The organism is Sphingobium sp. BS19 (assembly GCF_027925545.1).
Classification (GTDB): Bacteria; Pseudomonadota; Alphaproteobacteria; order Sphingomonadales; family Sphingomonadaceae; genus Sphingobium.
Map to the genome: position 1 here is coordinate 1 of NZ_BSEF01000022.1, position 56343 is coordinate 56343.

Annotated in this window: 52 protein-coding genes, 1 tRNA gene and 8 pseudogenes (1 of these 61 only partly in view); 33 read left to right on the top strand and 28 right to left on the bottom strand. The window is 59.5% G+C overall.

Annotation, left to right across the window (positions count from 1 at the left end):
• The first annotated feature begins 387 nt into the window (after positions 1-387).
• A complete protein-coding gene (locus tag QMG56_RS19375; protein ID WP_281824227.1) occupies positions 388-723 on the top strand; it encodes a hypothetical protein in 336 nt (111 codons plus the stop codon).
• A gap of 156 nt (positions 724-879) precedes the next feature.
• Positions 880-2160 carry a hypothetical protein gene (locus tag QMG56_RS19380; protein WP_281824229.1) on the top strand — a complete coding sequence of 427 codons (1281 nt, stop codon included), beginning with the start codon at positions 880-882 and terminating at the stop codon, positions 2158-2160.
• Here the strand turns inward: QMG56_RS19380 and QMG56_RS19385 are convergent.
• Complete coding sequence (locus tag QMG56_RS19385) at positions 2131-2376, bottom strand: hypothetical protein (RefSeq protein WP_281824231.1); 246 nt, start codon at positions 2374-2376, stop codon at positions 2131-2133. The two genes, QMG56_RS19380 and QMG56_RS19385, sit on opposite strands and share 30 nt — an antisense overlap.
• Before the next feature lie 191 nt (positions 2377-2567).
• Here QMG56_RS19385 and QMG56_RS19390 point away from each other — a divergent pair, with 191 nt between their 5' ends.
• On the top strand, positions 2568-3029 hold the full coding sequence (locus tag QMG56_RS19390) for a hypothetical protein (RefSeq protein WP_281824232.1): 462 nt from the start codon (positions 2568-2570) through the stop codon (positions 3027-3029).
• A 208-nt stretch (positions 3030-3237) separates the two neighbouring features.
• On the opposite strand, the gene QMG56_RS19395 is transcribed toward QMG56_RS19390, so the two are convergent.
• Genes QMG56_RS19395 through QMG56_RS19405 form a run of 3 tightly spaced genes read right to left on the bottom strand, consistent with a single transcriptional unit; the run spans position 3238 to position 6595 of the window.
• Positions 3238-4131 carry a plasmid partitioning protein RepB C-terminal domain-containing protein gene (locus tag QMG56_RS19395; protein WP_281824234.1) on the bottom strand — a complete coding sequence of 298 codons (894 nt, stop codon included), beginning with the start codon at positions 4129-4131 and terminating at the stop codon, positions 3238-3240.
• Positions 4128-4994 carry a plasmid partitioning protein RepB C-terminal domain-containing protein gene (locus QMG56_RS19400; protein ID WP_281824236.1) on the bottom strand — a complete coding sequence of 289 codons (867 nt, stop codon included), beginning with the start codon at positions 4992-4994 and terminating at the stop codon, positions 4128-4130. The genes QMG56_RS19395 and QMG56_RS19400 overlap by 4 nt, the downstream gene beginning before the upstream one ends.
• 29 nt (positions 4995-5023) lie before the next feature.
• Positions 5024-6595 (bottom strand): recombinase family protein, encoded by a 1572-nt coding sequence (locus QMG56_RS19405; protein WP_281824238.1) that lies wholly within the window; start codon positions 6593-6595, stop codon positions 5024-5026.
• A gap of 75 nt (positions 6596-6670) precedes the next feature.
• Between QMG56_RS19405 and QMG56_RS19410 the strand changes: the two genes are divergently transcribed.
• Together QMG56_RS19410 and QMG56_RS19415 are read left to right on the top strand one after the other, a co-directional pair.
• Positions 6671-7021, top strand: coding sequence for a hypothetical protein (locus QMG56_RS19410; RefSeq protein ID WP_281824240.1), 351 nt, complete (start codon positions 6671-6673; stop codon positions 7019-7021).
• A gap of 469 nt (positions 7022-7490) precedes the next feature.
• The gene (locus tag QMG56_RS19415) at positions 7491-8708 is read left to right on the top strand and encodes an integrase arm-type DNA-binding domain-containing protein (protein WP_281824241.1); all 1218 of its coding nucleotides are present in this window, start codon (positions 7491-7493) and stop codon (positions 8706-8708) included.
• A 126-nt stretch (positions 8709-8834) separates the two neighbouring features.
• Here the strand turns inward: QMG56_RS19415 and QMG56_RS19420 are convergent, their stop codons facing one another.
• Together QMG56_RS19420 and QMG56_RS19425 are read right to left on the bottom strand one after the other, a co-directional pair.
• The gene (locus tag QMG56_RS19420; RefSeq protein WP_281824242.1) at positions 8835-10025 is read right to left on the bottom strand and encodes a site-specific integrase; all 1191 of its coding nucleotides are present in this window, start codon (positions 10023-10025) and stop codon (positions 8835-8837) included.
• A 177-nt stretch (positions 10026-10202) separates the two neighbouring features.
• Positions 10203-10293: transfer RNA gene (locus tag QMG56_RS19425), tRNA-Ser, on the bottom strand.
• A gap of 108 nt (positions 10294-10401) precedes the next feature.
• On the opposite strand from QMG56_RS19425, the gene QMG56_RS19430 reads away from it, so the two are divergent.
• Positions 10402-11310 (top strand): peptidylprolyl isomerase, encoded by a 909-nt coding sequence (locus QMG56_RS19430; protein WP_375713731.1) that lies wholly within the window; start codon positions 10402-10404, stop codon positions 11308-11310.
• 45 nt (positions 11311-11355) lie between these two features.
• Here the strand turns inward: QMG56_RS19430 and fdhD are convergent, their stop codons facing one another.
• Together fdhD and purU are read right to left on the bottom strand one after the other, a co-directional pair.
• A complete protein-coding gene (gene fdhD, locus QMG56_RS19435) occupies positions 11356-12168 on the bottom strand; it encodes a formate dehydrogenase accessory sulfurtransferase FdhD (RefSeq protein WP_281824353.1) in 813 nt (270 codons plus the stop codon).
• A gap of 85 nt (positions 12169-12253) precedes the next feature.
• A complete protein-coding gene (gene purU / locus QMG56_RS19440; protein WP_281824354.1) occupies positions 12254-13129 on the bottom strand; it encodes a formyltetrahydrofolate deformylase in 876 nt (291 codons plus the stop codon).
• 383 nt (positions 13130-13512) lie between these two features.
• Between purU and QMG56_RS19445 the strand changes: the two genes are divergently transcribed.
• The 3 genes from QMG56_RS19445 (at position 13513) to QMG56_RS19455 (ending at position 15770) form a co-directional block, all read left to right on the top strand.
• Complete coding sequence (locus QMG56_RS19445) at positions 13513-14622, top strand: S-(hydroxymethyl)glutathione dehydrogenase/class III alcohol dehydrogenase (protein ID WP_281824355.1); 1110 nt, start codon at positions 13513-13515, stop codon at positions 14620-14622.
• On the top strand, positions 14622-15458 hold the full coding sequence (fghA, locus tag QMG56_RS19450; protein ID WP_281824244.1) for an S-formylglutathione hydrolase: 837 nt from the start codon (positions 14622-14624) through the stop codon (positions 15456-15458). The genes QMG56_RS19445 and fghA overlap by 1 nt, the downstream gene beginning before the upstream one ends.
• Positions 15459-15581: 123 nt before the next feature.
• On the top strand, positions 15582-15770 hold the full coding sequence (locus tag QMG56_RS19455; protein ID WP_281824263.1) for a hypothetical protein: 189 nt from the start codon (positions 15582-15584) through the stop codon (positions 15768-15770).
• A 564-nt stretch (positions 15771-16334) separates the two neighbouring features.
• Here the strand turns inward: QMG56_RS19455 and QMG56_RS19460 are convergent.
• Positions 16335-16667: a polyhydroxyalkanoic acid system family protein gene (locus QMG56_RS19460; protein WP_281824265.1), complete on the bottom strand. Its 333-nt coding sequence runs from the start codon at positions 16665-16667 to the stop codon at positions 16335-16337.
• A gap of 543 nt (positions 16668-17210) precedes the next feature.
• Between QMG56_RS19460 and QMG56_RS19465 the strand changes: the two genes are divergently transcribed.
• Positions 17211-17399: a hypothetical protein gene (locus tag QMG56_RS19465; protein ID WP_281824267.1), complete on the top strand. Its 189-nt coding sequence runs from the start codon at positions 17211-17213 to the stop codon at positions 17397-17399.
• A gap of 142 nt (positions 17400-17541) precedes the next feature.
• Here QMG56_RS19465 and QMG56_RS19470 read toward each other — a convergent pair whose 3' ends face one another.
• Together QMG56_RS19470 and QMG56_RS19475 are read right to left on the bottom strand one after the other, a co-directional pair.
• Positions 17542-17817: an HU family DNA-binding protein gene (locus tag QMG56_RS19470; protein WP_230186257.1), complete on the bottom strand. Its 276-nt coding sequence runs from the start codon at positions 17815-17817 to the stop codon at positions 17542-17544.
• Positions 17818-17891: 74 nt separating this feature from the next.
• Positions 17892-18275, bottom strand: a complete 384-nt coding sequence (locus QMG56_RS19475; RefSeq protein WP_281824270.1) for a hypothetical protein — start codon at positions 18273-18275, stop codon at positions 17892-17894.
• A gap of 19 nt (positions 18276-18294) precedes the next feature.
• Between QMG56_RS19475 and QMG56_RS19480 the strand changes: the two genes are divergently transcribed.
• The 6 genes and pseudogenes from QMG56_RS19480 to QMG56_RS19505 form a co-directional block, all read left to right on the top strand.
• Positions 18295-19203 (top strand): AAA family ATPase, encoded by a 909-nt coding sequence (locus QMG56_RS19480; protein WP_281824272.1) that lies wholly within the window; start codon positions 18295-18297, stop codon positions 19201-19203.
• An 18-nt stretch (positions 19204-19221) separates the two neighbouring features.
• Positions 19222-19893 carry a DUF6118 family protein gene (locus QMG56_RS19485; protein ID WP_281824273.1) on the top strand — a complete coding sequence of 224 codons (672 nt, stop codon included), beginning with the start codon at positions 19222-19224 and terminating at the stop codon, positions 19891-19893.
• Between the two features lie 279 nt (positions 19894-20172).
• On the top strand, positions 20173-20697 hold the full coding sequence (locus QMG56_RS19490; protein WP_281824275.1) for a DDE-type integrase/transposase/recombinase: 525 nt from the start codon (positions 20173-20175) through the stop codon (positions 20695-20697).
• Positions 20698-21457: 760 nt separating this feature from the next.
• On the top strand, positions 21458-22765 hold the full coding sequence (locus QMG56_RS19495; protein WP_309298590.1) for a glycosyltransferase family 2 protein: 1308 nt from the start codon (positions 21458-21460) through the stop codon (positions 22763-22765).
• Positions 22766-22949: 184 nt separating this feature from the next.
• A complete protein-coding gene (locus tag QMG56_RS19500; protein WP_281824278.1) occupies positions 22950-23552 on the top strand; it encodes a DUF5672 family protein in 603 nt (200 codons plus the stop codon).
• A 43-nt stretch (positions 23553-23595) separates the two neighbouring features.
• A pseudogene (locus tag QMG56_RS19505) lies at positions 23596-24240 on the top strand (phytanoyl-CoA dioxygenase family protein); the annotation flags it as partial.
• Here QMG56_RS19505 and QMG56_RS23525 read toward each other — a convergent pair.
• Together QMG56_RS23525 and QMG56_RS19510 are read right to left on the bottom strand one after the other, a co-directional pair.
• Entirely contained in the window at positions 24131-24874 is a 744-nt protein-coding gene (locus QMG56_RS23525; RefSeq protein WP_375713732.1) for an RNA replicase, read from the bottom strand. The pseudogene QMG56_RS19505 and the gene QMG56_RS23525 overlap by 110 nt on opposite strands.
• A gap of 469 nt (positions 24875-25343) precedes the next feature.
• Positions 25344-26204 carry a replication initiator protein A gene (locus tag QMG56_RS19510; protein ID WP_069710376.1) on the bottom strand — a complete coding sequence of 287 codons (861 nt, stop codon included), beginning with the start codon at positions 26202-26204 and terminating at the stop codon, positions 25344-25346.
• A 299-nt stretch (positions 26205-26503) separates the two neighbouring features.
• Here QMG56_RS19510 and QMG56_RS19515 point away from each other — a divergent pair, with 299 nt between their 5' ends.
• The 4 genes and pseudogenes from QMG56_RS19515 to QMG56_RS19530 form a co-directional block, all read left to right on the top strand.
• On the top strand, positions 26504-27094 hold the full coding sequence (locus tag QMG56_RS19515) for a recombinase family protein (protein ID WP_069710377.1): 591 nt from the start codon (positions 26504-26506) through the stop codon (positions 27092-27094).
• On the top strand, positions 27091-27279 hold the full coding sequence (locus QMG56_RS19520) for a hypothetical protein (protein ID WP_069710378.1): 189 nt from the start codon (positions 27091-27093) through the stop codon (positions 27277-27279). Before QMG56_RS19515 ends, QMG56_RS19520 begins: the two co-directional genes overlap by 4 nt.
• A gap of 76 nt (positions 27280-27355) precedes the next feature.
• Positions 27356-27808 (top strand): LexA family transcriptional regulator, encoded by a 453-nt coding sequence (locus QMG56_RS19525; protein WP_281824283.1) that lies wholly within the window; start codon positions 27356-27358, stop codon positions 27806-27808.
• 5 nt (positions 27809-27813) lie between these two features.
• Positions 27814-28554, top strand: a pseudogene (locus QMG56_RS19530) (type VI secretion protein ImpB); the annotation flags it as partial.
• Positions 28555-28874: 320 nt separating this feature from the next.
• Here QMG56_RS19530 and QMG56_RS19535 read toward each other — a convergent pair.
• Positions 28875-31832 (bottom strand): Tn3 family transposase, encoded by a 2958-nt coding sequence (locus tag QMG56_RS19535; RefSeq protein ID WP_039859054.1) that lies wholly within the window; start codon positions 31830-31832, stop codon positions 28875-28877.
• A 139-nt stretch (positions 31833-31971) separates the two neighbouring features.
• Here QMG56_RS19535 and QMG56_RS19540 point away from each other — a divergent pair, with 139 nt between their 5' ends.
• Complete coding sequence (locus QMG56_RS19540; protein ID WP_031290454.1) at positions 31972-32529, top strand: recombinase family protein; 558 nt, start codon at positions 31972-31974, stop codon at positions 32527-32529.
• A gap of 482 nt (positions 32530-33011) precedes the next feature.
• On the opposite strand, the gene QMG56_RS19545 is transcribed toward QMG56_RS19540, so the two are convergent.
• Together QMG56_RS19545 and QMG56_RS19550 are read right to left on the bottom strand one after the other, a co-directional pair.
• Positions 33012-33458: a hypothetical protein gene (locus tag QMG56_RS19545; RefSeq protein WP_281824285.1), complete on the bottom strand. Its 447-nt coding sequence runs from the start codon at positions 33456-33458 to the stop codon at positions 33012-33014.
• Positions 33415-33855, bottom strand: a complete 441-nt coding sequence (locus tag QMG56_RS19550; protein WP_281824287.1) for a hypothetical protein — start codon at positions 33853-33855, stop codon at positions 33415-33417. Before QMG56_RS19550 ends, QMG56_RS19545 begins: the two co-directional genes overlap by 44 nt.
• A gap of 176 nt (positions 33856-34031) precedes the next feature.
• Here QMG56_RS19550 and QMG56_RS19555 point away from each other — a divergent pair, with 176 nt between their 5' ends.
• Positions 34032-35543, top strand: a complete 1512-nt coding sequence (locus tag QMG56_RS19555) for a benzoate-CoA ligase family protein (RefSeq protein ID WP_281824289.1) — start codon at positions 34032-34034, stop codon at positions 35541-35543.
• Between the two features lie 14 nt (positions 35544-35557).
• Here QMG56_RS19555 and QMG56_RS19560 read toward each other — a convergent pair whose 3' ends face one another.
• Complete coding sequence (locus QMG56_RS19560; RefSeq protein WP_281824291.1) at positions 35558-36196, bottom strand: flavin reductase family protein; 639 nt, start codon at positions 36194-36196, stop codon at positions 35558-35560.
• Between the two features lies 1 nt (position 36197).
• A complete protein-coding gene (locus QMG56_RS19565) occupies positions 36198-36374 on the bottom strand; it encodes a hypothetical protein (protein WP_281824293.1) in 177 nt (58 codons plus the stop codon).
• A 59-nt stretch (positions 36375-36433) separates the two neighbouring features.
• Between QMG56_RS19565 and QMG56_RS19570 the strand changes: the two genes are divergently transcribed.
• Together QMG56_RS19570 and QMG56_RS19575 are read left to right on the top strand one after the other, a co-directional pair.
• Complete coding sequence (locus tag QMG56_RS19570; RefSeq protein WP_281824295.1) at positions 36434-37015, top strand: cupin domain-containing protein; 582 nt, start codon at positions 36434-36436, stop codon at positions 37013-37015.
• A gap of 55 nt (positions 37016-37070) precedes the next feature.
• Complete coding sequence (locus tag QMG56_RS19575) at positions 37071-37982, top strand: fumarylacetoacetate hydrolase family protein (protein ID WP_281824297.1); 912 nt, start codon at positions 37071-37073, stop codon at positions 37980-37982.
• A gap of 288 nt (positions 37983-38270) precedes the next feature.
• Here QMG56_RS19575 and QMG56_RS23530 read toward each other — a convergent pair.
• Positions 38271-38417 (bottom strand): annotated as a pseudogene (locus QMG56_RS23530) (IS3 family transposase); the annotation flags it as partial.
• 244 nt (positions 38418-38661) lie between these two features.
• On the opposite strand from QMG56_RS23530, the pseudogene QMG56_RS19580 reads away from it, so the two are divergent.
• A pseudogene (locus QMG56_RS19580) lies at positions 38662-38809 on the top strand (IS3 family transposase); the annotation flags it as partial.
• Positions 38810-39018: 209 nt separating this feature from the next.
• Here the strand turns inward: QMG56_RS19580 and QMG56_RS19585 are convergent.
• Positions 39019-40315, bottom strand: a pseudogene (locus tag QMG56_RS19585) (IS110 family transposase).
• 152 nt (positions 40316-40467) lie between these two features.
• Here QMG56_RS19585 and QMG56_RS19590 point away from each other — a divergent pair.
• Positions 40468-40649: pseudogene (locus QMG56_RS19590) on the top strand (integrase core domain-containing protein); the annotation flags it as partial.
• A gap of 104 nt (positions 40650-40753) precedes the next feature.
• Positions 40754-41002, top strand: coding sequence for a transposase (locus QMG56_RS19595; protein ID WP_281824299.1), 249 nt, complete (start codon positions 40754-40756; stop codon positions 41000-41002).
• Here QMG56_RS19595 and QMG56_RS19600 read toward each other — a convergent pair.
• A complete protein-coding gene (locus QMG56_RS19600) occupies positions 40997-41557 on the bottom strand; it encodes a recombinase family protein (RefSeq protein ID WP_059153619.1) in 561 nt (186 codons plus the stop codon). The two genes, QMG56_RS19595 and QMG56_RS19600, sit on opposite strands and share 6 nt — an antisense overlap.
• Positions 41558-41688: 131 nt before the next feature.
• Here QMG56_RS19600 and QMG56_RS19605 point away from each other — a divergent pair, with 131 nt between their 5' ends.
• A complete protein-coding gene (locus QMG56_RS19605) occupies positions 41689-44703 on the top strand; it encodes a Tn3 family transposase (RefSeq protein ID WP_059153620.1) in 3015 nt (1004 codons plus the stop codon).
• Positions 44704-44719: 16 nt separating this feature from the next.
• Here QMG56_RS19605 and QMG56_RS19610 read toward each other — a convergent pair whose 3' ends face one another.
• Positions 44720-45256, bottom strand: coding sequence for a LysR family transcriptional regulator (locus tag QMG56_RS19610; protein WP_281824301.1), 537 nt, complete (start codon positions 45254-45256; stop codon positions 44720-44722).
• 173 nt (positions 45257-45429) lie between these two features.
• Between QMG56_RS19610 and QMG56_RS19615 the strand changes: the two are divergent.
• From QMG56_RS19615 to QMG56_RS19630, 4 genes and pseudogenes are all read left to right on the top strand, one after another.
• Positions 45430-46508, top strand: a pseudogene (locus QMG56_RS19615) (muconate/chloromuconate family cycloisomerase).
• A gap of 2 nt (positions 46509-46510) precedes the next feature.
• Complete coding sequence (gene catC, locus QMG56_RS19620) at positions 46511-46801, top strand: muconolactone Delta-isomerase (protein ID WP_281824303.1); 291 nt, start codon at positions 46511-46513, stop codon at positions 46799-46801.
• 38 nt (positions 46802-46839) lie between these two features.
• Positions 46840-47769: a catechol 1,2-dioxygenase gene (catA, locus tag QMG56_RS19625; protein ID WP_281824305.1), complete on the top strand. Its 930-nt coding sequence runs from the start codon at positions 46840-46842 to the stop codon at positions 47767-47769.
• A 6-nt stretch (positions 47770-47775) separates the two neighbouring features.
• Positions 47776-48297 (top strand): annotated as a pseudogene (locus QMG56_RS19630) (CoA transferase subunit A); the annotation flags it as partial.
• 74 nt (positions 48298-48371) lie between these two features.
• Here the strand turns inward: QMG56_RS19630 and QMG56_RS19635 are convergent.
• Positions 48372-49723, bottom strand: a protein-coding gene (locus QMG56_RS19635) for an IS3-like element ISSsp2 family transposase (protein WP_281824308.1) whose coding sequence is annotated in 2 segments (ribosomal slippage) — positions 48372-49387 and positions 49387-49723 — 1353 coding nt in all. Because the reading frame shifts where the segments join, the coding sequence is not laid out codon by codon here.
• A 44-nt stretch (positions 49724-49767) separates the two neighbouring features.
• The gene (locus QMG56_RS19640) at positions 49768-49953 is read right to left on the bottom strand and encodes a toll/interleukin-1 receptor domain-containing protein (RefSeq protein WP_142639542.1); all 186 of its coding nucleotides are present in this window, start codon (positions 49951-49953) and stop codon (positions 49768-49770) included.
• Between the two features lie 212 nt (positions 49954-50165).
• Here QMG56_RS19640 and QMG56_RS19645 point away from each other — a divergent pair, with 212 nt between their 5' ends.
• Positions 50166-51539: an IS1182-like element ISShsp2 family transposase gene (locus QMG56_RS19645; RefSeq protein ID WP_011607949.1), complete on the top strand. Its 1374-nt coding sequence runs from the start codon at positions 50166-50168 to the stop codon at positions 51537-51539.
• 435 nt (positions 51540-51974) lie between these two features.
• On the opposite strand, the gene QMG56_RS19650 is transcribed toward QMG56_RS19645, so the two are convergent.
• The 4 genes in view from QMG56_RS19650 to QMG56_RS19665 are tightly spaced (at most 42 nt apart) and all read right to left on the bottom strand, a layout consistent with a single transcriptional unit that may run on beyond the window.
• Positions 51975-54335 (bottom strand): TonB-dependent receptor, encoded by a 2361-nt coding sequence (locus QMG56_RS19650; protein WP_142639540.1) that lies wholly within the window; start codon positions 54333-54335, stop codon positions 51975-51977.
• Complete coding sequence (locus QMG56_RS19655) at positions 54332-54661, bottom strand: 2Fe-2S iron-sulfur cluster-binding protein (RefSeq protein WP_010335600.1); 330 nt, start codon at positions 54659-54661, stop codon at positions 54332-54334. Before QMG56_RS19655 ends, QMG56_RS19650 begins: the two co-directional genes overlap by 4 nt.
• 40 nt (positions 54662-54701) lie before the next feature.
• Positions 54702-55526, bottom strand: a complete 825-nt coding sequence (locus QMG56_RS19660; RefSeq protein WP_010335601.1) for an alpha/beta fold hydrolase — start codon at positions 55524-55526, stop codon at positions 54702-54704.
• Positions 55527-55568: 42 nt separating this feature from the next.
• On the bottom strand, positions 55569-56343 hold the 3' portion of the coding sequence (locus QMG56_RS19665) for a subunit of meta cleavage enzyme (RefSeq protein ID WP_011607951.1). 29 nt of this gene lie beyond the right edge of the window; only the last 775 of its 804 coding nucleotides appear in the window; its start codon lies beyond the right edge, outside the window — the gene reads right to left on this strand; it ends in the stop codon at positions 55569-55571.

Genomic DNA, 56343 nt, shown 5'->3' on the forward strand with positions numbered 1-56343 from the left:
ACCTCAAAAAGCCCCTTGCTCCCGTCGTGGTGAAAATCACCAGCGGAGGCGCTCGTCCAGACTACGCCGTCAACAACGAACCCAGCCCACAAAACCTCGGAGCGGCGGTCTCATGAATAAGACGGGTTAGGCAGATCGCTTGAGGGCTACAAGACTTTAACCCGCACAAGTGCTTTGAACCAGTGCGCTTTTCGATGGCCACGACGTCTTGGACGTGATGGCGCTATGTAAGGGGTTGTCTCTCGCCTGATGCGCAACAGCGTCCCTAGACTTTGAATGACTGCCGCCATGCCGAGCAGAAACGATCCATCGATAATTACCATTGTCGACTCCTTCTCTATCCTTCATGTTCTACATTTGTTCTCATGTAGGAAAGGTGATTCTGCTATGGGCGTTTTAATCGAGGCGATCGCGGATAGCGTAAGGCTTCGCGTAACGGGTGACGTGGAAACCGTGTTGACCGTGCCCTATGACGACGATGATCGGTTCCTTGTGGGGTTTAGTGACGGCACACTGCTGCTCGGCACGTACAGCGACAAACTGGAATGCGAATGGGAAGTCGCTCGCGATGGTGCGGGCATGGTGCGGTTTAACAATGGTTCAGCGATAATCGAGTGGCATATCGAATGGGTCACGGTTTCGGTATTCGATGCAAATGTGGTCGAGCCTGCGCAGCCGGACGTGTTGCCGTTGTTTCCTGAGCTTGATCGTTGGGCGGCGTAGATGATGCTGGGCTGTCAGACGTGAAACTCTTGATAGACAACACAAAAAATGAACTGAGCTGCGAATCGGACTGTTCGTCATCAGTTGTATGAACTAGTCCCTTACCATGAATCGCAATAGCGAGCTTGGGGTCGCTCCAATCGCAAGGAGCATGCAATGGCTGTATCGGTTACCAGTATCTGGACGACATTAAACAGTGCCGTCACATGGGATGGCGCGCGCGCGCTTGCGAAGAAGTGGGGCGGTGATCTCACCAGCAATTTGAACTTCGATCATACTGGTGGCCGGACACATCATTTCCACGGTGTTGCGTGGGTAGGCGTCACGAAGGTTGGGCAGGACTTCTTCTTTCTGGACGGCTCGAAGGTCCGCGACAAGTATCCAGAGGATAGTAGAGCGGATGGTTTCTACCTAAACATTGGTGACGTAATCAAAGATTGGCTCGGCGTTCATCCGCTCCTTGTAGAGAACTATTTCGAAGAGGATGAAACAGGCTTTGCAAACCAATTGGTTTGGGATGTTGCGGGCACGTCCATCAAAGGCACTAGCTACTACGATGCAATAGTTCCGGCAGATATCTCCGGAAAAACGATCGATCTTGGTGCCGGAAACGATGAGATTTTCATCCAGTCTTCTGTAAGCGCCCCGGCATTCGTGAACATGGGAACAGGCAACGACATCTTTACGGCCTTCCAGGGCGGATACTACGAGGTTCGTGATGGAGATGGTGCAGACACCATCGATGCCTACAGTGCTAAAATCATTGCTGCACTCGATGGCGACAACGACACATATTATGCGGACAAGTTGGTCTACGAAGGCGCTAAAGCAGGCATCACCGTAAATGGCGGTTCAATAAGCAGTAGCGAGATCGGGAATGACCAAGCTGAAGTCTATAGCGAACTGACGCTTGGCAGTGGCAACGATGTGGTCAATTTCAGTTTAGTCAGCAAAGTATACTCGAAGGCGGGCAACGACGTCGTCAACATCGCTGGCGCAGAGGACCAGACACGCTTGGCAGACGGTGGAGACGGCAACGACATGCTGCTGGCGCGTTACGGCAACGTCAAACTCATCGGTGGCAACGGGGATGACAAGCTTTCGCTATACGATTGGGATGGCGTCAGCAAAGTTGAGATGACCGGCGGATCGGGTTCGGATCGTTTTGAGCTTGGTACTGTTGAGACAGCAGGCAGCTTGCGACCGATCATCAATGACTTTTCCGCAAAGGGCACCGTCCAAGACACATTAGACCTGACGGCCTTCAACTTGGCGGCCACGAGCGTTGCGGATGCTTTCAGCAAAGGCTTGCTGTCGACGACGACCTCGAAGGGTTACACTTACCTGACCGTCGAAGGGGGAGACGCCTCTGCCGATTTGGCGCTAATGCTGAAGGGTACATTTGGCTCAGAAATCCATGACAACATTTGGATTTAGGTTCTGACCGTTCCATTTTTTGGGAGGACGTTGGTGTTTGAACCAATTGATGAGTGCGAGATACGCGACGGAGACGGTTGGTCTGTAATCGGCATTGAGGAAGCGTTGCAACGGCGTGGCGAAGATATGCGCTGCGCCGAATGCCATGGAAGGGTTCAGCCCCATCGTGAATACAGCGATGGGGCTCGCGCGCACTTTGAACACCGCATCGCTCACCCAGGATGCTCCACCAAACCTAAAACGTACTCGGGACGCCGAACTTCGCATCCCAATGCCATTCTGTAGGTGCTGACTTGTCGGATGTTGTCCCCGGGTGTCGTGATTCCGCGCAGTGTTTCGGTGGACAAATGCTTCAGCCCGGAGCAGAAAACTTCCAGCCGAGGAAGCTTCGGCTATTGGGGGAATGCATGAATATCAAACATTTGTTCGTAGCGTCGTTTGTGGCGCTATCAGTTGTTGGCACAGCCAATGCGGAGACCTTACCTGCCAACACAATGATCGTCGTGACGCCAGTTTCTGAAATCACATCTATCAAGATGAAAGAGGGTGATGCAGCAGCGTTTCAAGTCGTGAATGACGTGGTTGAAAAGGGCACCGTCATCATTCCGCGTGGAACGCCAGTTAAAGGCACAATTACATGGCGTACCGGCAAAGGTATTGGCGGAAAGTCGGCGAAGTTCGAAGTGACGTTTAACTCAGTCAACGTCGCTGGCCGTGACTGGGCACTGCGCGGCTCGCACCGTCAGGAAGGCAGGGGCAACACCATGGCAGCATTGCTTGGTTCAATGATCATCTCTGGGAAATCAGCGGTGATGACCTCTGGGCAGTTGGTCAATTGCTTCACCGCAGAACCGATAGTTATCAATTGATGATTCGGGGGGAGGGGAGCCTATTTTTTCCCTTCCTCCACACCCCTAAAATCGAACCTCAGGGCAAACTGCCGAGCAATAAAACGCGATAATTGCCATTATGTTCAACACTTTATTTCAGGCGACGTTAAGCGCCGGAATTTGGTCAGGCATAACTATTTCACCGCTGACACAATAATCTCAAAATTGGATTTTTTGGTTCAGGCCGTTATGCGGCATCACGCATTTGGACGATCCGCTGGAACTCAGACAGTAGCTCAGGGTGGTGGCGAGCGAGATGATGCACGACGCGAATATTGTCGACAAGGCGGCAGACATAACCGGTCGCCAGAACAAGGTCGAGGTGATCGCTGCCATAGCTCTGTTCGACCAACCGGAATTCCCGGTCGATGTTCGTCGCCTCGCGTTCCATATGGTCTAGCTGCTCATCGCTCAGGCCACGTACGGATTTTCGCTTCTCGCTAACAAGCTGGTTCTGTGGCGTCGCAGCTACAAGAGATTTGGCGTAAGGCCATGAAAAGCGGTTCATTGCGATCATGGTCTCTGCGGCTTCGATCTGACGCATGGGACGAAGCTTTTTGAGTTCATTGAACGTGTTGATAGGCACCAGACGGTCTTGAAGTAGTTTTTTCACCTCCTCGCAAATGCCGTCAAGAAGTCGGCGCTTGTTGCGTATGCTGGCTATGTTGACGTTGAGGGCACGCGCTAACCGCTCCTCTGAGACCCCTTGTTCAAGCACCTTCAGGATCATTTTGTGCTCTTGAACGGTCGCCGTCCGGCTAATACGCTTGTTGTAAGTGATCGCTTCGTCATCAGTCGCGACAAGGCAAACAACATCCTTCTCGCCACGTTCTAAGAGGATATCGATCCGTATATGCCCATCTAACAACCTATAACGATCGGTTTTGCCAGGAATCCGGACCACGACGGGTGGCTCTATTATCCCAACTTCGGTCATAGACGCTGCGATCTGTCCGTATTTCAAGGTTCGCTTGATGGCCGGTGTAACTGCCCGCAATAATTCGATCTCCGCGAGTGGGATACGCAGGCTGGTTTGCTCAAAAGCCAGCTTGATTTTACTGTTGCGGTTTCGCGCAGTCATAGTGACGCGATCCTGACATTCTGAATTCGTTCGACAACACGACTTGGCATGGAAGCGAGGCCTACATCCTCTAGTAGTGCGATGAACGTTTCATCACTAGAAAGTTGGCCAAGCGCTTCGATGATAAACACTAGCCGATTGCGCGTCGCCTCAGTTTTACGGATCATCACCCGCTTGCGCTCGGTGTCCTCTTGAAAAGCTTTTACTAAGCCTTCGGGGGTTGCCGTACTATCCTTATCGACGAGACGCCTCAGCTTACTAGCTTTACCCGATCGCTTACGAACTTCTACCAAGCGGCGGGCTGCGATCAACGCGCGCCCACGCAAAAGCTTGTCCTCATAGGCTTTATGTAAGGCGGCCTGAACGCCTTCATCATCAGATTCACATATTTCTAGGGCAACGGATATAGGAAGATAGCCGGCCTCAACTGCAGCAACAAGACGTCGCTCACCGCGTTCTAGTAGACGGCCGACGCTTGAGACATAGCTGGCTGACAGGCCCGTACGCTCGGCGATTTCGGAGTCACTGTACCCCCGCTCGCGCATGCCCACAATATCCTGCAGAAGGTCCACGGCCTGATGTTGGCGACGGGCACAGTTTTCCACAAGGCTCGCGATAAGACAATCTTCGGTATCAGCACTAACAATCAGTGCGGGCACTTCGGTCTGACCGAGTTCAAGGAACGCCTCGAGCCGCCCCTGTCCACAGACAAGATCATAAGAGGGTCCGTCCCCGCCCTGCCGCGACGTGACAGTAAGCGGTCGCTTCAGGCCGACCTCGGCAATGTTCTCGACAATGCCGCTGAAAACCTTTTTGTTGCGCAGACGCGGGTTGACTATTGTGATCCGGTCAATCGGAATCATTTCAACCCGCTGGGAAGGGAGCGCCATGATTAAGCAGCCCGCCGAAGCGGTGTGCGTCTTGTCAAATCGAAGAAGCCATCGAGATGTTGAAATCTGAAAGCATCGAGCGATAGGCCATTGTGATCGGCTAGCCGCAGCACACCTTCGGCCAGAGTCATTCGCGGCAGGACATAATAATCATTGGCGTGAATGTTGTCGTTGTCCATTCTAATGCAGATGGTGAGGTCGGGTCGAAGCGTCTCATCCAGGCGAATTTTCCAGCGGCGATTGCCACAAGGGGTGGATTTGCAGCGCGCAATGACCACGGAAACAATGATCTCGTCGTTGATCATTAGAGTGTCGTTTTCGAGATTTTGGACTGCATTTCCGCCTGCGGCAATTACACCATCAATGACGGATTTGACGATTGAGGGATGCATCCGGCGTAGAGCGCGGTTTATGTCGATATAGCGATAGTCGTGCTTAGGCACATAGCCGATTAGGGCGTAAGCACGGAGCAGGCTGCCAAACCGCGACTGATAAGCGCTCGTCGAGGGGCCATTATCGAACTCATCAATGATGAGGCCCGACAGACGGCCGTTTTGCTTTAGCAAGTCTGCAAGCAGAGTGAGCATTTCTTGGTCGTTGAGACGTTCAGCGCGCTTATCGATAATAAGCTGTGCCCGATCGAAAAGTGATTGTGACACGAGCGCTGGAAACGCCCCGTTAAACCTGATCCAATCCGAAGGGTCATTGCGGACGTGTCTGGTTTTGAGCTTGTAGGATGTGCGCCCCCAAACGTTATGACCTACATATTTATCGTTTATAAGGAGCTGGTGAACCGCCCCGCGCGTCCACGGGCGTTCCAGGTCCGACATAATACCTTGAGCATTCAACCAGTCAGCAATTTGTCGCTCGGTTTGTCCTTCTTCGACAAATTTTCGGTAGATTTCGTGGACGGTGTCGACCTCGTTATCAGGTCCTGGCACTAGCACGACCCTATCGGTGGCGATGCTTTTATGCTCTCCGCGATCTAATAGGCCTTTTTCGTTGCCGTGCTCATCGACAAGCATCCGGCGCAGACCGAACCCCGGCGCTCCCCCCTGTCGATAGCCAAGGCCGATCAGACGGCACTGGCCTCTAAAAACTTTAACCGACAGTTCACGGCTATATTCGCCTGCCATCACCTGCTTAACAGTCGTTACGATAGATGATCCCATGGAACCATCATTCTCGATCTGCTCGGCACAGAAATGGACTTTGATGCCTGCACTTTTGCACAGCCACACATAGTGTGAGGCTTCATTGGGATCTTGAAAGCGCCCCCAGCGGCTGACGTCGTAGACCAAGATTGCTTCGAAATCGGCACTGCCGCTCTGGATGTCAGTTAAGAGCTGCTGAAACGATCCACGTCCGTCTACGCTTAGGCCGCTTTTGCCTTCGTCAGCATAGGAGCGTACAATTTCGTAGCCGCGACGTTTTGCATAAGCCCGGATTTCCGCAGACTGGTTGTCGGTCGAGTATTTCTGATGCTCTGTAGACATACGAACATATTCCGCAGCCCGCTTAGGGAGGTGATCTCCGGAATGGTCATCCTTTCCTGTCCGCCACTCGATGACCATTTGTCACGCCTCAATATTGATTGCTCGCCCTTTAGTTGCGTTGCTGTGCTTCCCTAACAGCAAAGGAGGGGCAACATGTTTTCAAAGAAGGGCAGTTCGTTTCCTATTTCGCGCGACATGTTTACTGACGCCGAGTTTGCGCAAGTGATTGCCTCGGCTCTCAAAGTGGAGTTCGGGTCGACCCGCAACGGGGCAAAGATGATTATGCAATGGACCGGTGTCAGCCAGCGTACGGCGAAGAACTGGTTGAGCGGGACAAACTCCCCCAGCGGGGCACACCTTATTTTGCTTGCACGGGAGTCGAACGCAGTGCTCAAAGCGATGATGCTAATGGCAGAGCGGCCGGAAATGTCGCTTGGAGCCAGCCTGCTTTCACTGCGTCGACAGTTGGCTGAGACGATTGTGGCGCTCGACCACATGATTTGAGATGCCAGCTTGTCCTAGTTCGACGGCTTCCGCTCAGTACGGAGGAAGAAAATTGCAATGTTAGGTACTGGCGCCGGTACCTAGCCCGACGATGCAGGTATAGCGCAGGCGAACATACCGAACTGCTTCCTGCGAAAGACTTTTCGCTAGGAAACGGTTCAACTCAGCCTTTTCCTGCGTTTGGGTCTGTCGTGGGTGCCTGTCGCAAGGATCGTGATATTGGTGCAAAAACTCTAGTAGTCCTTGGCCCTTGCCCATTCACTTCCGAGGCCTTCGTAATGATGGGGTCACAGGTTCGAGTCTGTAAGCGGCACCAGTACATAACGAGAACGCTCTAGAAAACCGCGGAAATCTGCGGTATATTGTCTTCCGTTGGTCCCACATATTCCCACTTTGTTCCGCCCAGTGCCGCCCAAAGTGGACCACGAATCGGTGGACCACGAGATATTCTAGAGGCGTGGTCCACCCTATGCTTACGACTGTCGAGATTAGAGCACTCAAACCCGCTGCGCGACCTTTCAAGGTGACTGACGCAGACGGCCTCTTTCTTCTGGTGCAACCTTCGGGCGCATTGCTGTGGCGCTTCCGATACAAGGTGATGGGTGTCGAGCGAAAGCTATCCCTTGGCAGCTTTCCGGAGGTTTCCTTGAAGCATGCGCGTCTCAAGCGCGACGAAGCACGGGCCAGTCTTATCGACGGTGTCGACCCTGTTGAGGAGAAGCGCCAGCGGCGGTTCGAGGCAGAGCTTGCGGCCAAGACTACCTTCAAGCTGGTGGCGGAGGAATATATCCAGAAGATGGAGCTGGAGGGAAAATCACCCGCGACCGCCAAGAAGGCACGGTGGTTCCTCGAACTTCTGGATGATATTGCCAAACGCCCAATCGCGTCGATTACACCTCACGAACTGCTGGACACACTTAAGCGTATCGAACGGCGAGGCCATCATGAAACCGCGCTGCGCTTGCGGTCGTTTGCTGGGCGGGTCTTCCGATATGGGTTCGCGACGCTACGTACGGATCGCAATCCGGCAGACATCCTTCGCGGTGCTTTGATAGTACCCAAGGTCAAGCATCATGCTGCCATCGTAGATCCAGCCAAGGTCGGCGAATTGCTTAGAGCGATTGAGGACTATAACGGTCGACCCGAAACGCTGTTCGCGTTGAGGCTGGCGCCGCATGTCTTCCTCAGGCCCGGCGAACTGCGCCAGGGCAAATGGAGCGAGATCGATTTTGCCGAAAAGGTGTGGCGGATTCCTGCCGAACGAATGAAAATGAAGCAGGCCCATGCCGTGCCTTTATCCCGTCAGGCCCTGTACCTTTTGTATGAATTGCGGTCGCTTGGGCGGGCTAGCGAATTCCTGTTCCCGGCATTGCACACGACGAAACGGTCGATCTGCGAGAACACGTTGAACATTGCGCTAAGACGGATGGGCTATGGCCATGACGATATGACCAGCCACGGATTTCGGGCGATGGCCAGCACCTTGCTGAACGAATCAGGCCTTTGGCATCCCGATGCAATTGAGCGCGCCCTCGCACATGGAGAAAAGGACAAGGTTAGAGCTGCCTATCACCGCGGCGCTCATTGGGCCGAGCGCGTTCGAATGGCTCAGTGGTGGTCGGATTATCTCGACCAGTTACGCGCAGGCGGCAAGGTACTCAAAGGTAAGTTTCGAAAACGCGCTTGAGGATAGGTATTTTCTGATCAGTGCTCAGAAATCCGTATGGGATTTTAAAGCGTGTCCGCTTTGCGCTATTTCTCGCCATCTGCGCCACAATTGTAATTGCTCAGCTATGATCAACCGACGCTGGCTTCAAGTCGGGTCGCTTTCTTGTGTTCCACAAAAACTGGCCCAAGCCTTCATAATTTCTCTTCTCTTTTCAAGTGCGGTACCCCGGCGATACGCCCGCTCGGTCTTCGACGTGACGGTATGAGCAAGTGCCGTCTCAACGTCCTCCCGTGAAAAGGCAGTCGTTTCGCCGGCCCAGTCCCGGAATGTGGACCGAAACCCGTGGACGGTGATGCCATCATACCCCATTCGGCGCAGCAACATGCTCATCGCCATGTTGGAGAGAGGCTTGCCGTGATTTCCAACAAAGACCTTCGCATTCGCGTCAGGGTGGCTCGGCCGAAGATTCTTAAGTATTTGAAGAGAAGCTAAGCTGAGCGGCACTTGATGTATTCTGCCAGCCTTCATGCGTTCTGCCGGCAACGTCCAGATCGCCGTTTCAAAGTCAATTTCTCCCCACGTCATGCCAAGCGTCTCACCGGATCGAGCCGCTGTAAGGATCGTCAATTCCAAGGCGCGTGCGGCCGATGCCGGACGCTCGGCTAGCTCTTTCATGAACTCACTGATCTTAGCAAATGGCAACGCTGCATGGTGCGCTGGGCCAATTTGCGGCTTCCTGGGTAATAACAGCTCAAGATGCCCCTTCCAACGTGCAGGATTTTCCCCCGTTCGAAGTCCCTTGGCTTTTGCTGCGTCCAGGACACGTTCGATCCGGCCGCGCACGCGCGAAGCTGTTTCTGGCAATGCCAGCCAAATCGGTTGCAAGACTTTCAATACAGCCGCTGCGTCGATCTGATCTATTGGCTGGCCCCTCAACTCGGCTGCGTGGGTCTGCAATGTAGAGCGCCATTGCTTACGATGCTTTTCGTTTCGGAAACCATCTTCAATGGTATCGAGCAGCGTATCCGCGAACTCCCCGAACGTCTGCGTCGGGCGCTCCGCCGCTTTTGCGCGCTCTCTTTCGACCACAGGATCAATTCCAGCCCGAAAAGAGTGACGTAACTCGCGTGCCTTTTCGCGCGCTTGCGCCAGCGACACATCCCGCACGGAACCCAGCCCGATTTCCCGTCGACGCCTATTCAGCATCCCGATGTAGAGCCAGGATTTGGTCCCTGTGTCCCTCACGCGCATGTAAAGTCCATCGCCATCGGAATGCACACCGGGCCGCGATTCTGCCTGAACCGATTTTACCGAAAGCCGCCTGTAGAGCCTCACGTCAATCTCCTGCTGCGCTGGCTTCCCCAAGTTTAGTCATAAAACCGGTCATAAATCAAGACGCGGTTTGGCGCGAATAATGGCGAACAGGCGCAACCTGAAGAACCTTGAAAACCCAGCAAATGCCTGGTTTTCAGCGTCCGTAGACGTTCGCGGTGATCCATGAAAAAGGCAAAATGGCGGAGCGGCAGGGATTCGAACCCTGGATACGCTTTTGACGTATACTCACTTTCCAGGCGAGCGCCTTCGACCACTCGGCCACCGCTCCGCATTGCACTGGAAGGACGGCTCCCTATCGTGGGTAGGCGGCATAGGCAAGAGGCGTGGTGTTGCGCTCCCGCTTTACTTTGCTGGCGCTTTGCCGTTGATTGGCGCGATGCGCTTCTCCCCCGCCTCTTTCGCTGCAGTGATTGCGATGGTCATGGCCCTGTCCGCCAAGGCCCAAACTCCTGCCTCGCCGGTCATCACGCCCAATTCGGTGGTCACGGATTCGCCAGCCAGTGCCTGGAAGGCCATCCCGGCGGACGACATTCTGGTCATGACGCTTGCGGGCAACAAGCGCGTGGTCATTCAACTGGCACCGTGGTTTTCCCAAGGGCATGTCGGCAATATGCGGGCGCTGGCCAAAGCGCATTGGTGGGACGCGACGAGCATCTATCGCGTGCAGGACAATTACGTCGTCCAATGGGGCGACCGTTCTGAGAAAAAACCTCTGCCAGCCGGTTTGAAAACGCCTCTGCCAGAAGATTACAGCATTCCCTATCGTCAAACGCTGGGCATGGTGAAGCTGCCTTTTCGAGATAGCTACGCGCAAGTGGCAGGGTTCATCGATGGCTGGCCCGTGGCGACGGATGGCAAAGCCGCATGGATGACGCATTGCTATGGCTCTGTTGGTGCCGGCCGTAACGGTCCGCCGGATGCCGGAACTGGGGCAGAGCTGTATGCCGTGATCGGCCATGCGCCGCGCCAGCTCGATCGCAACATCGCTGTCGTGGGCCGTGTGATCGACGGTATGGCCAATATGGCCAGTCTGCCACGGGGCACGGCTGAGATCGGCATGTACGGGGCGGAACAAGTGCCTACTGCGATACTATCGGTGCGGTTGGCGAGCGATATGCCGGATGCAGAGCGGCCGCAATTTGAAATGATGGACACCGCGTCGAAGAGCTTTGCGGATTACATGCATGTTCGTGCAAACCGGAAAGATGATTTCTATATCGCGCCGGCTGGCGGTGTAGATGTGTGTAATGTGCCGGTTCCGATCCGTACAAAGCCGCTGAAGTAGAGCCTTGCTGCTGCCCAGATGCCATAGACCAGCCCGGTCAATGCGCTATGGCAATGTCGCGCTGCTCCGCAGTAATATCGCATCGGAGCGCGCCAGCACAACGAGCGGCATCCCCGCCTCCGCCGCGCGCTCCGTGGCTAGCGCAGTCGGCGCCGAAATAGTGACGAGCAGGGGACACTGACTCAACACCGCCTTTTCCACTATCTCGTACGAACAGCGTGACGAGAGCAACGCAAAGCCTCCCTCCCAGTCGGCCCCCAAAAGCGCCATCGCTCCGATCAGTTTGTCGAATGCGTTGTGCCGACCTACATCCTCGCGCACCAGCCGGATTGCGCCGTCCGGACTGACCCATGCGGCAGCATGAGCGGCCCCCGTTGCGGCATTGAGCGGCTGATGATCGGCCAGCGCATCCAGCGCGCGGAAAATGGCAGCGCGGTCAGCCCGGACCTGCGTCGTTACGCGAGGCAATGGCCGGATCGCCTGCTCCAGATTTTCGATACCACATATGCCGCAAGAGGACTCCGACGCGCGATGCCGCACCCGCTCGATCAGGGCGGGCATGCTGGCCTGCGGCAAGGTAGCGCGCGCGACAACGCCCTGTGCGGTGCGATGGGTGTCGACATCGAACGTCCCATCCGTTGGCCCTATGAGCCGCTCAGCCAATGCGAAGCCCAACACCAGATCGCCGATGTCGCTCGGCGTCGCCATCAACACGGCGTAGCCGATGCCGTTGAACTCGATTGCCACCGGAACCTCTTCTGCGAGCATGCGGTCGATCGCCTCCACCCCGCCATCAGGTGTCAGCCGCTCGAACGTCAGCTCGGTAAGCGCCGCGCCGCTTTCGTCATGAACTATCATCACCTGGCGCTCATCCGGCATCGCGTTGACCGACCTCGCTTATCGTTTCCGGGTTTCGAAACATCGTAGAAGTCCACCATATGGATTAACCAGCGAATACGACAGTGCGGTGCCCATTGATGATTGCCCGGTCCTCCAGAAACAGAAGCACTGCACGCGACAGAACCCGACGTTCGATGTCCCGCCCCTTGCGAACGAGATCGTCGGCGGTGTCGTCATGGCTGACCCGTTCGACATCCTGTTCGATGATCGGACCTTCATCCAGATCCGCCGTCACGAAATGCGCGGTGGCCCCGATAAGCTTTACACCACGCTCATGTGCCTGATGATAAGGTTTGGCGCCCTTGAATCCGGGCAGAAAGCTGTGATGGATATTGATGCAGCGTCCCGACAGGAAACCCGCCAGATCGTCGGACAGTATCTGCATGTACCGCGCAAGAACGATAAGGTCGGCGCCAGTCTCATCGACAATAGACTTGATCTGCGCCTCCTGCTGCGCCTTGGTGTCCCTCGTCACAGGCAAGTGATGGTAGGGGATGTCGCCGACATTACTGACCGACAGCACCGCTTGCGGATGGTTGGAAACGATGCCGACGATATCCATCGGCAATTCCCCGAGGCGGTGGCGGTAGAGAAGATCGCCAAGGCAGTGATCGAATTTCGAGACCAGAAGCAGCACCCGCTTTTTGCGCGAAAGGTCACGCAAAGACCACGCCATATCGAAGTGCTCAGCAACCGGGGCGAAGTGATCGGAGAGACGCGTGTCAGCGTCCGCTTCCGCAGTAAATTCCACGCGCATGAAGAAGCGCCCGCTCTCCAGATCGTCGAACTGACGAGCCTCCAGGATGTTGGCACCTGCCTCAAACAAATTGGTAGCGACGCTGGCGACGATGCCAGGCACATCGCGACAGACCAGGGTCAAAACATAACGAGGTACGTGGCCAGTCTCTGCACGATGCATCGACGGAAGCCCGGAATCCGAAATCACACTCACTCTTTTACCACCCTCCTCGAACGCTCCGACCCACTCTTACCGTATCTCCAACCTTCTCTAAGGTCGCCCAGCCGAAACTTCATTCGACCCGCAATCCCTAGCCGTTCGGCAATGCCGGAGGAACCGATTTTGCGAAAATGCGCGCTGGACGGGATCCAACGGGCAATGCGCGACCGGGCATCCCCTTGCGCTGGCCCGATGATAGATGGAGGAGAACTCGGCAAAGCGGTCATGAAGTGGTTGTCATCTTTCTGTGCCTGGCTCATTGAAGGCTTCGTCGGAGCGGCTGGGCGGGCGTAGACCACCCATTTGCCACCCTTCCTATTTTATGGACCCATCAGGAGTTGATGATGAAGACCCGTGCTGCCGTAGCCTTCGAAGCAAAGAAACCTCTTGAGATTGTCGAACTCGATCTTGAAGGCCCCAAAGCGGGCGAAGTTCTGGTCGAGATCATGGCGACAGGCATCTGCCACACCGATGCCTATACGCTGGACGGTCTTGACAGCGAAGGCATCTTCCCTTCGATCCTGGGCCACGAAGGCGCAGGCATCGTTCGCGAAGTCGGTACTGGTGTCACATCGGTCAAGCCCGGCGATCATGTCATCCCTCTTTACACGCCCGAATGCCGTCAGTGTAAAAGCTGCCTTTCGGGCAAGACCAACCTGTGCACCGCGATCCGCGCGACGCAGGGCAAGGGGCTGATGCCCGATGGCACCACGCGCTTCAGCTACAAGGGCCAGCCTATTTATCATTACATGGGCTGCTCCACCTTCTCCAACTTCACCGTCCTGCCGGAAATCGCGGTAGCCAAGATCCGCGAAGACGCGCCGTTCAAGACAAGCTGCTACATCGGCTGCGGCGTGACGACGGGCGTCGGCGCGGTGGTGAACACGGCGAAAGTCGCGCCCGGCGACAATGTCATCATCTTCGGTCTGGGTGGCATCGGCCTTAACGTGCTCCAGGGTGCGAAGATGGCGGGCGCGAACATGATCATCGGCGTCGACATCAACCCCGACCGCGAGGAATGGGGCCGCAAGTTCGGCATGACGCATTTTGTGAACCCGAAGGACATCGATGGCGACATCGTCGCGCATCTGGTCGCGCTGACCGATGGCGGTGCGGACTATACCTTCGACTGCACCGGTAACACGACAGTCATGCGTCAGGCATTGGAAGCCTGCCACCGCGGCTGGGGCACCAGCATCATCATTGGCGTGGCTGAAGCGGGCAAGGAAATCAGCACCCGTCCGTTCCAGCTCGTCACCGGCCGCAACTGGCGCGGCACCGCCTTTGGCGGAGCCAAAGGACGTACCGACGTACCCAAGATCGTCGATTGGTACATGAACGGCAAGATTCAGATCGATCCGATGATCACCCATGTCCTGACGTTGGATGAGATCAACAAGGGCTTCGACCTGATGCACGCAGGCGAGAGCATTCGCAGCGTCGTGGTCTTTTAATGGAAACAGTATCAGAAAATCGCACCTTCGGCGGCGTGCAGGGCGTGTATAAGCATGTCTCTGCCGCCACCGGCACGGACATGACATTTTCCGTATATGTGCCCGAGCATGCAGCCGATACGAAACTGCCGGTGGTCTGGTATTTGTCCGGCCTCACCTGCACCCATGCCAACGTCACGGACAAAGGGGAGTTTCGTCGCCTCTGTGCCGAGCTTGGCCTGATTTTCATCGCACCGGACACCTCGCCGCGCGGCGAGGGCGTGGCGGACGATCCCGACGGTGCCTATGATTTCGGTCTGGGTGCCGGCTTCTATGTCGATGCAGCTCAGGAACCGTTCGCGGCGCATTACAAGATGTGGAGCTACATCACACAGGAGCTGCCAGACCTTATAGGGGCGCATTTTCCTGCCGACATGGATCGACAGTCGATCATGGGCCACAGCATGGGCGGCCACGGCGCGCTGACCATCGGATTAACATTCCCGGACCGGTTCCGGGCGATATCCGCCTTTGCGCCGATCGTCGCACCGTCGCAGGTTCCATGGGGCCATAAGGCTCTTGGCGGTTATCTGGGCCGCGATCAGGCGGCATGGCGTCGACATGATGCCGTCGCCCTGATCGAGGACGGCGCCCGTGTCGCCGATCTGCTGGTCGATCAGGGCGAGGCCGACAACTTTCTGACGGAACAGCTTAAACCTCATCTGCTCAAAGAGGCTTGCGAGAAAGCTGGCATCCCACTGACGCTGCGGCTTCAGCCGGGCTATGACCACAGCTATTACTTCATTTCCACATTCATGGGCGATCATCTGCGCTGGCATGCCGATCGGCTGGCATAGCGGACGAATTGACGTTGAGATCGTTCTCACCGACGGCAATGAGGTCTCGGGTCAATAAGACCTGCTCGGTCCCATGAGCATATCATTTTGCGATGCCGCGAAATGGCCGATGACGGTGCGGGCATGCGAATCAGCGCAGCCATGCAGAGGGGGAGTGCGGATGGGACCATCGATTTCGTGGAGGCTATCGCAATCGTGCTGCCTCTCGGCGTCATCCTGAAACTGCTGGGTGCGCCCGAAGATGATGGGACCGGATGTACGGGTGGACAAACGCCGTCATCGGCAGCCGCGACCCCGAATATGGCAAAGTAGAAGCGCCACGGGATGCAATACTGGCGGCCTAGCAGGCCATGTTCGTATTGTGCGCAATTCACAGCACGCCGTCGCAACGCGCCCGGCAGCGATCAGATCAGCCTGTCCGTCGAAGCCCGAATAAACCGTATCCCGCTTTCGGATCGCGAAATATCAGGCTTCTGCTTCCTGGTGCGCTTACAGGACTCACATTGCGAGACTAAGCAAATGTAATACCTAGCTATTACAACCTCTACAAAGTTTGTGGTCCACCCGTGGTCCGCCCTAAAAATCGGTCCCGTACGAGGACCCGAACCAGCGCCCAAATGGATCCGAATGAGGTGATTTGGGACCGGGTCCAAGCGAAGTTCACGTTGTGAATATGGTTCTATTCGGAGGGAAGGCCCATACGCCAACTGGCAACGCAGTAGGCAAATCGTCAAATATACGCTGTCCCGATGAGGCGCTCGGAATGCTGGCTAACGCCGGAACCATGCGTAGCTTTGGTAGATGGGCATCCGATCCGGCCTTCGCAAACCGGAATAGAGTGCGGCCCGAAGGGGACGCAAGATCTTCTCGACGAGGCTAGGTCTTGGTCGTCGAACGGTCTTCCAGCATCAGTCGCTCGCCCTGCTGCCGGACCACCGCTGCTATTGGTCCAGCCATCAGACTGAGCATGCCGGAGAGATGAAGCGTGATGCGAAGTCGGGTATCCTCCGCATCGATGGTGCATGGCACCTCAACGCCCATAGTCGACACGGTCAAGACCATGCGGTCGACGCTGGGCCAGGACGACGTGACGGTCGCCGCGCCACCTGGAATATGTGATGCCAGCTTGCCAACGCGGTTTTCCATGCGGCGCTTTGCTTCTTCACGCCCTAGACTGTGCGATATGTCGATGATCGTTGGTTCTACCATGGTGAACGGACGCGCAGGCCGACTATATTGTTCCTCACTGCATAACGCTAGGGAACGGACGCTTCGTCCCAGGTGCCTCCTACCGGTGTCGACCAAACCAAGACATTTAATCGGCAGGCTCGGTTCCCTGATTGCGGACATCTGCCGCCGATGACACTATCGCATGATGAAAACGGAGAAATGGGAACAACGGGATTTCGCAGAGCGACGCTGGCCGCTGTTTTCTAACCTTATCGGTTGTTATTTTAATGAGGATTTCGACCTACTCTACGGCTCCCTTGATGGCGCCGTTGCCGCTGCGGCTCGGGATGGGTCACTGGATCACCGGCGGTCGATCCTAAAGGAATGGCGAGACTGGAACTTATCCGTAGGCCTGGCCAGCGACCTCCGTCCCATATTGAAAAAATGCTTTTCGATTGCTGTGCGGTTCAGAAAGCCCGAACAAGCACGGCATCTCATGGACAACATCTATGATAGCTCGATGGAAGGGATACGGGGGCATGGGATCGCTGCGGAAATCATCGCACAAGAGGCCTCTGGCGGATGACAGCTAACCGCAGCGTGGCCGGCATTCTGAACGAATTTCTGCGCCGGGCCAAATTCTGGCTGGCCGCCGATGGGTATGAAAAGGGCGATGACGACGATCTGCTCGCCATTTCCCGTGAAGGTCGCCGAGACGCCCTGCAGCGCGTTGTACAAAGGGCCTGTCTTTCGGGACAAGGCGCTTCATGAATTGGTGAGCGGTAGCTGTCGCGTCGGTTAGCGCCGCCCGATGGGGCGCCTGCATCGCACCATCATGCGCAGCTGGCCCTGTATCTCAAGCGCCGTGCTATAACCGGTCCGATCGACAAAGGCATCCGCGCTCCGACGCGCCTCAGCCGTTGATCTGGTCTTTGAGCGCCTTTGCGGGCTTGAACGCGGTCCGCATGGCGGCTTTGATCGTCATCGGTTCGCCGGTGCGCGGATGACGGCCGCCGCGTGCCGGGGTCTTGTGCGTGGTGAATTTCCCGAAGCCCGTGATCGCGATCTCATCACCCTTTGCGGCAGCATTGCCAATTGTGGCGAACAAGGCGTCGACGATGGCCTTCACCTCCGCGCGGCTTTTGTCTTGTGCGGCAGCGATCGTGTCGATCAGGTCGTTTCCAGTCATCCGAGGCTCTGATTCTCCAAAGGGTTGAACATGGCGGTGGCGCGCGGCGGCATGCCGCCCGCGATCCGCACCGATTAGACGCTATTTGGTCCCGGATCGGCGACGGGAGCCGCGGCGGGCAGCGTATCGAGCTGAACCGCGATCCGCAGCGGCAGCAGCATCCCTTTGGGCAGCATGCCGGGTAGACGCTGGCCGACGAGCAGCGCGCGCAGATCGGCATTGGGCGCGGGGTGCGAGAACGGCGTGAAATCGATCTTCGACACCTTCCTGTCCTTCGCCACCCAGAGCTTGACGATGAGCGGCGCGGTCGGCTGGTCGGGGGCAGGGCGGGTCTGGTCTAGATAGGCGCGCAGCTGCACTGCCGCCTCATTGTCGGCCTGCAGCAGCGCGGTCACCGCGGCGGCGGCGCCCTGCGCATAGCGGACCCACTCGACGGGCGCGACAGAAGGCGCGACCATCTGCGCTGCCAGCGCGGATGTGCGTGGCGCCGCGCTCGCAGGCATTGCCGCCGAGGGACTGGAGAATGGCTCGGGCATTGCGTCTCGCACCATCGCCGCCCATGAACATGGCTGGGCGCAGGGTCGCGATCTTCTGACCTCGCGCGATGTGTTGGTGATCGACGAGGCGGGTATGGCAAGCGATTACCGGAAGTCCGATCCCGCCAAAGACTATGCGGAGCGGCGCGGCATTACATTTGACGAGCGTGTCGCCGAGATCGTGAACAAACTTCCCGAGAAGGCGCGCGGGATGTTCGACGGCCTGCGGTTCCCGACTGTCATGCGCGTCCAGGCAAAAGACGCACAGCCTGATCTGCGTCGCCTTGACGTGCGTAGCGATGAGCGGCGCGCCGTGGAGCGATACGCCCGGGCCTGGATCGCCATCGAACGGATACAGGGACAAGGGTTCGCAGCGCTGCCCCATCAGCACGAAGCGCTTGAGCGCAGTGGCAAGGCGCTCGACGCCATCCGTCCTAAGGGCGTGTCCGATCTCACTGCCGCTTTCCAGCGGGATCCGGACCTTGCCCGCAAGACCGCCGACAGCGGAGGCAATGACGCCCTACGGGCAATCGAACGTGAAGCGCAGGTTCGCGTCGATCCCTTCCTGCGATCGGACCGCTTCGTCGAGGGCTGGCATCAATTACAGCGCGACCGTGCCGAGCTGGTCCGCGACGGCGATCTGCGCGCTGCGCGCAAAGCTGAGGCGAAGATGGTCCAGATGGCGCGGGGCCTCGAGCGCGACCGTACAGTCGCCGCCATCCTATTGAGCGGTGGGCAGGTCAACATGGACGAGGTGCGGACCATGGCGCGTGGGGACTGGCAGACGCGCGAACAGGGCGCGGAGCGCCAGGCGCGCGCACAAGAACGGGGACGGGGCCTTGAGCGATGACAGGAAGGAGACAGACCCATGGATAACTATCCGGCACAGCCATATGAGGACACCGCCCTCCATGCGTTCCGGCAGATGCAGGAGGAAGCGCGAGAACGCCATGGCGAGATCATGGCGCGACTTGCCGAAGCGCCAGACTATGCCTCCAGCTTTGCCCTCATCCAAAAGACCCTCGACTGGCTCGTCGAGCAATATGCGACAGGGATTTCGGCGGAGGACATCTTAAAAAAGGTCGCGCTCACCACTTCAAAAATGGATCGGCCCAATCGCGACGCGCTTAAAGAGGCGACGCTCGATATGCTGGAAAGCGCCAGGGCGATGGAAGAGAGCCGTCAGGCGCATGTTCGCGGCCTTCAGCGGGCGCGCCAGATCCGTGCACAGACCCGGCAGTGTCGACGCTGGCTGATAGCGGGACTGGCAGGTGGCGCGATGGCAATGACGATACTGCCGGGAATGATCGCCCGCATGGCGCCGACACGCTGGCTTTTACCCGAACGGCTTGCGGCTCGGACGCTGAGGCTATCCATCGCCGATGCCGGCAGGCATATGCTGGTCACCGCCTATCCTAATGCCGCCGCCGAGATATTGGGTGGCGCCGAGTTCATGCTGGATAACCGAGATGCCATAGCCAAATGTCGCGGGCGTGCGCGAAAGAACGGCGGTAAAGTCGCCTGTAAGGTTAAGGTTTAGTTCGCGTCTGGGCCGTCAAGCAAACGCATTTGCAGAACAGCGTATGAAATGTAGGCATGGGTGCTGTGAAACCAAATGGCATTGCAGAGCGGCGTGCGGGATGTAGGCTGCGTTCGTCCCTCAGGCGCAGCCTGTTTGGCCTTTTCGCTATTTCAATCCGTCATCCGAGGTAATCCGGCTTGTCGTTAAGATGTACGTATGGTTTCCGCTGTCTTTGCGAAATTTGGAGGATCTGCTCTTCCAGCGCGTGATCGAAATTTTCCATGAAACGCTGCGGCTATGGTGGACCGTTTCGGTCCGCTCTTCGCCGCTGATATCCGGCACCAGCGTGTCTCGCGCATCCTGGGATATTGCCATTGGCGATGGCATCTTGACGAGATACATATGAAGATCGGTGGGGAGATGCGCTACCTGTGGAACGCCGTCGATCATGAGAGCGAGCAACAGGAATCCTTTGCGACGACAAGGTGGGGCAAGGTCGCTGCTATGCGTTTCACAAAGAAGGCCCTGAAGCGCCACGGGCAGCCTGAAGCCATGACAACAGATGGTTTGCGATCCTATAGAACTGCGAGAAATGGGCTGGGTAATGCCGAAAAGCAGGAGATTGGCAGATGGGCCAACAACCGAGTGGAGAACAACTATTTGCCCTTTCGACGAAGGGAGCGAGCAATGCTGCGCTTCCGACAGATGAAGACGCTGCAGAAGTTCGCCAGCATCCACCAATGTCCACAACCACTTCAGCTTGGAGCGCCATCTCGTCGACAGACAGACTTACAAGGAACGCCGCTTAGCCTCCATGGCTGAGTGGCCAATCATCATCAACTAAGAGATCGCTTTTGCGCCACAAATCCATCCAGTGGAGAGTGGTTCGCATTGGCCTGACGGCACCCTGCAGGTGTCTCGATGCGATTGAGAATGTTGTCCTGGTCGAAATTGGCGATGATCGAAAGATTGACGGGAAGCGCTTCATCTTTACTATAAGCGGCAGTCGCATAATTGGGGTCGGCATCGATGACCTACACTTGGGCAGCGGGCGATAACTGGGAAGCAGGGAGTAGGGCGTCCATGCTAATGGTAACGCCCGCCACCCCTTGGACTGATGAAAGCAATGGCAGGCATAGAAACGGCATCACTATTGGATAGCGTCAAGCAACCCCATAGCCATATGGTATCTTGAAGATATTTTTTAATCGAGGGAATGTGGATTTCCTTTGTGATCCTATTTCAAACGGTTATTTGCCAAACCCCCATGCGACCAAAGTTAAAAGACCTATATGTGAAGCGGATCACCGACGCATGGTTGATCGCGTCCGTCCATATCGATGCCTTTCGCATCCAACCGCTCGCTTATCTAACTGCAACTAAATGGTGGTTCATGCGTAAGCGCGTGCGCGCTTGGGCCCAGTTCGCGCCGCTTCTGAGCCAGTCGCGTAAGGCTTATGTTCTTTGGGTTTCACGGCAAGAACGGGAGCGAAACGCGCATAGTCGCCGTAGTAGAACTACCTCGATAATCGGCCTGATCGATATTGCGGGCGATCACGGTTCTGAGAATCTTAAGGCAACGTTGGATGCAGTCACGGCCGAAAGCCTGCCGGTGCTTATAGTTGGTGCCAACGAAACACCTACCCTGGCTGCCGCAATCGAAAAGATTGAGTGGGAACAGTCGCCTTGGCTGCTTTTGCTTGCGTCCGGTGACAGGATAGCGCCCGGCACTGCCACCGCCTATCGCGCAGCGATGGATGATTCAACCGCGAGTATCGTCTACGCCGACGATGACTTGCTGAGTGGGCATCGTAGGTGCGCACCGTATTTCAAACCGGACTGGAATGCGGAACTATTTGCGCACTGGGACTACATTTCCGGTGCTTGTGCGGTGCGTGCGACTCGATCCGATCTGGAAGCTGTGGCTGCCATGCCGGACTGGAGCAGGGCGTTGGTCGAAAGGCTCGTCGGGCGAGCAGAACCGCAGCATCTGCGGGAGATGATGCATCATCGACGACGGAGGCCTCCCCAGCGCCTGCCGGCACGACCACTGGACGTGCACGCCGAATTGCCGCCGGTTACGGTCATCGTGCCTACCCGCAACCAGGTGGGTTTGCTGCGCACCTGCCTTGATGGGGTGGCGGCGTCGGCCTATCCCGACGTGGATATCATCGTGGTAGACAATGATAGCGACGATCCTGAGACGCTGGCCTATCTTGGGGCGCTCGACCCCACACGGCATCGGGTGTTTCATCATAGCGGAGCCTTCAATTATTCGGCGATCAACAATCGGGCTGTGAGCGAGGCGCAGGGTAGACTGCTCTGCCTGCTCAACAACGATGTCGAGACGACCGAGCCTTACTGGCTGGCGACGCTGGCGACCCAGGCGCTTCGACCCGAGGTCGGTGCCGTAGGCGCACAGTTGCTTTACCCCGACGGCCGCATACAACATGCTGGCGTCGTTATCGGGATCGGCAATGCGGCCGGCCATGCTCATCGTTTCCTGCGACCCGAAGAGGAAGGCTATTTTCATCGTCACAGCCTGCCCCAATTCACCATGGCTGTGACGGCCGCCTGTTTGGTGGTGGAGCGGGACAAGTTCCTCACCGTCGGTGGCCTCGACGAGCGCAATTTTGCTGTCGCTTTCAACGATGTCGATCTTTGTCTGCGCCTCAATCAGCGCGGGTGGCAATCGCTCTACGAGCCGCGGGCCGTTTTGATCCACCATGAATCAGTGTCACGCGGGCTGGATAAGGATCCGGTCGGCGCCGCACGATTTGCTGGAGAACTTGCCGCGCTTAAACGCATCTGGAAGACCGACGAAATCGTTGATCCCTATCATCATCCCCAACTCAGCCGTGCCAGCGAGCAGTTCGCGGTGGCGCTCTGACATCATGGGGCAGGGCACTTCTCCACTCCGGTTGTCGCTTCCGCAAGTGACCTTGTGCGCGGCCAGCTCGGTCAATGTCGCGACCACGATCCGCGCGTTGGAAGCTAGCTTGGCGCAGATCGATTTTGCGGTCTGTAAGCTGTTTACCGATGCGCCAGTCCAGTGCGATCATCTGGGAATCACTGTGGTGCCGATCGCCCGTATCGCATCCTCGCATGCCTATTCGGACTTTCTGCTGACGGATATGGTCGACCATATCGACACGACCCACTGTCTTGTTGCCCAATGGGATGGCCATGTGCTGGACGCTGCGCGATGGCGGCCCGATTTCCTCGACTATGACTACATCGGTGCCAGTTGGCCCCAATTTTCCGACGGGCATGATGTGGGCAATGGCGGATTTTCTCTGCGCAGCCGACGCCTGATGATGCTGTGCCGCGATCCTGCTTTTAGTTCTTGTCACCCCGAAGATATAGCAATTGGACGGATCAACCGCGAATGGTTGGAAAGCAGGGGGATGCGCTTTGCTCCACGTGTGATCGCTGATCTGTTCTCGGCTGAGCGAGCAGGGGACGTGTCCAGTAGCTTCGGCTACCACGGTGCCTGGCTCATGCCGCAAGCGATAGGTGTGGATGCTTTTTGGAAGCTATATCGCCATTTGGACGATCGTGGGACAATCCGGCAAGATTTCACTAGAATAGTAAAACAGCTATGGCAGGGGCCGGGCAAATGGAAACGTGTCCTGAGCTTAATTCTGAACCAGAATTTCTTTCGGATTCGCCGATGACGCTTTCTGATTCATATATCAATTGCACAAGGTACCGACGCGCTTGACCAATATCTTTCCCGGCCTGCCCCTGATCGAATCCCCACTGTTCCCCGTGGTCAAGGCGGATTGGGGGCTCACGATGGACGAAGAGCGGATCGCCAATGATCTCCATGAAAAAGGCTATGCAGTCTTCGACTTTCCGGACATCGTTCTGGACAGCCGGATCGATCGCATAAAACACAATCTGGGGCCAAGCTATGGGGTCGACTTCGCCGACCTGGATAGCGACAAGACTATCGGCGGGCGGCGGCTCCAAGATGCTTGGAAATTCGACGAGGACGTGCGCGCCATTGCTATCAACCAGGCCGTCATTGAGCTGCTGAGCAAGCTTTATGGTCGCCGCGCATTTCCATTTCAGACACTGAACTTTCCGGTCGGAACCCAGCAGGATGCCCATTCGGACTCCGTCCATTTCTCATCACTGCCAGAGCGCTTCATGTGCGGTGTGTGGCTGGCGATGGAGGACATAGGACCGGACGCCGGACCGCTCTTCTATTATCCTGGCTCTCATAAATGGCCGATCATGACGAATTCGCTCATTGGGCGGCGCGGCTTTGGCAGCGATCTGACCTCTGCACAGGACCCCTATGGCTCAGGCTGGCGCGCGCTGTGCGATGTGAACAATGCGCAGGAAGAGGTCTTTCTGGAGGGGTGCGCCAGAGTCGCATGGTTTCTATCTCTTCGATACGATCCACCTCACGCTGCACCACGTCATCGGGGAGCGGCACGGGCCGAAGAAAGCGCGGAAGGAACCGAGCGAGCCGGTTGGGGAAGCTCATGCGATAGACGTTCGACGTCTGCGCGTTGCGCGCCTTGTGGCGGTCGGCGGGCGGATCGATCGGGACGCATCGCCGCTGCTTCTCGATCAACCCCATCTTGGCGAGGATCGACAGGCCGCGCCCGACACTCGCGCGAGACAGGCCGCTCGCGGCCTCGATCCATTCCCAGGTTGGGAAAACCTTGCCGGCGCAGGTTCGGGCAAGCGTCGTAAGCTGCTCGAACACGCGGATCGCCGCTGGCGTTATCAGCGTGACGAGCCGTTCGTCCTCGGAGAGCTGGCGACCCTCGGCGCGCGCGAGCCGCCGCACAGCGTTCTTGCGCTTCAGCAGCTCCACAGCCTTCTTATAGAGCCGGTCGGTTTCGCCCTTCGCGTAGCTGTAGAAAAAGTCATCCTCGAACGTGCCGGCACGCCGGCTGTTCGGATGCACATGCGCGCGCGTCGGGTTTGGTGCGCCCGATCGTGATCTCGGCCGCGCGCGCTCAATGCGGTCGAGCGCCATGAAGCTCGCCTGCGCGAGTGAAACTGCTCCCATCGTCCGTCCCCTTCATCGGGGCCGGGACCAGGCAAAACTTGGGCGTGGCGCGAAGCGCGCTCCCTTGAACCGAAGCTCAGGAACGGGTATGAGGGGGGTGTCTTATGTCCCGATCGATGCCGCCAAGCATCGCTCATCACATTCCAGGGTGCCCGGCCTCGTGCCGGGCATTCGTTTATGTGGTCACGGCCGCTCCCTAATTCGTCGTCCGCCAATTGCGCACGACATCGGTATTTTTTGCCGGAAGCGACGCGCCAGCGAAACAACTACAATTCGTGCTTTCGCGGACTAATGCAGGAAAAAGTTCGTGCTATCGCGGACCCGGGTGACGCGGGTTCGTGCTTTCGCGGACCTGACTTCGTGTTTTCGGGGACCGGCACTCGTGCTTTCGCGGACCAAACAAGGCCGCGATGCAGAATCGATTCGCAACCCGCGCTTAGGCGGACATCAACGCCGGCTTCGGCGTAATTGTCACAGTCGTCGCGGTGGTATTCCGGCCCTTGCCCGCGACTGTCGCACTGGATGCAGTATCGCCCATAATGATGTGAAAGTCGGGGATGGCATTTGCGTCGGTAATGCCCTTCATTACGTGCCGGAAGTGCTTCAAGGAATTTTGGTAGCCGAGTTGGAGCCGCAAATCGTCTAGCCCGACTTGGACTGCACCACCCTTGCAGGTCGAAAGCGCGACCTCATAAAGCCGGCGCTCGACAGGGCCGAGCTGGAAATAGGAGGGCGAATATTCCAGCACGCGACGATCGCGCAGGATCGCACGGTAAAGCCAGTCGCACAGGCGAACCTTGACGCCCTTCAATCGCTTATCGCCGTTTTTGCTCTTGGTGTAGTGGAGCTGCGCTTCCGACAACCAAGAGAAGAAGCCAGCCTGGCCCTCGCCACCCGCTTCGATGTTGGTCTTGATCTGCGTGCCCTGGAGTCGTTCCAGCGCATCGGACAGTCGCGAGTAGGAGCGCGCCGAGCCATTGACGCCGGTCACGCGGAAAAGATCGTGAGCGGTAAAATAGAAATCTTGGGCAACAGCCTCGCCGGCATCAAGTTTGGAGACCAGCAAGCTCGCTATATAGAGCAATACTTCCTTGTCGTAGATAGTAGCGACCCCGCGAGGGCCGGGACCGATCTCGATCGACACCGCGTCGGTCTTGTAGATCAGCGAACGCTTCCACGCCGTCTTGGACAAAGCGAAAAACGGATACGCCATCAACGACTGCTCGCCGCGGACCTCGGTCAGCAATGGGCTGTCGAGAATGAACAAGTCGCCTTGGCTCAGGTCACGCTCGGTCATGCCGCAATTTCCCGGGTCCGCGAAAGCACGAACGGCGAGGAAGGATGGTCCGCGAAAGCACGAAACGGACCGTCGTCGCCACGGAAGGCAGAGGGCAGAGCCAGCGATCGGTGCCAATCTTCGTGCTTTCGCGGACCGACGTGGTGACAGGCGGCGTCGGCAGTAACTCGTCTCGCAAACGATCGATTTTGAAGCGGCACCATATGAGAATGTGTAGCAGCCGCGCAGCGCGTATCAAAACACTTTCTCGATTGTGTGCTGTCGTGATAGGCGCGAAGGATGAGTTTTGAGAACGATTCATGCTGATCGGCTATGCGCGCGTCTCGACGCCCGAACAGGATCTGACGCCCCAGCTCGACGCGCTGCGCGAAGCTGGGTGCGAGCGGACCTTCACCGACAAAGCGAGCGGCGCCAAGGCGGACCGCGCTGGTCTAGCCGAAGCTCTGTCGCACGCACGTGCCGGAGACGTGCTGGTGGTGTGGAAGCTCGATCGTCTCGGCCGAACGATGAAGGGGCTGATCGATCTGGCCGCGAACCTTGCTGATCGCGGCATCGGCTTCCGTTCGCTCACGGACGGCATCGACACTGGCGGCACCGCCGGCAAGCTCGTCTTTCACATCATGGCTGCGATGGCCGAAATGGAACGCGACCTCATCCGCGAGCGCACGACGGCTGCCTTGATCGTGGCGCGGCGCGAGGGAAGGGTAGGCGGCCGAAAGACGGTGATGACGCCCAAGCGGCTAGAGGCAGCTCGCAAGCTCTTGGCTTCGGGGATGACGGTGCGCGAGATCGCGCCGACGATCGGTGTATCGGTGCCGACGCTCTACCGCCATTTCCCGGCGCCGGTGCAGGAGGCCATCAGCGCGGAAGGGGAAGGCCCTGGCGCGTGAACGTCTGGCTCTTCACCGGCGCAGACGGATTATCCGCTCTGACGATTGACGGGGAGGGGGCGAACCTCCCCGCCGAGCTGGGGCCGTGGACCAAGGTTCGGGCGATCGAATTGCACAATGACGGCCCCGACGAACAAGAGGCCATCGCCCTGATCGGCGAACATGGATTCTGCTGTTTCAACTAGCAATTGATCTGATCTCGCATCGATGCGCCGAACGGTGCATATGCCATGTTCCCTTTCCGTTCCATCACGCGTTACAATGGCCGTGAAGGGAATCACCATGCTGCCACTAATGCAGCCGGTGCCGATCGCCGAGGTGCCGAAGGGGATTCTTCTACGCATCGTCGGCGCTGCGGGCGCCGGCTTTCCAAGTCCCGCCCAAGATTGGCAGGACGATGCGATAAGCCTGATCGAGCTGCTGCGTCTCGATCGAGCGGCGAGCTTCGTGTTCCGGATCAGCGGTAGCAGCATGATCGAGGCCGGAATCTACGATAACGACGTAGTAGTGGTCGATCGCGACACGCGGCCTGCAGAAGGGCATATCGTGATCGCGATCGTCGATGGCGGCTTCGTCTGCCGCCAGCTCGTCCAGCGCCGGGGCGTTCCATTCCTCGAGGCGCGCAACAGCCAGCAATGCTATGAGCCGACCTCTGCCGACGGCGTGGAAATATGGGGCGTCGTGCGGACCGGCGTTCGCGACTACCGGCGGTAGGCGGCATGTCCTGGGCGATCGTCGACGTTGCCAACTTCTATGTCAGCGCGGAGCGTCTGTTCGATCCGAGCCTGCGGGGCGTGCCGGTCATCGTCCTGTCGAACAACGACGGGTGCGCGGTTGCCAGGAGCGAGGAAGCGAAGGCGCTCCACGTCCGTATGGGCGAGCCGGTTTTCAAGATTCGGGACCGGATCAAGCGCCACGGCATCCAGCTCCGGTCGAGCAATTATGAGCTGTATGCGGATCTCAACCGGCGCTTCAACGCCGTCATCGCCGATCATTCCGAAATGGTGGAAGTCTACTCGATCGACGAAAGTTTCTTCCGCTTGCCGGTGCTGCCGAGTGGCCTCGGCAACGTCGCGGCCGCGCACGCGGTCCGGGAGGATATAGCCCGATCGGTCGGCCTCCCGACCCGGATCGGCCTGGGTCCGACCCGCACCCTGTCGAAAGTTGCGAATGCTTTGGCAAAGGCGACGGAGAAGGTGTGGGGAGGGGTGGTCGACCTTCACGATGTCGAGCTACGCCGGCGTCTGTTCGACCATTGGCCGGTCGGGGAAGTATGGGGCATCGGGGGCGCGCTGGAAGCGCGCCTTCGGCCCCTCGGCGTAAGGACAACGGCGGACCTGGCTGCGCTGCCGCCTGCGGTGGCGCGCGACGTGGGAACGGTGGTGCTGGAACGGCTCGTGCGCGAGCTGGGCGGCGTCGAGTGCGCCGACTTCAAGGTGGCGCCCGAACCGCTCAAGGCGGGGGTTGAGTAGCAACGGAACAGAAAACCTACATAAGGCAGCACGCCTCGAGGCCCCGCGCCCTTCCGGAATGGTAGAAAGTGGTGGTTTCCTGTCGGTACGCTTTGCAGAGACCAACCACGATAGCTGCCGCCAGATCGACTTGCGAGAGAATTGTGTTGATCGTTAAACGCCTTCGAACCTCAGATTTACCGCCATGAGCGTTCCATCGGGTCGCTCAGCGGTATCGAAGATCCAGCGCTGCCCCTTTTCGATACTGTTTAGGGGTGACTACACGAAAGTGACGCAACTGCACGGTAAGGGCGAACGGATAGCGAACGTCACGCGGCGAGCAAGGAGCTGACGGCGCGCAGCGGCCGCAAGGCATCCGGATCTGGGCGATCTTCGACATTCCAGCTATAGTCCCCTGTCAGCGAGATGTGCTCCCAGCCCAACGGTGCGATGTGGCGTGCGATCTCGTCGGGCGTACCGATGTCAGCCAACGCCATTTCGAGATAGCGGGTGTTCCACAGGATGATGGCGGCGACGAGCAGATTGAGGCCCGATGCCCGATAAGTCTGGTTCTCGAAGCGCCGATCACGCAGCTCGCCGAGTTGGTTGAAGAAGAGCGCGCGGGCGAGCGCATTGCGGGCTTCACCCTTATTGAGGCCCGCCTGGGTGCGCCGGCGCAGGTCAATGTCGCGCAGCCAGTCGAGCATGAAGATCGAGCGTTCGAGGCGGCCAAGCTCGCGCAACGCGAGGGCCAGTCCATTTTGTCGGGGATAGGCGGACAGCCGGCGGAGCATCGCCGAAGCGGTGACGGTGCCGGTGCGGATCGATGTGGCGAACCGCAGCAGTTCGTCCCAATGCGCGGCGACATGACCCAATGCGATCGGCTCGGCCGTCATGCCAGTGAGCAGCTGGCCAGATTCCTGGCCAGGCAGGAGGTGCAAGCGACGCTCCCTGATATCGCGGAGGCGCGGCGCGAAGCGGTAGCCGAAGAAAGGCATGAGGCCGAACACATGGTCCGATGCCCCGCCTGTATCGGTGTAGTGCTCCTCAATCGTCAGGCCGGTCTGATGATACAGCAAGCCATCCAGCACATAAGGCGCTTCGCCGGCAGTCGCCGCGATCACCCTGCTCGCGAAGGGATCATATCGATCCGAGACATGGGTGTAGAAGGCGACGCCCGGTTCGTTGCCGCTGCGTGCGTTGATGTCGCCGATCGCGGCCCCACGACCGCCAGCGTGAAATTGCTGTCCGTCGCTCGACGAAGTGGTGCCGTCTCCCCACAGCGCGGCGAGTGGCATGGCGCGATGGGCGTCGATCAGCCTTCCCAGCGCTTCGCCATAAGCGGCCTCGCTAATATGCCAGTCGTGAAGATGGGCGAGCTGACGCAGACTTGCGCCCCGGCAGGTTTCCGCCATCCGCGTGAGGCCGAGATTGATGCCGTCGGCGAGGATGACGGTAAGCAGGGCATTGCGATCGTCGGCTTCCCTACCCGAACGCCGGTGGATGAAGCATTCGCTGAACCCGGTCCAGGCATCGACCTCAAGCAGAAGATCGGTGATCTTCACGCGCGGCAGTCGATCATAGGCGGCGCGACGGGCAATCTCGGTGGCGGGCGGCGTTGCCGCCTTCAGCGGCGAGATGATGAGGCCGTTTTCGTCAAGCCTCACCTGGGGCAGCTCGCCCTGACGCGCGAGGATCGTCACCTGTTCGATCGCCGTGTCGAGCCTGGTGCGCCTTTCCTCGATATGGCGCTCGAAATCCGTTTCGATGGCTAGCGGCAAAGGCCCCTTCTCGTGAAGCGCCGCAAAGGTCGCCGGCGGGATGAGATAGCTGTCGAAATCGCGAAACTGCCGGCTTCCCGCGACCCAAATGTCTCCCGCTCGCAGCCGTTCACGTAGCTGCGACAGGGCGCATAGTTCATAGGCGGCACGATCGACGATGCCATCGCGCAGGACGAACGGCCGCCATGCGGACGGCACAAAGCGCAGCGGCACGCGATCAGGCAAGCGCCTTTTGCCGGTCTGGTAGAGCTCCGCGATGATGGCCAGCGCTGACAGGAGCCCCTGCACCGCACCGGCGCCGCGAAATTCAAAGGTGTTGAGAAAGGCACCGGCAAAGAGCTTCACAGTGCGATGCCGCTCGATCAATTCGGCCGTGCGATCGACGGTTTCCGGTCGCCCGAGCACTTCGGCCTGCTCGACGGCCACGGCGAAGCGCTGCCAGTCCAGCGCCTCGATCTGCGCCAGAAAATCCACGCCCTTGGTGCGCGCGTCGATGAGGAGCCGGCAAGATCCCGTGAGCGTCCGGAGATGGCCTTGCAGCTCGCGCACCGTCTTTAGGGCTTTGTCGCGAGTCCGGTTCTCGGCGCGGCGCGCCATGCTCCCCAACAGCTTGTCGAACATCGTCAGGGCCGCGTCGGTCAGGCTTTCCTCAAGGCGGATGCCGGTTGCCGCCAGTGTTGCATGTCTCCGTAGGGCATTGAGTTCGCCAAGGTGCTGGGGCGTGATGCGGCTGCCTTCGTCCGCCAGCCTGTCAAAAGTCAAAGCCGGGATCATGTCGGCACGGGCGCGATCGAGGCCCAGCGCGCGGACATAGGCGAGCCGTTCGATCAGGCGCAGGATGGTGCGCGCTGCCGGCGACTGTGGCGCATTGCGTAGCCAGGATAGCCATGTGGTGGCCTGCCCCGACCGTCGCGCCAGCAAATCGTCCAGGCCCTGTAGTGTGTCGGGCAGCAGGCCATTTGTGAGCACTTCATAGGTAAGCTGTTCAGCTTGCTGGCGAGCCCGTCGCAGTACCGCTTCGAGAATCGACGAAGAAGGCAGGAGGATCTGCCGACGGCGGAGTTCATCGACGATGACCCCTGCCATCTGGCCGGGATGGATGATGGTCTGCGCGATCGGGATCGAGAAGGCGACAACTTCACGGAAGGCGTCGCGGTCGAAGATCCTGAACCCGTGCGATCGTCGGATTTCAACGAGATGCTCGCGACGGGTCTGGTCCCGATGAGCATAGGCCGCAAAGGCTTCAGGCGCGATGTCGAGTTGCTGCGCTACATAGGCGAGCACAGGAGCGGGCGGGACTTCGCCCGCTTCCAGCGCACGGCCAGGCCATCTCATAGTGAGCAGGAGCATCGCGAAACCGAGCCGGGTGGCATCGCCGCGACGGCGGCCGACAATTTCCACGTCGTCGCTGGTCAGCGTATAGTGCCGCGCAATCTCGCGCTCATCGAGCGGCGCGCTATAATGCCCCGCCCAGATTTCCGGGCTCACCAGTCGCCGTCTCGCCACGCATCATCTCCTTCGCTTTGCGAGTCCGTCAGACGGTCCTCTGGCGGTCAGCATGAATATGTCCGTCAACTCTGGACCCGCGATGGCGATTCGGACAAGAATGCAAATTGATGGGAAAACGGACAGATTGGGACCGGTCGTGGCACTGATCGGCTATGCGCGGGTATCGACCGGCGATCAGAAGCTGGCGCTTCAGCATGACGCGCTGAATGTGGCCGGATGCGAGCGCATCTTCGACGACCATGCGTCCGGCGCCAAGACCGATCGGCCTGGCCTGGCCGAGGCGCTCGCCTATCTGCGTACCGGCGACACGCTGGTGGTCTGGAAACTCGATCGTCTTGGGCGCTCAATGAGCCATCTGATCGAGAAAGTCGGCGAGCTTGCGGCGCGCGGCATCGGATTCCGCTCGCTCACCGAAAACATCGACACTACCACTTCGGGCGGGATGCTGGTGTTCAACATCTTTGGCTCGCTTGCCCAATTCGAGCGAGATCTAATCCGGGAACGCACCCATGCTGGCCTCAAGGCCGCGCGCGATCGGGGTAACAAGGGTGGTCGCCGCCCTGTCGTCACCCCCGACAAGCTACGCAAGGCGCGGGCGCATATCGCAGCGGGCCTAACTGTTCGCGAAGCCGCCGCGCGCCTCAAGATCGGGAAGACAGCTCTCTACAAGGCACTGGAACAAAAAACGCCATGAACTTGGGAATTACCTGCATGCTGTCGGAACATCGAGCGTTGCTCCGCAAACTGCTATTGCCGCTACTCTGTGCCCTCAGCGGATGCGCCACGGTCCAAGATGGCGAGGCCGCAGATGCGCTAGAATATGCATGTGGAGACCTTGCCGTTGTCGGACGCATAGTGACGATTAGCTCAAAGGCCAGTCCCGGCTCCGATGGTCTGCCAAATTGGCGGAGCCAGTATAACCTTCAAGTACGGATCAAACGAGTGATCCAAGGTAAGGAAAACAGGCATATAGTTCCCGCATCAGCAATCGCTCATGCGCAGATACGCGATGATCGGGACTTTCTGGCTGTTCTTCGTCCCGATGGGGAAGGTGGCTACACCCTCATGACAGCCAACCTGTGGGCATATCGTCCGAAAATAAGCGGACCGTGTTCGTAGCGGAAATCTGCCCGCCACATGTGTTCGCTATCCGTTCGCCCTTAGCGTGCAGTTACGTCACTTTCGTGTAGTCACCCCTTGTAGAGGCCGGGGCAGCGCACGGTATTGCGGCCCTCGGGCAGCACCGCGGTCATCTCGGTCGTCACCAGCCCGGCGCCGCCATGCGCGCGCGCAATAATGGACGAAATGGAAATCGCCCGGCAGCCCGTCTTCCGCCTGATAGGTTAGCACCGGCGAAACGACGATGCGATTTTGCAGGGTCATGCTGCGCAGCCGGTAGGGCCTCAATAACGGCGGCACCGCCTCATCCAGCCCGGCACTGGCGGCGAACCAGCGTTCCACCGTTTCTAGCCATGCCGCATCGCGCAGCCGCAGGTTCTTATGGCTGACGCGCTGGCTGCGGGTGAGCAGCGAATAGGCGAACTGGATCGGCGAGAAGCCGGTGTAGCGGTCAAGCGTCTCAAACCATTCGGTCGAGTTGCGCGCGCTGTTCTGGATTCGCAACACCTCGCTCTTTCGGACTTCCTGATAGTCGAATAGCGCCGTCCGACGCGACGATCAGGTCGTATTCGTCATAGGCGGTCAGGTAGTCGGCGAACTCAGTGTCGAACACCAACTCGATGTCGAGTTCGCGTGCGCGGTCTTGCAGGATGTTGAGCAGCCGCTTGCGGCCGATGCCGATGAAGCCGTGGCCTGACGAATGGATCGTTTCGCCGCCGATCGCGACGTCGATATTGTCCCAGTGTGCGACGCTCTCCGCGATCGTCAGCGCACTGGCAGGGTCGTTGGCGCGCAGACTCTCCAGCGTCTGGTCGGAGAATACCACGCCCCAGCCGAACGTGTCTCCGGCGCGGTTGCGCTCGATCACACTGATACGGTGCTCGGGATGGCGGACCTTCATCGAGATGGCGAGATAAAGCCCCGCGGGGCCGCCGCCCAGACATGCCACTCGCATCAACCCACTCCTTCGTTGTTGCGCCGTTGCTGCGGCATTGTTGCAACAATGGCAATTATTTTCGAAAAAAGATTGCGCGTGGTGTTTTCTTCGCCGATGTTGCCGTCGACGCAGGAGCCGTGATGTTCGAGACCTACAATGCAGCTAGCGACCTGATCGACCGCAACCTGCCGCACCGCGCGGCCAAGATCGCTTTCATCGACGATGCCGGAAGCTACAGCTTCGGCGAACTGTCGGAGCGGGTCGACCGGTTCGCGGGCTATCTTCGCGGGCTCGGCATCGGCCAGGAAGCGCGCCTCGTGCTGTGCCTGGAGGACGGGATCGACTTCGTCGTCGCGGCGCTCGGAGCGATCAAGGCGGGCGTAGTGCCGGTGATGCTCAACCCGCTGCTTACCTCTGTCGACTATGAATATCTGCTCGACGATTGCCGCGCGGTGGCTTTGGTGGTGTCGGACGCACCTTGGGCGGCGCTGGCCCCGATTCGGGAAGCGCGGCCGTTCCTGAAGCACGTCCTCTTCGCCGGCGAGGCCTTCGCCGAGGCGCTGGCTTTGGCGACGCCGCAGCGCGAGGCAGCGCCGACCCTCGCCGACGAGCCGTGCCTTTGGCAATATTCGTCGGGATCGACGGGCCGGCCCAAGGGCACGATCCACCTGCACGGCAGTATCGCCGCACTGACCGAACTCTATCCGCGCCAGATTCTCGATCTCACCGCAGATGACGTGACGTTTTCCGCCGCGAAATTATTCTTCGGCTATGGTTTCGGCAACGGGCTGATCTTCCCGCTCGCAACCGGCGCGACCGCGATTCTGATGGCCGAGCGTCCCACCCCGGCGGCTGTATTCGCACGGCTGCGCGCGCATCGTCCGACCGTCTTTTACGGCGTGCCGACGCTCTACAATTCGATGCTCGCCTCACCCGATCTGCCGATGGCCGAAGCGTCCACGCTGCGACTGTGCACCTCGGCGGGCGAAGCTCTGCCGGCCGACCTGGGCGAACGCTGGCGCGCCCGGTTCGGCATCGACATCCTCGACGGTATCGGCTCGACCGAGATGTTCCACATCTTCCTTTCCAACAGACCTGGCGACGTTTGCTACGGCACCACCGGCCGACCGCTCGACGGCTTCGAACTTGCCATCCTCGACGAGGCAGGCGCACCGGTCTCTGTGGGCGAGGTTGGGGAACTTCACATCAAGGGGCCGACCGCCGCCTCCGGCTATTGGGCCAGGCGCGAGACGAGCCAGCAGACCTTCCTTGGCGCATGGACGCGCAGCGGCGACAAGTTCAGACAGGATGCTGACGGACGCTATGTCTATTGTGGCCGCTCGGACGACATGCTGAAGGTCAGCGGCATTTATGTCTCCCCGTTCGAGGTGGAGAGTGCCTTGATCAGCCACCCGGACGTAGCGGAAGCTGCGGTGGTGGGCTGGCTCGACGCCGCCGGGCTGGTCAAGCCCAAGGCATTCGTGGTGTTGGCTACGGAAACGGGAGCGCGCGATATGGCGGCGGAGCTGAAGGCGCATGCGAAGGCGTGCCTGGCGCCGTACAAATATCCGCGCTGGTTCGAGTTCCTCGAAGCGCTGCCCAAAACCGCGACCGGCAAGATCGAGCGGTATAAGCTGCGGATGCGCGAGTAAGCGCAAGCCCGACGCTATTTGTCCGCTCGCGCCAGCCATTCCGCATAGGTCGGCCGCGCCATCTGGAACAGATCGGTCGCGCGCGCATACCAGCCGCTGCCGTGCATCCGCGCGATCAGCTTCATCGCCACCGTATCGAGATGGTGGCGTTCGGGATCGAGGATGAAGGCATCGTCGATATGCACGACCAGCACTTCGCCGATCACCACCGACTGGCCTGGCCCGGTCTCCAAGAGGTGCAGCGTGCGGCACTCGAAGCTGACCGGTGCGCCGGCGATGCGGGGCGGTGCGACCGCTACGGAGGGTAACGTGGTCAGACCCGCGCAGGTGAGTTCGTCCACCTCAGGCGGCGCATCCATGCAGGTGATGTTCATCGCCTCGGCCTGATTTTCTGAGACGAGGTTGACCACGAATTCGCCGGTCTCGACGATGTTGGTCGCAGTGTCCTTGAACCCGCCTTCGCCCGAACACAGCAGGCCGAGTGCGATTGTCGGCGGATCGTCCCCCATCATGTTGAAGAAGCTGTACGGTGCGGCGTTGGCGATGCCCGCGCCCGACCGGCTCGTCACCCACGCGATCGGGCGCGGCGTGATCGAGCTGCCCATCAACTTGTAGCGTGCGGTCTTGGGCAAATTGCGGAGGTGGAACTCCATGTCAGCGCTCGGTGATACGGGCGACGGGCGTTCGCGCACGTTCGTCGACTGTAAGCTGGAACACGTCGGGCCGCGCATAATGGCCGGCGACATCGAAATCGTAGCGGCCGCGGACGATCTCGCCCAGATCGATATCGGCATAGAGGATCGTCTCGCCGGCATAGTCCGGCCCTGCCAAAATCGCGCCGAGCGGCCCGACGATCAGGCTGCTGGCAGGACGGCCTCGACATCCCGCTGATGAACGCGCTCGATGCCAATTTCTACGAAGTCCATCCCGAGTTGGCTCAGGTGCGCACCGAGCCAGTCGACGCCTCGACCTCGACCTGGGGCCAGCCAGCGCTGCGCCCGGCAGGGCAGGACTGGTCGCACCGCTACTCGCCGTTGCTGCGCTACGAATGGGCAAAGACATATGAGGCGCTCAATGATTACGCCCGCGTCAGCGACGGGTCGCGCTTTGACGGCATCCACTTCGACTATGTAAATCCGCTTACGGGTGGCCCAGTTATGCCGACGATCGGCGCCGCGATGCAGATGCTGCGTCCCGGCGAGAAGACGCAGGCGCACCGACAGGTTGGCAGCTTTGTCTACCAGTGTGCCAAAGGCTCTGGCTCTGCGGTGATCAATGGGCGGCGCTTTGATTTTTGCGAGCGTGATATCTTCTGCGTTCCGTCCTGGGCGTTTCACGAATTCGCCAATGGGTCACAGACCGAGGACATGTGCCTGTTCTCTTTCCACGACCTCCCCGTCATCCGCGCCCTCGGTCTCTATCGCGAGGAAGCTTACGGCGAAAATAGCGGGCACCAGCCAGTCCTCGGATGACTGCGTTCTCACTCGTCGAAGCAACTGGTCTCTTTCGAAAGGTAAACTACTTCAAATGCGTCTTGTGACTTACCGTGCCACGGTCGAAGCGGAAGCGCGCCTCGGCGCCATTGTGGGCGATCTCGTTGTGGATCTCGAACGTTATGGCCGGAGCGTTGACATCGTCCTGCCGTCGCGCATGCTGGATTTTATCGCGCTCGGCCCCCAAGCAGTAGCTGCGGTCACTGCGCTGTTTGCTGAGACGTCCGGCCGATGGGCAATCGGCGTAGCACAGCCACTCGTCAACGTCCGCCTGCTCGCGCCAATCCCGCGACCGAATAAGAATTTGTTCGGGATCGGCCTGAATTATATCGACCATGTCGCTGAATCGGCACTGGCGCTCGATAGCTCGCCGGAACTGCCGAAGCAGCCGGTGATCTTTACCAAGCCGCCGACAAGCGTGATCGGTCCCGATGATCCAATAGTTCACCGCGCCGACATCACGCAACAACTTGACTGGGAAGTCGAACTCGGTGCGATCATTGGGCGTACCGCAAAACGGGTGTCAAAGGCCGACGCGCTGGATTGCGTTTTTGGATACACGATCATCATTGATATGAGCGCGCGCGATTGCCGCCGGGCGGGTCAATGGGTGTATTCAAAGGGCCAGGACAGTTATGCGCCAATGGGCCCATGTATCGTCACCGCGGACGAGATCAGCGATCCACAGACGCTTGATATCTGGCTCACCGTCAACGGCATCGCGAAACAGCGCTCGAACACCAGCCACATGCTTTTCAAAGTAGATGAGCTGATCGCCGATATTTCTCAGGGTATTACGCTGGAACCTGGCGATATCATAGCCACCGGAACACCCGAAGGCGTAGGCGCGGGACGCGTGCCGCAGGAATGGCTCTGGCCAGGCGACGTGATCGAGGCCGGGGTCGAGCGACTGGGTACCTTACGCCACGCGGTGATCGCGGGCTGACCACGACCCGAGGCCATCGAGCGCTTGGTCGCATCCGATAGCGCTAGAACTGTATGTGCAAAGCGTTCTGGCGACTCTGAAACGAGGCTACTCGAAACGATCGAACCAGTCTGGTCGTGTTGTTGCCCCCTAAAGGCCTGACGGGACCTCGCGTGTTTTCGCGATAAACGCGCGAGGTGATCGATAGCCTAAAGCACGGTGTGAATGCACCTCGTTATAATGGACGATCCAGCAGGGCAGCTGGTCAATTACACTTAAAGCATCCGGCCTGGGGCTCACCCGGATCTAGTCCCGCTTGAGAGTGCGGACAGATGCTTCTGTCCTGCCGTTTGATTGTGGGCTGGTGACTGGGGCCGTAAGCGGCACCAAGCCAATGTTGCGAGCGAAGCTGCGGGTGTCGCGCGCGGTGTATCAGCTGCCGTTATCGGTGAGCCACCGTCACGCTGGAGCAGCCGCCCGTTCACCTTAATCACGCGGTAGATCTCAGCAAATGCCAGGAGCCGCCGGACGTGGCTACCGTCGTTGCTCGCACGCACGATGCGCCGCAGCCCGTCTCCGGCGGGTCCGATCGCAATTTGATTGGCGCCGCCATCGCGAGCCTTCTCCAGTTCGCGATGCCGAATCAGATCGGCCCGCGCTGTGAATTCCGACGTGAGTCAAACCTCGCAGGATTTGGTATAAGTTCCGAATGCTCACCATCATCGACGAGGCCGCGGGGGAATGCCTGGCGTTCCTTGTGGCGCGTCGGCTCAAGCATGAGGATGTCTTGGCGGCTCCTGCCGATCTGTTCATCGCCCGGGCCACCAGCGCATATCAGGTTGGACAACGTCCTATGTTGGGAAGCAGCAGCGGGCAAAGACCAGCAGGTCTCGTTGCGCCGAGCGTAATCGGCGCTGATGTATTTCTGATCCAGATGGCTTCCATCGTCAAGGAATACGCTCTCGGCCATAGCAAACACAGGATCCAGCGGCCGTGCCGGTCGTGGTCCTCACCGTCCTTAAGATGAGATACGGATGCCAGATGGAAGGCCCGAACATTATCTACAGGGTCGCGGCTGCGCCCTCACGGCTGCACAGAGAGGGGTCCTTCCATCTGGTGTCCGCCCGTTCTAGGAACGGACGGTACTCGGTTCCCGTCTTGATGACGGCGTGCGCGACGCGCGCCATCTTGGCGGTGAGTGCGGTCATCGCCTTGCGGCGGCGATCAGGATCGTTGGGATGCCCAGCTATGTAGCGCCCCAGCTTGTCACGAAAGCTATTGTCTCGCTGGCGGATCGCGACCTGCGTCGCCATCCAGAAAGTGCGCCGCAATCGGGCATTGCCGTACTTCGACAGCTTGGTCCGCCCACGGAACATGCCTGACTGGCAAGTAGCAAGATCGAGGCCGCAGAATTTGAGAAACTGGCGATGGTGGTTGAAGCGGCGCAGATCGCCAGCCTCAGCGAGGATCGTCAGGGCATTGATCGGGCCGATCCCGGGGATCATGCGCAGGAGCTGATAGTCACGGTTCACGGCCAGTACGTCATGGGCGATCCGTTCGATCTCATTGCGTTGCTGAATCAGTGTGCGAGCCTGAGCGATAACCATGCGGAACATCATGATCGCAGTGGAGTCCTCTTCGATCGGCAGCGCTATCGATGCACAGGCGGTCTCGTAAATATCGTTGACTACGCGAGCCTTGGAGACTTTGCGGCCGATCAGCGGCCAGACCTGTTCGGTGAACGCCTCCCGTCCGATCGAGGTGATGCTGCCCGGCGTCGGAAATCGCTCGATCAGCGCCAGGAACCAGTCGGACCGGCTGTTGCCGGCGAAATGCTCGATCTCCGGGAAATACAGCGGCAGATAGTGCGTAAGGATCCGATGCCATGCCTGGGTCTTCGCCTTGGAAATGGCCTCGTGCGTCTTCGACATCTCCTGCAGATCATTGATGCCGGCTGCCAGCGGATCAACGTAACGCTGAGTAGCGCCGATCCTCAGCATATGCAGGATCACCTGAGCGTCCTTGGAGTCGTTCTTGTCCCAGCCGTTATGCAGCGCTTCGCGCGTCCGGGCCAAGGCGACCGACGAGATCAGACGCAGCTCGAAACCTGCCCGAAGTAATCGGTGGGCCAGTGTGCGATGGTAGTTGCCGGTGGCTTCGAAGCCGACGACGACGGGTCTGCCGATATCGGCCAGGTCCGAGGCCAGGCGGTCGTAGTCGGTCTTGGTGGCCATCACCGTCATCCGCCGTCGTCGCCCGCCCTCCGGGCGTTCGATGAGCACCTCCTGCCGGTGCTTGGACATGTCGATGGCTACCAGCACGGTGTCAGTGGGAGTAGAAGTGCGCTTGGTCATGATCGGTCAGTCTCCAAAAGGTTGAGTCGACAACTTCACTTTAGAGACATGCTGGCCGGTCATGGCCGCCTTGATGGAGGCGGCGGGCGCTACGCGCCCTTGCCTCCATCAAGGCAATCCGGCCTGAAATAGGCCGGTTCCCAATGTGCTATGGTGCCGAGTTCATTGCCGCTGCCGTGCGGGTCTAGCTCGCGCAGATCGGGGTGAAGACCCCTACATGGCGCCCCGTTTCACCATGGGAGACGGCTACAATGAGAGCTTTAACGGGTCGCTTAGCGACGAACTGCTCAATGGCGAGATCTTCTACAGCCTCGCCGAGGCAAAGGTTCTGATCGTAACCGACCGATTGAGGCCGCCTGCCTTGCTGTGATGTGAGCGCGTAAGGGACGTCCATAAGGACGTCGTTATGGACGTCCTGAGCCAAAGCGAGGGACGGCGGTGGAGATATTGGGCCGGGAACGGCGTCGTCGGTGGAGCAACGCGGAGAAGCTCGAGATCGTCGCCGCTGTGGGAATGAACGGAGAGACGTTGGCGCGCGTCGCGCGCCGCTACGATGTGTCGCGAAGCCAGATCTATCAATGGCGCCATCTGTTCAGGAAGCGAGGGTTGCTGCCTGCGGCGGACGAGCCGACCTTTTTGCCGGTTGATATGGGTCGTGCGGCTGAGCGGAACAGAAAAGTGTCATAAGGAGCCGTTTGGCTCAATGCAGCGATAGATAGTGGCCGGGTGAACATTGAAGGTCCTGGCGACGGAGCTGATTGATTTGCCCTCCAGAACAAGTTGGCGAGCAAGCTCGGCCTGATCGGGTCGCATTTTCTTTGGGCGTCCGAAGGTCACGCCGCGCACCATAGCCGCCTTTCGACCCTCGTCGGTTCGGCTCAATATTAGAGACCGCTCGAACTGGGCGATCCCGGCGAATACGGTCATGATCATCACGCCAGACGGGGACGTGGTATCGGCCCAAGGTTCATCAAGCGATTGTAATCCTGCCTGCTTTTCCCTGATACGTTCCGCGATGTGCAAGAGTTCGATGGTGGATCGCGCCAAACGATCGAGGCGGGTGACGACGAGAACATCGTCTTTGCGCAGGTGGCCCATCAGCTTTTCAAGCTCGAGCCGGCCACGAGCGGCCCCTGATATTTTCTCGTCGAACATCATTTCACAGCCAGCCTCCGAGAGCCGAGCGCACTGGATGTCCAGGTTCTGATCCTCGGTGGAGACGCGCGCGTAGCCGAGCTTCATGCGGAGGCTCCCGCCATTGTGCGAAAGTTGCTGCAAAACGACTTTATTTCGCACATATATTTTGCGAAGAAATTCGCCTTGTTTATCGGCATCGGCCGTCCCCTTCGCAAAAGTTGGAAGTTTCGCACGGTATGCCCACCCGTCACCTCACTGATGCCCAGCGTCAGGGCTTTTCTCGCTTCGACGGCGAACCGTCGGCCGACCAACTCGCGCGATATTTCCATCTGGACCAAACTGATCGCGACCTCATTGGAACTCTGCGCGGAGACCATAATCGGCTCGGCTTCACCGTGATGCTGACGAGCGCCCGGTTTCTGGGCGCATTTCCAGTCTCTCCTTCCGAGATCCCCGCGTCGGTCCTGGCGACCGTGATCGAACAACTCGCTCTTGAGCCCGCCACGGACGTGGACGCCTATTTTGCGGGAAGCCGGCGCATCCGGCACCTCGCGCTCATCCGGACGCACTGCGGCTTCACGGACTTTGGCGACAACGCGGTGGCGCGTTTCCGATTGACCAGATGGCTCTACGCCCTTTGTTGGAGCGGCGACGAGCGGCCCGGCCCCTTGATTGATCGAGCGGCGGCCTGGCTGATCGCCAACAAGGTGCTGCTGCCAGGCGTCACGGTCGTCGAGCGATTGGTCGGCAGAATCCGCGATCGTGCGCGGACCAGGCTTTGGCGCCATCTGGTCGCCAGCTTGAGCGATGACCAACGCGCGCGCATCGCCGCCCTGTTTGACGATGGCGACACATCCACGTTCGCCGCCTTGGACGCGCTGCGGACAGTGCCCTCCAAGCGCATGCCGACCGAGCTCTTCCGTCACCTTGATCGGCTCGATGCGGTCCGGGCGTTCAATCTGCGGCCGGCGCCACCAAGGGGTGTTCCCGCGACAACCCTTGAGCGGCTCGCGCGGGTAGCGCGTGTCAGCAAGCCTTCGGCCATTGCGGCCCTTCAGGAGCCTCGTCGAACCGCGACTGTAGCCGCGCTCTTCCATACGCTCGAAGCGGCGGCCCAGGACGATGCCGCCGAGCTGGCCGAGGTTCTGCTTGCCGATTTGGTGAAGGGGGCCGAAGCCGCCGACAAACAGGACCGTCTGCGCAGTCTGCGCGATCTCGATGGCGCCGCGATGCTGCTCCACGCGATGGGTCTGTTGGTTTTGACCGACGATGTCCTGCCCCTCAATGAATGGAGAGATGTGCTCTTCGAGCGGTTGCCCCGTCCCGACATCGAGGCCGCCATGTCCAAGGTGGAGGCGATCGCCAAGCCCGCAGAGAGCAAGCCCTACGACCAACTGCGGAGAAAGTGGCGGGGTGCCCGGAAATTGTTCTTCGAAATCACCAACCGCATCGAGACCGACGCCGCCCCGGGCGGCAAAAACGTCAAGGCCGCGATCAGCTACCTCAAGGGCGTAGACGACTGGTCGTCTCTCGCCAAGATGCGCGGCGCACCGACCGCTGCGATCCCAAAGGCGTGGAGGCAACATGTCCTGGATCATGAAGGCAGTGTGCGGGACCCGAAAGCCTATGTCTTCGCGATCATCGATGCATGGCGTCTCGCGATCAAGCATCGCGATGTGTTCGCCAAGCCCGGCATCCGATACGGAGATCCTCGGCGCGGGATGCTCGAGGGCGAGTCCTGGCACAATTCCAGGTTGATGGTGGCACGCGCCCTGGGCCGATCTCTGGAAGCCGACACTGAGATTGACGGTCTCTCCCGCCTTCTCGACGAGGCATATCGACATGTCGTCGCGCGCGCCGGCCACAATCCTGACCTGCGTTTCGAGACGGTCGCCGACAAGACCGGGATTGTGGTCACGCCCCTCGACAAGCTTGATGAATCCGAGAGCCTTCGTGCGCTGCGCGGCGCCGTCCAAACGCGCATGCCGAAGGCGGGGATGCCCGACATCTTTCTTGAAGTCATGGCGCGAACCGGATTCGCCAAGTCCTTTACCCATCTGAGCGAGCGTCAGGCCACCGTCGAGCACTTCGAGATAAGCCTGTGCGCAACCCTGGTCGGCGGCGCCTGCAACATCGGTCTTGAGCCAGTTGTGCGCCCGGAAATTGCGGCTCTGCGTCGCGACCGGCTGTCTTGGGTCAATCAGAATTTCATTCGGCCTGAGACCATAGCTGCGGCGAACGCCGCGATCGTTGCCGCCCACAATCGCCTGGATATCGTTCGCCACTGGGGCGCCGGAGAGGTGGCCAGCGCGGACGGAATGCGGTTTGTCGCTCCGTCGAGCGCCATACATGCCGGCCCCAATCCCAAATACTATGGCCAGGAGCGCGGCGTCACTTGGTACAACATGATTTCCAATCAGTTCAGCGGGCTGGCCGGAGCGGTCATCCCCGGCACCTTGCGCGACAGTTTGGTCGTCCTGGCTCTCCTGCTGGAGCAGGAAACCGAGCTCGATCCTCTGGAGATTATGACCGACACCGCTGCCTATTCCGACGCAATTTTCGGCCTGTTCTGGCTCCTGGGCTACCGATTCAGCCCCCGTCTGGCGGACATCGGCGGCGCGAAGCTGTGGCGCATCGACCGCCAGGCGAGCTACGGACAATTCGATGAGATTGCCTGGGGCAGGATCAAAATCAATCTGATTAGGGAAAACTGGTCCGACCTGATCCGTTTGGCCGGGTCGATCAAGCTCGGCCACCTCAAGGCCGCAGGCGTCATGCGCATGCTGCAGGTCAAAGACCGCCCAACGACCCTGGCCAAGGCCCTGTCTGAACTGGGGCGCATCATCAAGACGCTGCACATCCTGCGATACATCGACGACCGACCGTTCCGCCGACGGATCTTGTTTCAGCTCAACCGGCAGGAATTGCGCCACAAGCTCGGTCGGCGCGTCCATCACGGCGATCGGGGCGAAATCAGAAGCCCTTTGCGTCAAGGCCAAGAGGAGCAGCTCGGGGTCCTCGGTCTCGCCCTCAACTCCATCGTCCACTGGAACGCTGTCTACATGCAGGAAACCGTGCGCCAACTCAGCGAGGCCGGGGCGCCACCGCTGCCCGCCGATATCGCTCGACTCTCGCCGATATTCTGGCGTCACATCAATTTCCTCGGGAGCTACGACTTCTCCGTGCCCGACGCCGTCGCAAACGGCGGCCTCAGACCGCTACGCCAACCTAATTCCGAATGGGACTTTTGAAAAGAAATAATGCCCCTTACGACACTTTCTTGTTCCGCTCAGCCGCACGACCCATTAACGCCTCCTCCTGCAATACCTCTCGCTGGATCGCCGGGTCGTCGATCCGGATCCGTCCGAGCCCAGCGTCGATGCGACCATCTTTGAGCGCAACGACCTGCTCCAAGGTTGTCATCTCCAAAAGCTGAATTTCAAGCCCTTCCGATTGTGCTCGAAATTTCCGGATGACCTCGGGCATCATACCGTAAACGATAGACGCCACGAACCCGACTACGAAACGCCGTTTCTCGCTGGCGGAGAGCCGCTGCATAGAGCGGCGTAGTTGCTCCGTGCTCGAAAGGATCCGCGTCGCCTGCTCGTGAAAGATTCTGCCCGCCTCCGTCAACCGGATCGGGCGGCTATCGCGATCGAACAACACGACGCCCAATTCGAGTTCGAGTTCTTTGATTTGGCGGCTCAACGGCGGCTGGGCGACGCCAAGCCGTTCAGCAGCGCGAGTGAAGTTCCGCTCTGCTGCTACAGCCGCGAAATAACGAATGTGTCGCAAGTCCATCATACCTCCAGGGTATCGAGCCGGACCGAGGTGATCTTTCCGCTCCGTCAGCGCAAGCCGTATGTCCACAGATAAGAAATAAGAAAGAGAGGATCGGAATGGTCACTGTCGAAGCCATCGAAACCTTCATCGTCGATGTGCCGACGATCCGTACGCACGTGCTCGCGATGGCGACCATGCGGACGCAGGCGATGGTGTTCGTCCGAATTCGCTGTTCCGATGAGGTCGAGGGGATAGGGGAAGGCACCACGATTGGCGGCCTTGCCTACGGCGACGAGAGTCCCGAGGGCATCAAGCTCACCATCGATACTTACGTCACCCCGCTGCTGCGCGGCACCGATGCCTCGCCCGCGCGAGCGATGACGCTGCTGCGCACGTCGATCGTCGGCAATCATTTCGCGAAAAATGCGGTGGAGACCGCGCTGCTCGATGCGGCCGGCAAGCGCGCGGGCATGCCAGTCAGCGAGCTTCTTGGTGGGCGGGTGCGCGATCGGCTCCCTGTGCTGTGGACGCTCGCGAGTGGCGACACTGCGCGCGACATTGCCGAGGCAGAGGGGATGATCGACCAGCGCCGCCATAACGCCCTCAAGCTCAAGATCGGCAAGCGCGATCTGGCAGACGACGTTGCGCATGTCGGTGCGATCAAGCAGGCCTTCGGCGGACGCGCGAGTATCCGTGTCGATGTCAATCAGGCTTGGACGAACCGACGGCCAAGCGTGGTGTCGCCATTCTGGCGGATGCCGGTGTCGACCTTATCGAACAGCCGATCTCCGGCTCGAACGTTGCCGGCATGGCACGTCTGACCGCGATGGGGCGCACCGCAATTATGGCGGACGAAGGGCTGCGAGGTCCCATCGACGCCATGCGCCACGCGCGCGAGTCCGCGGCCGACGTGTTCGCACTCAAGATCGCCCAGTCGGGCGGACTCCGCGCGGGCACTGCCGTTGCCGGAATTGCCGAGGCGGCAGGTATCGGGCTGTACGGCGGGACCATGCTTGAAGGCCCGATTGGCTCGATCGCCTCGGCGCACCTTTTCGCGACGTTCGCCGGACTCGCGTTCGGCACCGAATTGTTCGGGCCGCTGCTGCTGACCGAAGATCTGCTGGCAGAGCCGCTCGATTATTCGGAATTCGGCTTGGCGGTCCCGACGGGCCCTGGACTGGGCCTGGTGCTCGACGAGGACAAGGTTCGCGCCTTCCGCCGCGACGGCGATCGACGCACCGTTGTTCCGATCACTAAAGTCGCTGGAGGCTAAGCATGCTGTTTCATGTCACCATGGACGTGCGCATCCCCGCTGATGCCGACCTCTCCACCATTGATGCCCTCAAAGCCGAAGAAAAGGCGCGCTGCCACGAATTGATGGAGCAAGGCGTCTGGCGCCACATCTGGCGGGTCGTTGGCCAGTACCGCAACGTCTCGATCTTCGATGTACCCGACAATGCGGCGCTCCACGAGATCCTGATGGGCCTGCCGCTGTTCCCGTTCATGGACATCACCGTCACGCCGCTTTGTCGTCATCCGTCATCGATCCGCGAGGACGACCGCTGACACCAGTCACTCAATTAAAAACTACTAGGAGAGTTCAAATGGCATCCACATTGGTGGCAAACCCTGAAACCCAGGCCTTTCTCGATAAGGTTGCCGGGCTGGATCAGCCTGGCGCCGGAGAAGACCGTATCAAGAATATTGTCCGCCGGGTGGTCGGCGATCTATTCGCCACCATCGACGAGTTCGACGTGAGCGAGGACGAGTTCTGGCATGCGATCAATTTCATGGCGTCTGCAGCTCCCGAGTTCGGGCTCTTCGCCGCCGGGCTTGGCTTCGAACATTTTCTCGACATGCGCATGGACGCCAAGGATGCTGCAGCCGGGATCGAAGGAGGCACACCGCGTACGATCGAGGGGCCGCTTTACGTCAAGGGTGCACCGCGTTCGAAGGGCTTTGCGCGGCTGGACGACGGTGCCGATGATGGGGAAGTGCTCATCATGCACGGTCGCGTCGTCGACAAGGCCGGAAAACCGGTTGCTGGTGCGATCGTCGATGTTTGGCATGCCAACACGCTCGGCAACTACAGCTACTTCGACAAGACACAGAGCGATTTCAACCTTCGTCGGCAGATCGAGACCGACGAGGAGGGCTGCTACAAGTTCCGCAGCATCGTACCGTCGGGCTATGCGGTGCCCAAGGGCGGCACCACAGAAGCGCTGCTTGACCGCGTCGGCCGCCATGGCAACCGTCCCGCACACATCCACTTCTTCGTATCGGCGTCCGGCTACCGCTATTTGACGACACAGATCAACATCGACGGCGACCCTTATCTGCATGATGACTTCGCCTACGCGACGCGAGATGACTTGATCCCGGCAGTCCAGCGGATTGACGACTCTGCAGCGATTCACGCCGAGGGATTGAATACGCCGTTCAGCGAAATCGCGTTCAACTTCACCATGGTCTCCGCCGCGGAAGCCGATGATGCCGAGGCGTCCTCGCGTGACCGCGTCTCGCTGGCGGCTTGAAAGTCGATGCCCAACAAGCTCTTCGACAATCCTGCTGCCGCAATGGACGGCCTGCTGGTCGACGGCATGACGATCATGTCGGGCGGGTTCGGGCTTTCGGGTAATCCCGAAAGCCTGATCCCCGAAATTCGCGCGAGTGGGGTGAGGGGCCTGACCGTCATCTCGAACAATGCCGGTGCGGACGGCTTCGGCCTGTGGATGCTGCTGGAAAGCCGTCAGGTGAAGAAGATGATCTCGTCCTATGTGGGTGAGAACAAGCTGTTCGAGCAGCAGTATCTTTCGGGCGAGCTGGAGCTGGAGCTTAATCCGCAGGGGACGCTCGCCGAGCGCATCCGCGCTGGCGGAGCTGGCATTCCGGCCTTCTACACTAGAACCGGAGTGGGCACCGTAGTCGCCGAGGGGAAGCCCACCGAGACGTTCGACGGCGAGGATTACGTTCGCGAGACGTGGCTGCGTGCAGACTTATCGATCATCAAGGCATGGCGGGCCGATCCTGCCGGCAACCTCATGTTTCGCAAAACAGCGCGCTGTCCGTCGTCAGAACATTTGGCGCAGATGGCGGCGTAGATTAGCGGAGTGCGGGCCTCGTCTGGGGGTGGATGTTATGCGGCGAGCTTGCGGTGCTGCAAGCGCCGATGTTCGATGGTCTGTCGCTTGATCCTTTCACGCTGTTTGATGATGGCCGGCGCCCTGCCGAAGTAGGCGTCGGCAGGTGTCACATTGGCCAGGCTCTCGTGGTAGCGCTGGTGATTGTAGTGCTCGACGAAGGCCTCGATCTGAGCTTCGAGGTCGCCGGGCAGGAAGTAGTTTTCGAGCAGGATGCGGTTCTTCAGGGTCTGGTGCCAGCGCTCGATCTTGCCTTGGGTTTGCGGGTGCATAGGGGCGCCGCGGACATGGCTCATCTTCCGGGCCTCGATGTATTCCGCCAGTTCGCCCGCGATGTAGCTGGGGCCATTGTCACTGAGCAACCGGGGCTTGTGCAACACCGTGGCGCTGTCGCAGCCCGAGGCCTTGAGAGCGAGGTCCAGCGTCTCGGTGACGTCCTCGGCCCGCATGTTGGTGCACAGCTTCCAGGCGATGATGTAGCGCGAGAAGTCGTCGAGCACGGTCGACAGGTACATCCAACCCCACCCGATGATCTTGAAGTAGGTGAAGTCGGTCTGCCACATCTCGTTCGGGCGGGTGGTCTTGGTGTGGAACTGGTCGGCCGCCTTGATCACGACATAGGCCGGGCTGGTGATCAGGTCGTGGGCCTTGAGCAGCCGGTAAACCGTGGCTTCGGACACGAAGTAGCGCTGCTCGTCGGTGAAGCGCACGGCCAGCTCCCGAGGGCTCAGCTCGGACTGTTCCAGCGCCAGCTCGATGATCTGGTCGTGGATGCCCGCCGGGATGCGGTTCCACACCCGGCTCGGCGCCGATGGCCGATCTTCCAACGCCTCCGGTCCGCCTCCGAGGTAGCGGTCATACCAGCGATAAAACGTCCGGCGGGGGATGCCGAGCTGGTCCAGCGTGCGCTTGGCCGGCAGGTGCGACTGTTCGACGATCCTGATGATCTCGAGCTTCTCCGATCCGGGATACCTCATTCGTCGTCGCCCCCATCCGCGATCATGCTTTTTTTGAGCAGCCGGTTCTCAAGCGTCAGATCGGCGACGCATTCCTTCAGGGCACTGGACTCGCGGCGCAGATCCTTCACCTCGTCGGTGGTCGCGGCACGCGCGGTGTCGCCGGCCAGGCGGCGCTTGCCAGCTTCCATGAACTCTTTCGACCATGTGTAATACAGGCTCTGCGCGATGCCTTCCTTGCGGCAAAGCTCGGCAATGCTGTCCTCGCCGCGCAGGCCATCGAGCACGATCCGGATCTTGTCTTCCGCCGAGAAGTGCCGCCGGGCCGCCCGCCGGATGTCCTTCACCACCTGCTCCGCAGGCTTTTTGGCGCTTGAGGGTTTGGGTCTCATCTTCGTTCCTTCGTCACTACGACGAGACCCAAACCCTCCTTAAATCACAACCTCAAATCTGCGCCATTGGTGCTGACGGCGGACAGGTCGGAGCCCAGGCGCATGTCCCATTGATCGAGTAGAACGTCGACACCGTTCGCAACGAGCCGGGTGGCAAGCATCAGCACCCAATCTTTGTGTGCTTGGTCATCGTGGGAGTAAGAGATGAATAGTCGAGGAGCTTCTTGCATCTCGCGAACAGGCCCGATCAGGGCGGCGAGGTCAACACATCAGCATAGCGCGCGCGGGCGCTTCGCTAACCAGTGGCAGGTCATGCACCGGAAGCCGGCATAGAGGGGAGCTGCAATGAACGGCAGATTTGTCCCGATGCCGTTGAAAAAGTCGGTCTTGCAGTCGGGGTGACGGTCTGATTCAGCATCAGCATGCTGAAGGACGCCAAGCGATGATGGGCGAGCGCCGAGTGGCGCAGGAGGCCTTGTTCTACGAATTCAGTCTGGATCGACACGTTCCGGCAGATCATCTGCTACGGGCAATCGACCGGTTCGTGGACCTGTCGGGGATGCGCGAGCACCTGCGCGGCTTTTACAGCGCGATTGGTCGCCCTTCGATCGACCCTGAGCTGATGCTGCGGATGCTGATCGTGGGGTACTGCTTCGGCATCAGGTCGGAGCGCCGCCTGTGCGAAGAGGTGCACCTCAACCTAGCTTACCGCTGGTTCTGCCGCCTGGGTCTCGACGGCGACGTGCCGGATCACTCGACCTTCTCGAAGAACCGGCATGGGCGCTTCCGTGAGAGTGATCTGTTCCGCCAGTTGTTTGAAGCCACCGTGCGGCGCTGCATTGAGGAAGGACTGGTCGGCGGCGACGGCTTCGCTGTCGATGCCAGCCTGATCCGCGCCGAGGCCAACCGGCAGACCTATGTCGAGGGAACGCAGGGGCTTGGCGCTGTTCGGGCAGGGCGTGCCGTCGAGGAGTATCTCGCCGTACTCGACGATGCCGTTTTCGGCGGCGCAACGCCGGTTGATCCCAAACGCGTTTCGCCTGTCGATCCTGCGGCCCGCTATACCCAGGCGCACGGCAACCGCGCCGACTTCTGCTACGCCACCAACTACCTGATCGACGTCGACAATGCGGTGATCGTTGATGTCGAGGCGAGCACGGCGGTGCGCCAGGCCGAGGTGACCGCCGCCAAACGGATGATCGAGCGGGCAGCCGATTGCCATGGTCTATGGCCCCGCAAGCTGATCGGCGACACCGGCTATGGCTCTGCGGGCATGCTCGCCTGGCTCGTCCACGAGCGTGGCATCGAGCCGCATGTGCCCGTCTTCGACAAGTCCGCCAGGAGCGATGGCGCTTTCGAGCGCAGCGACTTCACCTTCGATCACAAGGATGACAGCTATATCTGCCCGGCCGGCAAGCGTCTGCGACCGCGTAACCGCAATTTCACCTCGCCGCGACCGGAGGCCGACCAGGACGGCTTCATCCGCTACCGAGCGCGGCAGCAGGACTGCAGCAACTGCGCGCTCAAGCCACAATGCACACCCATCCTGCCGGCTCGCAAGGTGACCCGCTCCATCCACGAGGGCGCTCGCGATCTCGCTCGGGCCCTGTCGCAGGAAGATGAATGGATCGCCTCACGCCGCGAGCGCAAGAAGGTCGAGATGCTGTTTGCCCACCTGAAGCGCATCATGCGGCTCGACCGGCTGCGATTACGCGGACCCAATGGTGCCCAGGATGAGTTCCACCTCGCCGCTGCCGCCCAGAACCTGCGCAAGCTCGCCAAGATCAGCATCGCCAGGCAGATGGCGATGACATGAGGTCAGGCGACTCTGCTCAGCCGTTTCGATCCGTACCCTCCGCTTCGCCGAGAAGGCGACTTTTTCAACGGTATCTCCCCATTTTTGCCATTCGCGCTACTCAACCAGCGCCTGAATGTATGGCAAGTTTCGACGGGCGCAATTCAGGCTGTGAACGTCCGGTTTGGCGGCGGATGGCGCCGCCAGGCATCGGTTATCGAAGCTAAAGAGCCGGCAGTGATCAGGAAGCCGCACCTCCGCGATGTACCGAGTGGAAGTCTATCGGGCAGGTCACCAGGCTGACGACCAAAAGCCTTAGAAGCAAATGCTTCGGTCGCGGCTTGGGGCGGAAGGCGGCGGCGAGCATGACCAGCGAGCATAGGAGCCAGAAGATCGCGGTGAGCGGCACGGCGTTGCCGGCTTGCTCTCGGTGTCACCGTCCGATCACCTGAAGCCCTAGAACGAATACCCAAGCTTCAAGTACCATTCGCGCGGCCGCGAATAGACCCCATACGTCGATCCGATGAAATTGAGGTCCGAGTATCCCGAGATAATGTAGCGCTTGTCGGTCAGGTTGGTGATTCCACCCGTCACCGACCAGCCTTGGGCAGCATCGAACGTCGCCGACATGTTGAAGACGCTGTAGCCGTCCTGTTTCAGCGAAGGTGTGTTGATCGCGTCCTTGTACGTCGCACTTCGATACGACCAGTCGCCCTGCAGCACCACGCGCCCTGCCTCACCATCGTAAGGCTCAACTGTAATCCCAGCATTTGCTGTCCATTTTGGCGTATTGGCCAGCGCACTGTCCACCGTCACCGGCGCCGCGCGGGCATCCACTTCGCGGTACTCGGCGTCAAGATAACTGACCGCTCCGGTCAGCCGGAAAGCGTCCGTCACAACCAGTTGGGCTTCCGATTCAAAGCCACGGATTCGCGCTTTTCCGGCGTTGCGCACCTTCGGTGCAAACCCGTCATTCACAATGATCTGCAGGTCGCTGTACTTCGTGTCGAATAGGGCGCTGTTCAACCGCAGGTGGCGGTTGAACAGCTCAACCTTCACGCCGATTTCGAGCACACGCGCAAATTCTGGCTCGAACGCAGGTGCTTCCGGCTCGGGCGGGAACACGCGCTGCGTAAAGCCGCCGCTTTTGAAGCCACGCGAGAAGGTGAAATACCCAAGCATGTCGGGCGTAAACTTGTAGTCGAGCGTCACTGACGGCGTGAACTCGTTCGCCGACGTCGTACGCTGCACTGCAGGCATGACGATATCCCCCACCCGCAGCGGCTGTGGTGAACCGGCGGCCATGCTGGTCACCGGGTTCGTCAGGAAGAACGGCGTCGGGAAGCCCGGTGGCAGCGGCGCCTGCGCAGCCGGATGTACGCGCAGCACCTCTTGGTCGGGCGAAAACCGCTTGTCCTCACTTGTATAGCGGCCGCCAAGCGTCAGATTGAGATTGTCAGTCGCATGAAAGATGAACTGAGCAAAGGCCGCATAACTGTCGTTCTTGACGCTACCGCCGCTCCGGAAATCGGTCGGCGCAGTGAACAGCGAGTTGATATCGGTGCCGCCTTCGTGGTGGTAATATAGGCCAAGCGTATAGTTCAGTTTTTCGCCGAACCCGTCGCCCTGAAGCTGGAATTCTTGGCTAAACTGATTTTGCGTGTAGTCGTTTTCGGTCCGCTGTATGGCAAGCGGCGACTGGTCGATATCGACCGCAAACGCACTATCGAGCTCACGGTAGGCGGTGATCGACTTGATGGTCACCGGTCCCGCATCCCACGAAGCATTCAGCGATACGCCCCACACGTCCGACACCGAACGGTTTGGGCCGCTTTCGTTGGTTTTATCCTTGTCGCCAGTAAGCCACTGCGCGTTGTAGCAGCTAGGATTGGAGGTTGGTGATGGCGGCAGACAGCCCGGCGCATTCAGGAAAACGTTGTGAAACAGAGGGAAAATGGCGTTCTCATTGACATCGAGAAGCGTTGTTGCAACAGCGCGCTCACGCGTACGCGTATAATCGGCGGACAAGAGAAGGTTGAAATCGGGCGTTGCATCCCACTCGGCGACGAAACGGCCTGAGTAGCTGTTCTGGTTGCCCTTCTTCTGTCCATCGACAAGTCGCTCGACATAACCGTCGCGCGTCAGCGCAAGGCCGCTGACGTAGAAACGGAAATCTTCGGATACCGGCACGTTGATCCGTGCGCCGACGTCAATCCGGTTGTACGAGCCGGTCGTGGCCTCAATGTTACCGCCAAGCTGTTCGTCCGGGCGCCGTGACGTGACGATAACAGCGCCGCCAATGGTGTTCTTGCCAAACAGTGTGCCCTGCGGACCGCGCAACACCTGAATGCTCTCGACGTCGCGCGTCTCGAGCAGCGCGCCAACCGAGCGGCTGATGTAGACGCCATCGAGGTAGATGCCGACACCAGGATCTACCGTCATATTGAAGTCGGTCTGCCCGATACCGCGCAGAAACACAGTGACCGAGTTGCTCGATCCCGAAGCTGCCGCTGCGGAATCGAAGCTGAGGCTCGGCGTGAACTTGCCGATGTCCGACACATTGTTGATCGCGCGCTCGCGAATGGCGTTCTCGCCAAACGCTGAGATGGCGACGGGCGAATCCTGAAGATTTTCGCTGACGCGCCGCGCCGTAACGGTGATAATCTCCAGCTCGGACGCATCGACTTCAACACCGTCCGTTTGCTGCGCGAACGCTGGAGCCGATGCGCTGGCCAATACCGCAAGCGCGGAGCCCATAAGAAGCTTGCACATGATCTCTCTCCCCTCGACAATTTTGGTGTTCTTCTTGTGTTTCATGACTGTGCCTTCGGCAGTTCCAGGGTCAGGCCGTCGAGCAGGTCGGTAAGGCGGATCTGGCAGGACAGCCGCGAATGCGGCGCACGTTCCGCTACGCAATCGAGCATTTCGTCTTCGGTCTCACTCGGCGGTTTCAGCGCATCTAGCCACTCGGGGCCAACGTAAACGTGGCACGTGGCGCAGGCACAGGCGCCCCCGCAAACGGCTTCGATACCGTCCACGCCGTTCAGAACGGCCGCTTCCATGAGCGATACTCCCGCTTCGGTTTCGACCAGATGCTCGAAGCCGCCGGCTGCGCGGAAGATCACGCGGACCTTTGCGGTCATTGCGTCACCTCCTTCGCCGGAACGCCGACGTTTCCGCCAATCACTGCGCAGCCTCGATGAATGCGGCCGTCGTGCGCGCGAAATCGACCGGATGTTCGATCATCGCCCAGTGCCCGCAGTCGGGCATGATGTAGCCCCAGCTCGGACCAATTAGCTCAAGGAACTTGTATGCGTTGGCGAGCGGAACAACCTTGTCGAGCTTGCCGTTTACGATGAGAGTCGGCGCGGTGATGCGCCGGATATAATCGTCTTCGTAGTAGAGGCCGCCCTGGTCGCGGATCCACTGCATCGTGGCGCTGTAAGCGCGGCGCGTTTCCGGATCTACCGACAGTGCATACCTGTAGTCGATCATCGCATCGTCGATCTGGAAATTGTCGGTCGTTAGTGCACGGACGAGACGGATCATGCCTTCGCGCGTGAAATCATATCCAAGCACGGGTTCGAGCGCAGGATCGATTTTCGACACCAGACCGGCGCTGCCCATCAGGACGAGTTTGCGAACGAGTCCCGGCCGTTCGACCGCGACGCCGAGCGCCGATGCGCCACCCATCGAATTGCCGACAAGCGCGACATTTGAAAGCCCGAGCGCATCGAGAAAGCCTGCAAGGTGATCGGTTCGCGCCGCTTGTGAAAAAACGAATGGATCGGCGGGTTTCGCAGTGCGTCCAAATCCAAGCATGTCGACCGCAATCACGCGATAGCGATCCGCCAGGACCGGCATAACGCCGCGCCAGTTGCCCATACTGTCGGCACCAGCGCCGCCGCCATGAACCAGCACCACGACATCGCCGCTGCCTTGCTCGTGGTAATACGTCTCCATGCCGCGAACGGTCACCGACCGTCCGGCTGTTGCAGCCAAAACCATGTTCTTGTCTCCCTTGAGGCGCGCGAACCCGCCGCCAAACGCCTAAACGATTGCTATTCCGCCCATCCCCGTCATCCATTGAGGCATCGGTTCGTAATAGATTTTCTCAGCCCTCCGGCCCGGCAAGGTGGCCGCTGCCATCACCCAGTTGACGATTTCCAGACCGCCGTTACCCGCGTTTTTGAGCAACGTTTCAGTATCGATAGCCCTGAGCCAGCGCATATCGCCCGATTGGAACGCGGCGATAACGCGGCGGTCGAACTCCGCGTTGACTTCACCATGTCCCGGGATGTTGATCCAATGGCTGAGACCGCCTGTTGCAACCACGACAACGCGCAGATGCGAAGGCAGGTCGAGCCCGACTGCTTCGGCGACGATATCACCAAGCTGTGCCGCGCGCGCTGCAGTCGGCGGCGGCGTCATGTTGGCGTTGACGTAGATTGGGACGACCGGAATCCTGCCATCGGGGTCGATGAACATTAACGGCACCATCACGCCATGATCCGGGCGAAGCTCTTCGCCCTGCGCGAGGTCGAAGCGATCGGCCGCTCGCGCGCACAGCGATTCCGCGAAGGCCCGGTTTCCGGCAAAAGGCCGCTGCTCAATGTCCATATCGCCCAGCGGAGTGAACGTATCCGAAACACCAACCGTGAAGGGCGGCTGAAGACGCGTCGTGATGTTGAAAAGATGGTCCGAGCCGATGACGATCAGCAGGTCTGGCCGCAAGAGGCGAACACGCCTGCCGATCTCGTTCATGCCCTCGACGACACGAAGCGCCTGGGCATCTCCATCGGGCGAACCGAATAGAACATGCGAG

Excerpts from the sequence above, each read along its gene's own strand:
- QMG56_RS19375 (WP_281824227.1), top strand. The coding sequence starts at position 388 with ATGGGCGTTTTAATCGAGGCGATCGCGGATAGCGTAAGGCTTCGCGTA.
- QMG56_RS19380 (WP_281824229.1), top strand. The coding sequence starts at position 880 with ATGGCTGTATCGGTTACCAGTATCTGGACGACATTAAACAGTGCCGTC.
- QMG56_RS19390 (WP_281824232.1), top strand. The coding sequence starts at position 2,568 with ATGAATATCAAACATTTGTTCGTAGCGTCGTTTGTGGCGCTATCAGTT.
- QMG56_RS19395 (WP_281824234.1), bottom strand. The coding sequence starts at position 4,131 with ATGACTGCGCGAAACCGCAACAGTAAAATCAAGCTGGCTTTTGAGCAA.
- QMG56_RS19400 (WP_281824236.1), bottom strand. The coding sequence starts at position 4,994 with ATGATTCCGATTGACCGGATCACAATAGTCAACCCGCGTCTGCGCAAC.
- QMG56_RS19405 (WP_281824238.1), bottom strand. The coding sequence starts at position 6,595 with ATGGTCATCGAGTGGCGGACAGGAAAGGATGACCATTCCGGAGATCAC.
- QMG56_RS19410 (WP_281824240.1), top strand. The coding sequence starts at position 6,671 with ATGTTTTCAAAGAAGGGCAGTTCGTTTCCTATTTCGCGCGACATGTTT.
- QMG56_RS19415 (WP_281824241.1), top strand. The coding sequence starts at position 7,491 with ATGCTTACGACTGTCGAGATTAGAGCACTCAAACCCGCTGCGCGACCT.
- QMG56_RS19430 (WP_375713731.1), top strand. The coding sequence starts at position 10,402 with ATGCGCTTCTCCCCCGCCTCTTTCGCTGCAGTGATTGCGATGGTCATG.
- fdhD (WP_281824353.1), bottom strand. The coding sequence starts at position 12,168 with ATGATAGTTCATGACGAAAGCGGCGCGGCGCTTACCGAGCTGACGTTC.
- purU (WP_281824354.1), bottom strand. The coding sequence starts at position 13,129 with ATGCATCGTGCAGAGACTGGCCACGTACCTCGTTATGTTTTGACCCTG.
- QMG56_RS19445 (WP_281824355.1), top strand. The coding sequence starts at position 13,513 with ATGAAGACCCGTGCTGCCGTAGCCTTCGAAGCAAAGAAACCTCTTGAG.
- fghA (WP_281824244.1), top strand. The coding sequence starts at position 14,622 with ATGGAAACAGTATCAGAAAATCGCACCTTCGGCGGCGTGCAGGGCGTG.
- QMG56_RS19455 (WP_281824263.1), top strand. The coding sequence starts at position 15,582 with ATGCGAATCAGCGCAGCCATGCAGAGGGGGAGTGCGGATGGGACCATC.
- QMG56_RS19460 (WP_281824265.1), bottom strand. The coding sequence starts at position 16,667 with ATGGTAGAACCAACGATCATCGACATATCGCACAGTCTAGGGCGTGAA.
- QMG56_RS19465 (WP_281824267.1), top strand. The coding sequence starts at position 17,211 with ATGACAGCTAACCGCAGCGTGGCCGGCATTCTGAACGAATTTCTGCGC.
- QMG56_RS19470 (WP_230186257.1), bottom strand. The coding sequence starts at position 17,817 with ATGACTGGAAACGACCTGATCGACACGATCGCTGCCGCACAAGACAAA.
- QMG56_RS19475 (WP_281824270.1), bottom strand. The coding sequence starts at position 18,275 with ATGGTCGCGCCTTCTGTCGCGCCCGTCGAGTGGGTCCGCTATGCGCAG.
- QMG56_RS19485 (WP_281824273.1), top strand. The coding sequence starts at position 19,222 with ATGGATAACTATCCGGCACAGCCATATGAGGACACCGCCCTCCATGCG.
- QMG56_RS19490 (WP_281824275.1), top strand. The coding sequence starts at position 20,173 with ATGGTGGACCGTTTCGGTCCGCTCTTCGCCGCTGATATCCGGCACCAG.
- QMG56_RS23525 (WP_375713732.1), bottom strand. The coding sequence starts at position 24,874 with ATGGCGCTCGACCGCATTGAGCGCGCGCGGCCGAGATCACGATCGGGC.
- QMG56_RS19510 (WP_069710376.1), bottom strand. The coding sequence starts at position 26,204 with ATGACCGAGCGTGACCTGAGCCAAGGCGACTTGTTCATTCTCGACAGC.
- QMG56_RS19515 (WP_069710377.1), top strand. The coding sequence starts at position 26,504 with ATGCTGATCGGCTATGCGCGCGTCTCGACGCCCGAACAGGATCTGACG.
- QMG56_RS19525 (WP_281824283.1), top strand. The coding sequence starts at position 27,356 with ATGGCCGTGAAGGGAATCACCATGCTGCCACTAATGCAGCCGGTGCCG.
- QMG56_RS19550 (WP_281824287.1), bottom strand. The coding sequence starts at position 33,855 with ATGAAGGTCCGCCATCCCGAGCACCGTATCAGTGTGATCGAGCGCAAC.
- QMG56_RS19555 (WP_281824289.1), top strand. The coding sequence starts at position 34,032 with ATGTTCGAGACCTACAATGCAGCTAGCGACCTGATCGACCGCAACCTG.
- QMG56_RS19560 (WP_281824291.1), bottom strand. The coding sequence starts at position 36,196 with ATGGAGTTCCACCTCCGCAATTTGCCCAAGACCGCACGCTACAAGTTG.
- QMG56_RS19570 (WP_281824295.1), top strand. The coding sequence starts at position 36,434 with ATGAACGCGCTCGATGCCAATTTCTACGAAGTCCATCCCGAGTTGGCT.
- QMG56_RS19575 (WP_281824297.1), top strand. The coding sequence starts at position 37,071 with ATGCGTCTTGTGACTTACCGTGCCACGGTCGAAGCGGAAGCGCGCCTC.
- QMG56_RS19600 (WP_059153619.1), bottom strand. The coding sequence starts at position 41,557 with ATGAAGCTCGGCTACGCGCGCGTCTCCACCGAGGATCAGAACCTGGAC.
- QMG56_RS19605 (WP_059153620.1), top strand. The coding sequence starts at position 41,689 with ATGCCCACCCGTCACCTCACTGATGCCCAGCGTCAGGGCTTTTCTCGC.
- QMG56_RS19610 (WP_281824301.1), bottom strand. The coding sequence starts at position 45,256 with ATGATGGACTTGCGACACATTCGTTATTTCGCGGCTGTAGCAGCAGAG.
- catC (WP_281824303.1), top strand. The coding sequence starts at position 46,511 with ATGCTGTTTCATGTCACCATGGACGTGCGCATCCCCGCTGATGCCGAC.
- catA (WP_281824305.1), top strand. The coding sequence starts at position 46,840 with ATGGCATCCACATTGGTGGCAAACCCTGAAACCCAGGCCTTTCTCGAT.
- QMG56_RS19640 (WP_142639542.1), bottom strand. The coding sequence starts at position 49,953 with ATGCAAGAAGCTCCTCGACTATTCATCTCTTACTCCCACGATGACCAA.
- QMG56_RS19645 (WP_011607949.1), top strand. The coding sequence starts at position 50,166 with ATGATGGGCGAGCGCCGAGTGGCGCAGGAGGCCTTGTTCTACGAATTC.
- QMG56_RS19650 (WP_142639540.1), bottom strand. The coding sequence starts at position 54,335 with ATGAAACACAAGAAGAACACCAAAATTGTCGAGGGGAGAGAGATCATG.
- QMG56_RS19655 (WP_010335600.1), bottom strand. The coding sequence starts at position 54,661 with ATGACCGCAAAGGTCCGCGTGATCTTCCGCGCAGCCGGCGGCTTCGAG.
- QMG56_RS19660 (WP_010335601.1), bottom strand. The coding sequence starts at position 55,526 with ATGGTTTTGGCTGCAACAGCCGGACGGTCGGTGACCGTTCGCGGCATG.